Source organism: Collimonas sp. GW821-FHT02H07, assembly GCF_059421505.1.
In genome coordinates this window covers 59,017-116,687 of sequence record NZ_JBWKVC010000001.1, presented here as the reverse complement: position 1 = coordinate 116,687, position 57,671 = coordinate 59,017, and the positions used below count along the sequence as shown (strand labels likewise).

Annotated in this window: 47 protein-coding genes (2 of these 47 only partly in view); 23 read left to right on the top strand and 24 right to left on the bottom strand. The window is 61.6% G+C overall.

What is annotated here, in order from left to right:
• The 5 genes from AC07V8_RS00520 to AC07V8_RS00500 form a co-directional block, all read right to left on the bottom strand.
• Positions 1-1,102 carry the 5' portion of an efflux RND transporter periplasmic adaptor subunit gene (locus AC07V8_RS00520; RefSeq protein WP_494677136.1) on the bottom strand. 170 nt of this gene lie to the left of the window's left edge, so only the first 1,102 of its 1,272 coding nucleotides appear in the window; it begins with the start codon at positions 1,100-1,102; its stop codon lies beyond the left edge, outside the window.
• Positions 1,103-1,159: 57 nt separating this feature from the next.
• Positions 1,160-3,043: an ABC transporter ATP-binding protein gene (locus AC07V8_RS00515; RefSeq protein WP_494677137.1), complete on the bottom strand. Its 1,884-nt coding sequence runs from the start codon at positions 3,041-3,043 to the stop codon at positions 1,160-1,162.
• 343 nt (positions 3,044-3,386) lie between these two features.
• Positions 3,387-4,982: an OpgD/OpgG family glucan biosynthesis protein gene (locus tag AC07V8_RS00510; RefSeq protein WP_494677138.1), complete on the bottom strand. Its 1,596-nt coding sequence runs from the start codon at positions 4,980-4,982 to the stop codon at positions 3,387-3,389.
• 76 nt (positions 4,983-5,058) lie between these two features.
• Positions 5,059-7,593, bottom strand: a complete 2,535-nt coding sequence (gene mdoH, locus AC07V8_RS00505; protein WP_494677139.1) for a glucans biosynthesis glucosyltransferase MdoH — start codon at positions 7,591-7,593, stop codon at positions 5,059-5,061.
• Between the two features lie 53 nt (positions 7,594-7,646).
• Positions 7,647-9,212: a glucan biosynthesis protein G gene (locus AC07V8_RS00500; RefSeq protein ID WP_494677140.1), complete on the bottom strand. Its 1,566-nt coding sequence runs from the start codon at positions 9,210-9,212 to the stop codon at positions 7,647-7,649.
• 361 nt (positions 9,213-9,573) lie between these two features.
• On the opposite strand from AC07V8_RS00500, the gene AC07V8_RS00495 reads away from it, so the two are divergent.
• A complete protein-coding gene (locus AC07V8_RS00495) occupies positions 9,574-10,086 on the top strand; it encodes a dihydrofolate reductase (protein WP_494677141.1) in 513 nt (170 codons plus the stop codon).
• A 307-nt stretch (positions 10,087-10,393) separates the two neighbouring features.
• On the top strand, positions 10,394-12,658 hold the full coding sequence (locus AC07V8_RS00490; RefSeq protein ID WP_325663005.1) for an arginine/lysine/ornithine decarboxylase: 2,265 nt from the start codon (positions 10,394-10,396) through the stop codon (positions 12,656-12,658).
• An 89-nt stretch (positions 12,659-12,747) separates the two neighbouring features.
• Here AC07V8_RS00490 and AC07V8_RS00485 read toward each other — a convergent pair whose 3' ends face one another.
• The 4 genes from AC07V8_RS00485 to hrpA form a co-directional block, all read right to left on the bottom strand.
• On the bottom strand, positions 12,748-12,960 hold the full coding sequence (locus AC07V8_RS00485; RefSeq protein WP_061539533.1) for a DUF1653 domain-containing protein: 213 nt from the start codon (positions 12,958-12,960) through the stop codon (positions 12,748-12,750).
• Positions 12,961-12,977: 17 nt separating this feature from the next.
• On the bottom strand, positions 12,978-14,198 hold the full coding sequence (locus AC07V8_RS00480) for a DUF2863 family protein (protein WP_494677142.1): 1,221 nt from the start codon (positions 14,196-14,198) through the stop codon (positions 12,978-12,980).
• 1 nt (position 14,199) lies between these two features.
• Positions 14,200-14,766 carry a dCTP deaminase gene (gene dcd, locus AC07V8_RS00475; RefSeq protein ID WP_494677143.1) on the bottom strand — a complete coding sequence of 189 codons (567 nt, stop codon included), beginning with the start codon at positions 14,764-14,766 and terminating at the stop codon, positions 14,200-14,202.
• A gap of 110 nt (positions 14,767-14,876) precedes the next feature.
• Entirely contained in the window at positions 14,877-18,833 is a 3,957-nt protein-coding gene (gene hrpA / locus AC07V8_RS00470) for an ATP-dependent RNA helicase HrpA (protein WP_494677144.1), read from the bottom strand.
• A 235-nt stretch (positions 18,834-19,068) separates the two neighbouring features.
• On the opposite strand from hrpA, the gene AC07V8_RS00465 reads away from it, so the two are divergent.
• Positions 19,069-19,299: a hypothetical protein gene (locus tag AC07V8_RS00465; RefSeq protein ID WP_494677145.1), complete on the top strand. Its 231-nt coding sequence runs from the start codon at positions 19,069-19,071 to the stop codon at positions 19,297-19,299.
• Between the two features lie 10 nt (positions 19,300-19,309).
• Here AC07V8_RS00465 and AC07V8_RS00460 read toward each other — a convergent pair whose 3' ends face one another.
• Positions 19,310-20,731, bottom strand: coding sequence for an alkaline phosphatase family protein (locus AC07V8_RS00460; RefSeq protein WP_494677146.1), 1,422 nt, complete (start codon positions 20,729-20,731; stop codon positions 19,310-19,312).
• Between the two features lie 328 nt (positions 20,732-21,059).
• Between AC07V8_RS00460 and AC07V8_RS00455 the strand changes: the two genes are divergently transcribed.
• Complete coding sequence (locus AC07V8_RS00455; protein WP_494677147.1) at positions 21,060-22,748, top strand: peptide chain release factor 3; 1,689 nt, start codon at positions 21,060-21,062, stop codon at positions 22,746-22,748.
• Positions 22,749-22,855: 107 nt separating this feature from the next.
• Here the strand turns inward: AC07V8_RS00455 and AC07V8_RS00450 are convergent, their stop codons facing one another.
• Positions 22,856-24,184, bottom strand: coding sequence for a dicarboxylate/amino acid:cation symporter (locus tag AC07V8_RS00450; RefSeq protein WP_494677148.1), 1,329 nt, complete (start codon positions 24,182-24,184; stop codon positions 22,856-22,858).
• 559 nt (positions 24,185-24,743) lie between these two features.
• On the opposite strand from AC07V8_RS00450, the gene AC07V8_RS00445 reads away from it, so the two are divergent.
• The 3 genes from AC07V8_RS00445 (at position 24,744) to AC07V8_RS00435 (ending at position 27,356) form a co-directional block, all read left to right on the top strand.
• Entirely contained in the window at positions 24,744-25,484 is a 741-nt protein-coding gene (locus tag AC07V8_RS00445; RefSeq protein WP_211443748.1) for an acetoacetate decarboxylase, read from the top strand.
• 21 nt (positions 25,485-25,505) lie between these two features.
• On the top strand, positions 25,506-26,288 hold the full coding sequence (locus AC07V8_RS00440; RefSeq protein WP_098493166.1) for a 3-hydroxybutyrate dehydrogenase: 783 nt from the start codon (positions 25,506-25,508) through the stop codon (positions 26,286-26,288).
• A 105-nt stretch (positions 26,289-26,393) separates the two neighbouring features.
• Positions 26,394-27,356 (top strand): hypothetical protein, encoded by a 963-nt coding sequence (locus AC07V8_RS00435; RefSeq protein WP_494677149.1) that lies wholly within the window; start codon positions 26,394-26,396, stop codon positions 27,354-27,356.
• 36 nt (positions 27,357-27,392) lie between these two features.
• On the opposite strand, the gene AC07V8_RS00430 is transcribed toward AC07V8_RS00435, so the two are convergent.
• The 5 genes from AC07V8_RS00430 to hemC form a co-directional block, all read right to left on the bottom strand.
• Complete coding sequence (locus AC07V8_RS00430; RefSeq protein ID WP_494677150.1) at positions 27,393-28,715, bottom strand: hemolysin family protein; 1,323 nt, start codon at positions 28,713-28,715, stop codon at positions 27,393-27,395.
• Between the two features lie 222 nt (positions 28,716-28,937).
• Entirely contained in the window at positions 28,938-30,134 is a 1,197-nt protein-coding gene (locus AC07V8_RS00425) for a heme biosynthesis protein HemY (protein WP_494677151.1), read from the bottom strand.
• A 4-nt stretch (positions 30,135-30,138) separates the two neighbouring features.
• Positions 30,139-31,338, bottom strand: coding sequence for a uroporphyrinogen-III C-methyltransferase (locus AC07V8_RS00420; RefSeq protein ID WP_494677152.1), 1,200 nt, complete (start codon positions 31,336-31,338; stop codon positions 30,139-30,141).
• Positions 31,335-32,114: a uroporphyrinogen-III synthase gene (locus AC07V8_RS00415; protein WP_494677153.1), complete on the bottom strand. Its 780-nt coding sequence runs from the start codon at positions 32,112-32,114 to the stop codon at positions 31,335-31,337. The genes AC07V8_RS00420 and AC07V8_RS00415 overlap by 4 nt, the downstream gene beginning before the upstream one ends.
• A gap of 49 nt (positions 32,115-32,163) precedes the next feature.
• Entirely contained in the window at positions 32,164-33,105 is a 942-nt protein-coding gene (gene hemC, locus AC07V8_RS00410; protein ID WP_494677154.1) for a hydroxymethylbilane synthase, read from the bottom strand.
• A 257-nt stretch (positions 33,106-33,362) separates the two neighbouring features.
• Between hemC and ppc the strand changes: the two genes are divergently transcribed.
• Positions 33,363-36,230, top strand: coding sequence for a phosphoenolpyruvate carboxylase (ppc, locus tag AC07V8_RS00405; protein ID WP_494677155.1), 2,868 nt, complete (start codon positions 33,363-33,365; stop codon positions 36,228-36,230).
• 92 nt (positions 36,231-36,322) lie between these two features.
• Here the strand turns inward: ppc and AC07V8_RS00400 are convergent, their stop codons facing one another.
• Positions 36,323-36,802, bottom strand: coding sequence for a GNAT family N-acetyltransferase (locus tag AC07V8_RS00400; protein WP_494677156.1), 480 nt, complete (start codon positions 36,800-36,802; stop codon positions 36,323-36,325).
• A 268-nt stretch (positions 36,803-37,070) separates the two neighbouring features.
• Between AC07V8_RS00400 and AC07V8_RS00395 the strand changes: the two genes are divergently transcribed.
• From AC07V8_RS00395 to AC07V8_RS00365, 7 genes are all read left to right on the top strand, one after another.
• Positions 37,071-37,808, top strand: coding sequence for a GntR family transcriptional regulator (locus AC07V8_RS00395; protein ID WP_494677157.1), 738 nt, complete (start codon positions 37,071-37,073; stop codon positions 37,806-37,808).
• 28 nt (positions 37,809-37,836) lie between these two features.
• On the top strand, positions 37,837-38,589 hold the full coding sequence (locus AC07V8_RS00390; protein ID WP_407928099.1) for a transporter substrate-binding domain-containing protein: 753 nt from the start codon (positions 37,837-37,839) through the stop codon (positions 38,587-38,589).
• Between the two features lie 27 nt (positions 38,590-38,616).
• The gene (locus AC07V8_RS00385) at positions 38,617-39,297 is read left to right on the top strand and encodes an amino acid ABC transporter permease (protein ID WP_494677158.1); all 681 of its coding nucleotides are present in this window, start codon (positions 38,617-38,619) and stop codon (positions 39,295-39,297) included.
• Entirely contained in the window at positions 39,294-39,950 is a 657-nt protein-coding gene (locus AC07V8_RS00380) for an amino acid ABC transporter permease (protein WP_494677159.1), read from the top strand. The genes AC07V8_RS00385 and AC07V8_RS00380 overlap by 4 nt, the downstream gene beginning before the upstream one ends.
• A complete protein-coding gene (locus tag AC07V8_RS00375) occupies positions 39,931-40,659 on the top strand; it encodes an amino acid ABC transporter ATP-binding protein (RefSeq protein ID WP_494677160.1) in 729 nt (242 codons plus the stop codon). Before AC07V8_RS00380 ends, AC07V8_RS00375 begins: the two co-directional genes overlap by 20 nt.
• A 102-nt stretch (positions 40,660-40,761) precedes the next feature.
• A complete protein-coding gene (locus AC07V8_RS00370; RefSeq protein WP_494677161.1) occupies positions 40,762-41,817 on the top strand; it encodes an adenosine deaminase in 1,056 nt (351 codons plus the stop codon).
• 370 nt (positions 41,818-42,187) lie between these two features.
• Positions 42,188-42,445, top strand: a complete 258-nt coding sequence (locus tag AC07V8_RS00365) for a DUF1488 family protein (protein ID WP_325667770.1) — start codon at positions 42,188-42,190, stop codon at positions 42,443-42,445.
• Positions 42,446-42,517: 72 nt separating this feature from the next.
• Here the strand turns inward: AC07V8_RS00365 and AC07V8_RS00360 are convergent, their stop codons facing one another.
• Positions 42,518-42,958: a multidrug/biocide efflux PACE transporter gene (locus AC07V8_RS00360; protein WP_494677162.1), complete on the bottom strand. Its 441-nt coding sequence runs from the start codon at positions 42,956-42,958 to the stop codon at positions 42,518-42,520.
• Between the two features lie 109 nt (positions 42,959-43,067).
• On the opposite strand from AC07V8_RS00360, the gene AC07V8_RS00355 reads away from it, so the two are divergent.
• Entirely contained in the window at positions 43,068-43,937 is an 870-nt protein-coding gene (locus AC07V8_RS00355) for a LysR family transcriptional regulator (RefSeq protein WP_494677163.1), read from the top strand.
• Positions 43,938-44,031: 94 nt separating this feature from the next.
• Here AC07V8_RS00355 and AC07V8_RS00350 read toward each other — a convergent pair whose 3' ends face one another.
• The 3 genes from AC07V8_RS00350 to AC07V8_RS00340 all read right to left on the bottom strand — a co-directional run bounded on the left by AC07V8_RS00350 (position 44,032) and on the right by AC07V8_RS00340 (position 46,368).
• Positions 44,032-44,376 carry a hypothetical protein gene (locus AC07V8_RS00350; RefSeq protein ID WP_494721439.1) on the bottom strand — a complete coding sequence of 115 codons (345 nt, stop codon included), beginning with the start codon at positions 44,374-44,376 and terminating at the stop codon, positions 44,032-44,034.
• A 353-nt stretch (positions 44,377-44,729) separates the two neighbouring features.
• A complete protein-coding gene (locus AC07V8_RS00345) occupies positions 44,730-45,791 on the bottom strand; it encodes an oxidoreductase (protein WP_494677165.1) in 1,062 nt (353 codons plus the stop codon).
• Between the two features lie 214 nt (positions 45,792-46,005).
• The gene (locus AC07V8_RS00340; RefSeq protein ID WP_098493185.1) at positions 46,006-46,368 is read right to left on the bottom strand and encodes a hypothetical protein; all 363 of its coding nucleotides are present in this window, start codon (positions 46,366-46,368) and stop codon (positions 46,006-46,008) included.
• A 186-nt stretch (positions 46,369-46,554) separates the two neighbouring features.
• Between AC07V8_RS00340 and AC07V8_RS00335 the strand changes: the two genes are divergently transcribed.
• On the top strand, positions 46,555-46,776 hold the full coding sequence (locus AC07V8_RS00335) for a hypothetical protein (protein WP_211443727.1): 222 nt from the start codon (positions 46,555-46,557) through the stop codon (positions 46,774-46,776).
• 99 nt (positions 46,777-46,875) lie between these two features.
• On the opposite strand, the gene AC07V8_RS00330 is transcribed toward AC07V8_RS00335, so the two are convergent.
• Together AC07V8_RS00330 and AC07V8_RS00325 are read right to left on the bottom strand one after the other, a co-directional pair.
• Positions 46,876-47,124: a hypothetical protein gene (locus AC07V8_RS00330; RefSeq protein WP_494677166.1), complete on the bottom strand. Its 249-nt coding sequence runs from the start codon at positions 47,122-47,124 to the stop codon at positions 46,876-46,878.
• A 75-nt stretch (positions 47,125-47,199) separates the two neighbouring features.
• Complete coding sequence (locus AC07V8_RS00325) at positions 47,200-47,901, bottom strand: 4'-phosphopantetheinyl transferase family protein (protein ID WP_494677167.1); 702 nt, start codon at positions 47,899-47,901, stop codon at positions 47,200-47,202.
• A 590-nt stretch (positions 47,902-48,491) separates the two neighbouring features.
• On the opposite strand from AC07V8_RS00325, the gene AC07V8_RS00320 reads away from it, so the two are divergent.
• From AC07V8_RS00320 to AC07V8_RS00295, 6 genes are all read left to right on the top strand, one after another.
• Positions 48,492-50,177 (top strand): MFS transporter, encoded by a 1,686-nt coding sequence (locus tag AC07V8_RS00320; RefSeq protein ID WP_494677168.1) that lies wholly within the window; start codon positions 48,492-48,494, stop codon positions 50,175-50,177.
• Between the two features lie 263 nt (positions 50,178-50,440).
• Positions 50,441-51,652 carry a formate-dependent phosphoribosylglycinamide formyltransferase gene (purT, locus tag AC07V8_RS00315; RefSeq protein ID WP_494677169.1) on the top strand — a complete coding sequence of 404 codons (1,212 nt, stop codon included), beginning with the start codon at positions 50,441-50,443 and terminating at the stop codon, positions 51,650-51,652.
• A 107-nt stretch (positions 51,653-51,759) separates the two neighbouring features.
• A complete protein-coding gene (gene nadB, locus AC07V8_RS00310) occupies positions 51,760-53,370 on the top strand; it encodes an L-aspartate oxidase (protein WP_494677170.1) in 1,611 nt (536 codons plus the stop codon).
• Between the two features lie 106 nt (positions 53,371-53,476).
• Positions 53,477-54,697 (top strand): MFS transporter, encoded by a 1,221-nt coding sequence (locus tag AC07V8_RS00305; RefSeq protein WP_494677171.1) that lies wholly within the window; start codon positions 53,477-53,479, stop codon positions 54,695-54,697.
• 82 nt (positions 54,698-54,779) lie between these two features.
• On the top strand, positions 54,780-56,084 hold the full coding sequence (locus tag AC07V8_RS00300; RefSeq protein ID WP_494677172.1) for an MFS transporter: 1,305 nt from the start codon (positions 54,780-54,782) through the stop codon (positions 56,082-56,084).
• A gap of 57 nt (positions 56,085-56,141) precedes the next feature.
• Entirely contained in the window at positions 56,142-57,434 is a 1,293-nt protein-coding gene (locus AC07V8_RS00295) for a M20/M25/M40 family metallo-hydrolase (protein ID WP_494677173.1), read from the top strand.
• Positions 57,435-57,521: 87 nt separating this feature from the next.
• On the opposite strand, the gene nadC is transcribed toward AC07V8_RS00295, so the two are convergent.
• Positions 57,522-57,671 carry the 3' end of a carboxylating nicotinate-nucleotide diphosphorylase gene (gene nadC / locus AC07V8_RS00290; protein ID WP_494677174.1) on the bottom strand. Its footprint extends 741 nt past the window's final position, so only the last 150 of its 891 coding nucleotides appear in the window; the start codon falls outside the window, past its right edge; it ends in the stop codon at positions 57,522-57,524.

Sequence of the window (57,671 nt, the reverse complement as noted above, 5' to 3'; positions counted from 1 at the left end):
TCGCGCGCGAGCTGACTTGCTGAACTTGCTGATTAGGGCCGGCTACCTTCACCCGATAGCTGCCGTCGGCTTCCGGCTTGCCCAGCAGCGCCACCGGCAGCAGCACGGCATCGTGCGCCTGCGCCAGCACAAAGCGCACTTGCGTGCTCATGCCGCTCATCAGTTCTTCTTGCGGATTATCGACTTCGAACAAGACGTTATAGAAAGTCTGCTTGCCCTGCTCGCCCGAACCGTCGGCCGGCACCGGAACCACTTGCCGCAGCTTGCCGCTCCAGCGCTTGCCGGGATAACCGGGCGTGGTGAAATAGGCGGTCATGCCTTTGCGCAGTAGCGGCACATCGATTTCCGCCACCCGCGCCTGCACCGTCAGGCGGCTGAGGTCGGCGATCCGCACCAGCGGCGCAGCCGGCTGGCCGGCGCTGACCATCTGCCCGGTACGCGCCCCCACCGACACCACCGTGCCGCTGATCGGCGCCAGCACCTGGGTATGGCTGCGCGTGACATCATCGTCCTTGACGGTCGCCTCGATCTGGCGGATCTGGGCATTGATGGCCTCGACCTTGGCGGCGGCGGAATACATGGTCATGCGGCTCGATTCATAGGATTCCTCGCGCGTCGCGTTTTCCGCTTTCAGCTGCGTCTGCCGCTTGTATTGCAATTCGGCGAAGTCCTGCTGCGCGCGCTGGTCCGCCAGCTCCGCCTGCAGCCTTGCCAGCTGGGCGCGATTGCTTTCGACCCGCGCCGACGGCAAGGTCGGCGTGATTTCGACCACCATCTTGCCCGCCTTGACGTCATCGCCCACCATCACCAGCACATCCTTGATCTGGCCCGATACCTGCGCCATCACATCGCTATATTTATGCAACTGCAGCTTGCCGTTGGCAAACACCGCCTGCTCGATATCGCCGCGCCGCACCGCTTCCGTCTGCAGGCGCACCGGCGCCGGCTTGGGCGGCGGAGGCGGCCGCTGCAAAAGTCCTTTCCACAACAGGAAACCGGCGCCGATGGCAATCAGCGCGGCCAGGATAGCGATCAGCCAGCGGCGACTGGAATGGCCGAAAGAATTTAGCGCAGCGGACTTGTCGGTCGGTTCAGCAGTCATTGATGCAAACTCAGGGTTAATCAGTTTCAGTCCAGAGGAAATACAGACAGCAGCGGCTTAAGCCGGTTCTGTCTGCGCTCCGCCCACGATTGCAGCCGGCGCGCTTTCTTCATCCACTTCCTCGCCCAGGAAACCGCCGCTCTGGTGCGCCCACAGGCGCGCATACAAGCCGCCCTGTTCCAGCAGGCTGCGGTGATCGCCCTGCTCGACGATGCGGCCCTTGTCGAGCACGATCAAACGGTCCATCGCGGCAATGGTTGACAGACGATGGGCGATCGCCACCACGGTCTTGCCTTCCATCAGGCGATACAGGCTGGCCTGGATTGCCGCCTCAACTTCCGAATCGAGCGCGCTGGTGGCTTCGTCCAGCAGCAGGATAGGCGCATCTTTCAGCATCACGCGGGCGATCGCGATGCGCTGGCGCTGGCCGCCGGAAAGCTTGACGCCGCGTTCGCCGACGTGGGCGTCGTAGCCGGTGCGGCCCTTGGGATCGGTCAGGGTCAGAATGAACTCGTGCGCCTCGGCCCGCTTCGCCGCCGCCAGCATGTCGGCATCGGTGGCGTCCGGACGGCCGTACAGCAGATTGTCGCGTACCGAACGGTGCAGCAAGGAAGTATCCTGCGTCACCATGCCGACCTGCGCGCGCAGGCTGTCCTGGGTCACATGCGAAATGTCCTGGCCGTCGATCAGGATGCGGCCCTGCTCGACATCGTAGAAACGCAGCAGCAGGTTGACGATGGTCGATTTGCCGGCGCCGGAACGGCCCACCAGGCCGATCTTTTCACCGGGACGGATGTGCAGCGACAACTGGTCGATCACCGGCCGCTGGCCGCCGTAGGCAAAGCCGACCTGCTCGAAATCGAGCTTGCCCAGGCTGACCTGCAACGGTTTGGCGCCGGCCTGGTCCAGCACGGCGTGCGGCCGCGACAAGGTATTGATGCCGTCCTGCACCGTGCCGACCTGCTCGAACAAGGAAGCGAATTCCCACATCACCCAATGCGAGATGCCGTTCAGGCGCAAGGCCATCGCCGTCGCCGCGGCAACCGCGCCGATGCCGACCTGGCCCTGGGTCCACAGCCACAGCGCGGCGCCGGCCGTGCTCAGGATCAGCAGCATGCTCAGGGTGTGGTTGACGATTTCAAAACTGGTCACCAGGCGCATCTGGCCGTGCACGGTCTGCAGGAATTCCTGCATCGCCGAGCGCGCATAGCCGGCTTCGCGGCCAGCGTGCGAGAACAGCTTGACCGTCGCGATATTGGTGTAGGCATCGGTGATGCGGCCGGTCATCAGCGAGCGTGCATCGGCCTGGGTCTTGGCGACCTTGCTCAGGCGCGGCACGAAATAGCGCAGCGCCAGCGTATACAAGGCGAGCCAGCTCAGGAACGGCACCAGCATCCAGCCGCTGAAGCTGCCCACCACCGCCACCATGGTGAAGAAGTAGATCACCACGAACACCAGGATGTCGCACAGGATCATGCAGACGTCGCGCACCGCCAGCGAAGTCTGCATCACCTTGGTGGCGACCCGGCCAGCGAATTCATCTTGATAAAAATGCATGCTTTGATTCAGCATCAGGCGATGGAATTTCCAGCGCAGCAGCATCGGGAAATTGCCTGCCAGCGCCTGCTGCTTGAACATGCTTTGCAAGGCGACCACGATGGGACTGGCCAGCAAGATAGCCGCCAGCAACAGCAGGTTGCTGCTTTCGTGGGTCCACAGGGTGGACGGTTCGGCGTGGCCGAGCCAGTCGACGATACGCCCCATCATGGCAAACAGTAAAGCCTCGAAAGCGCCGGTGACGGCGGTCAGCAAGGTCATGGCGATGATGTATGGACGCAAGCCCTTGGTGCAGGCCCAGACAAACGCAAAAAATCCGCGCGGCGGCGGCGTCATGACCGTATCCGGATAAGGATGCAACAGTCTTTCAAACCAACCAAACATGGAACGCTCCAAAAAAATGGGCAAAGCAAAAATGGCCCAAGCCAGACAGTATATTGTAAATTTTGCAGGCGCTTCTGCCTGGCAACGGAAGAAACAACACGGGCCGGATCGGGCTAGTGTAAACCGACGATGCCGGCCAGGAATGACCGGCAATTGCGCTGCCGTGGGATGCAAGGTGACGGGCCGGGAACTCCTCTTCAGGGAGGCGGATCCACCTGCCGCGAACACGCGGGGCTAGTGTCGTGTCCTGGGCTAATCCAAGCTATCGTTTTTTCGCCAAATTGGCCGCGTCAAGAAGCAGGATGGTTTTTCAAACCTGCTGCTTGATTTCTGCTTCTTGATTTCAAAAATGGCGTTTTTCCGGCGCCGGCGGAGTCCATTGGTATAACCAGGTCTCGCTTAAAGGCTGGCCATCGGCTGCCAGATATACCCGCACGTCAATCGGCTCGACGCTGTCGTCGGTCGGCTTCAGGTCGAACATTGCGCGGTAACCGTGAATTGCATCCAGCGGACGCGCTGAACTGATCTCTATTTTACCACGGGAGGCGCTGATCATCGGCTGCACCTTGGCGTCCTTGCCCAGCAGAGCCAGGTCGCCGCCGGCGAAATCGATGGCGAAACGGCGCGAGTAATAAGCGCGCTTCTGGCCGATCACGCCGCCCATGCCGGTACGGGTTGCGACCACTTGCGCCAGCGGCGATGCGAACGGCATCCTGGCGCCCCAGTGCAGGCGATAGGCGAACAGACGCTCCTGCCCCGCCTGCGGCTTGTCGGCAGGATTCCAGAACGCCACGATGTTGTCGAAGGTCTCGTCGACGGTGGGGATTTCCACCAGCTGTACCTCGCCCTTGCCCCAGCCGGCCTTCGGCTCCACCCACAAGCTCGGGCGGCGGTCGTAGAACACGCCGTCGTCCTGGTAGTGATCGAAATTACGGTCGCGCTGCAGCAGACCGAAGCCGCGCGGATTCTCATCCTGGTAGGCATTGAAACGCAGATGCTCGGGATTGACCAGCGGCCGCCAGACCCACTCGCCATTGCCGCGCTGCATGGACAAGCCGTCGGAGTCGTGGATTTCAGGACGCCAGTCGTCGCTGGCGCCGGCGCGGCGGTCATTCTCGCCGTACTGGAACATGCTGGTCAGCGGCGCAATCCCCATCCGCTCTATCGTCTTGCGCGGATACAGGGCGACGTCGACATCCATCACCATGGTCGCCGACGGCTGGATCTCGAAGCGGTAGGCGCCGGAAACGCTGGGCGAATCAAGCAAGGCGTACACCACCAGCTTGCCCGAATCCTTGGCCGGACGCTCCAGCCAGAAGTGGGTGAACACGGGAAATTCTTCCGGCCGGTCCATGCCGCAATCGATCGCCAGGCCTCGCGCCGACAAACCGTATTGCCACTCGGCGCCGACGGCGCGGAAATAGCTGGCGCCCAGGAAAGCTGTGATGTCGCGCTGCAGGTCAGTGTGAAAATTCACGCGGAAGCCAGCAAAGCCGAGGTCTTTCGGCATATGTTCCGCCTTGAGGCCGCTCTTGCCGTAATTGAACATGGCTGGATCGTAGGCCAGCTCTTGCGCCTGGCCATTCTTCAGCTCATAAATCTGTACCGGGCTCTTGAAAAACAGGCCGAGATGAAAGAACTTGACCTGGAAACGCAACTGATCCTTGCTCCACAAGGCATGATCGTCGCGATAGCCGATGGCCTGGTATTTATCCCAGTCGAGCGCCTTGACCTCGTCCGGAATATGATTCTCCGGCAACTTGTATGGCTGGGCGGCGAGCTGCCGGGCCTGGCCTTTCAGCCAGGCATAATCGAAAGCCTGCGGCGCGCCCAGGAATTTCAGCTGCCCTGGCGCATTCGCCGCGGCCAGCAGCGGACTTGCAGGGAAACCGGCAGCGGCAAGTGCTGCCGACGCTTTCAGAAAATCACGTCGTAACATGGTGCTCCTTGTTTGATGATGTCGATGGCTGCGGTATGGCGCTGGCGCTGCATCAAGCTTTGGTTCAAGCCTTGGTTCAGGCTTTGAGCAAAGCCTGCCAGCGCCGGTTGGCCGCAGCCGAATTCCAGATCTCGAAATGCAGGCGGGACAGCGTCAGGGGGTCGTCCAGCAGCGCATTTTTCTGACGCGGCGTCAGGCTGTCGGGGCCGCCTTTCAGGGCGTTGTCGAGCAACGCAGCACGCGCCTCCTGGGTCGCCGCCGGCACCGCTGGACGCGCCGTCACCGCCGCGCACAGCAAGGCGTTGATTACCGGATCGACTACCGCATCGTTGAAACCCGCCAGCGTCTTGCCGTTGTCGTTATAGGCCGTGGTTGCCGCCAGTTCCGGCGGCAGATCGACTTCCTCCGGGATCACGAACAGACGTGCGTGGCGGAAGCTGCGGCCGAGCGTGACCCGGCTGGAAAAGACCGACAAGGGGATCGACAGCATCAGCGAACCGACAATAGGCAGCAGCCACCACAGGAAGCCCGGCTCCAGCCAGTACACGGCGCCGCCCCACAGCAAACCCAGCAAGGTATGGCCACCGTGCCGGCGGCAAGCTTCGCCCCAGCTGGTTTCCGCATCTTCGCGCGGCGGCGATTTCCAGCTGATGGTCCAGCCGAGGAAGGCGCCGACCACGAAGCGCGTGTGGAACAGCATGCGCACCGGCGCCAGCAGCATCGAAAACAGCAGCTCCATGATCATGCTCAAGGTCAGCCGTACGGCGCCGCCGAACTCGCGCGCGCCCTTGGCCCAGATCAGCACCACGCTCAGCACTTTCGGCAGGAACAGCAAGGTCGCCGTCGCGGTGAACAAAGCCAGCGCCCGCTCCGGATGCCATTCCGGCCACACCGGGAACAACTGTCCCGGCGTCACGAAGTATTCCGGCGCCACCAGCGTATGCACCGCCAGCAATACCGTCGACAACAGCAGCGACAGGAACCACAGCGGCGCCGACAGATAAGCCATGACGCCAGTGACGAACACCGCGCGGTGCACGGCATGCATGCCGCGCGCCAGGAACAGGCGGAAGTTCATCAGGTTGCCCTGGCACCAGCGGCGGTCGCGCTTGAGTTCGTCCAGCAGGTTGGGCGGCATTTCCTCGTAGCTGCCGGCCAGGTCGTAGGCAATCCAGACGCCCCAGCCGGCGCGCCGCATCAGCGCCGCTTCGACAAAGTCGTGGGAAAGAATCTCGCCGGCCAGCGCGCCCTCGCCCGGCAGCGGCGCCAGCGCGCAATGCTCCATGAAGGGCTGCAGGCGGATGATGGCGTTATGTCCCCAGTAATGCGACTCGCCCAGCTGCCAGTAATGCAGGCCGGCGGTAAACAAGGGGCCATACACGCGGGTCGAGAACTGCTGGATGCGGGCGTACAAGGTGTCGCGGCCGGCGGCGCGCGGCGCGGTCTGCACGATGCCGGCGGTGGGATTGGCTTCCATCAGGCGCACCAGCGTGGTCAGGCAGGCACCGCTCATGACGCTGTCGGCATCGAGCACGATCATGTAGCTGTAGTTGGCGCCCCAGCGCCGGCAGAAATCGTCGATATTGCCGCTCTTGCGCTTGACCCGGCGGCGCCGGTGGCGGTAGAAGATGCGGCCGAAGCCGCCCACCGTCCGGCACAGGCTGGCCCAGGCGTCCAGCTCGGCGCTGCAGATGTCGCTGTCGCCGCTGTCGCTCAGCACGAAAAAATCGAAACGGTCCAGCTCGCCGCTGGCCGCCACCGATTCATAAGTAGCGCGCAGCCCGGCAAAGACCCGGGTCACGTCCTCATTACAGATCGGCATCACGATGGCGGTCCTGGCGCTGGCCGGGATCGGTCCTGGCGCTGCCTCTTCGCGTGAAATCACATAGCGGTCGCTGCCCCGCATCAGCACCAGGAAGCCGGCCATGGCGGTCCAGAAACCGGCCGAGACCCAGCAAAACAGCAAGGCGAACAAGCCCAGCGTCACCAGCTCCAGCGGCTTGTCGCCATGGTAGGGCAGCACGGCGCTCATGAAATAGGTCGCCATCGCGGTCTGCGCCAGCATCAGCATCAGCAGTACGATGCGGCGCAGATTGCCGCGCGACTTGCTCTCGTGCTGATCCTGGCTGTCTGCTGCGGCGACCGGCATTGGTTCCGGCTGCGGCAGCGCGGTTGAACGCGCGGCCTTTTTGTAGCGGCGCTGCTTGGCTCGCGGACGCAGGTCGAACTCGCGATTGGCGCCTTCGACCCAGCGCACCAGCGGATTCAGGGTGCCCCAGGGATGCGCGACAATCGGCGTACGCTGCAGCGGCGGTGCAATCGCGATGCGCGAGCGGCCGCCGGCATCGATGCTGATCTGCGCAGCCGGCTGCGCCGACGGCGGTTCGGCAAAGGCCAGTTGCAAGCGCGCCGCGACCGAACCATAGGCCGGGTTGGCATGGGCCAGCGTCGACAGCTCGCCGGAGGCGGCAGCGCTGCCAGCCGCCAAGGCCTGGTGCACCGCCGCCAGCGAACTGTCGCCGGCGGCGTCCAGTTGCGCGGACAACGCTGCGCGCCGCGCTGCCGAAAGCGGCAGGCGATCGAGATAACGCTCACTGATTCCACGCGTCATATCAGGCGAATCCTGCAGTTCGGCTGCACTCGGCGGCGACATCGGTTTGCGGTCTAGTTGGGCGGTAATATGTAGCTCCAGGTCTCAGATAAGGTAGTGCTGCCGCCGCGCAGGAAGCCGCGCAGCTCGACAGGCTTGTTGTCTTCGTTGCGGCGTACCCGCACCGTCATGCGCCAGCCGCCGGTGGCGTCATTGCGCTCCACCTTGGTCTCCAGCACCTTGCCGTTGTCGTCAGAGCTGACCACGCCTTCCGGCTGCACCTTGTCCGACAGCTTCTTGAATACCGGACCATCAAAATCGACCACCAGGCCGATGCTGTTGTCATCGCTTTTCTTCAGCACGCCGAGGCCGCGCCGGGTCTGCGTCACCCACGACAAAGGCGGCCGCTTTTCCGCATCCTTCTGCCATGACAAAGTGTATTCCAGATTGAATGGCTGGCCTACCTTGGGCGCCGTTTCCGGCACCCAGAAGGCGACGATATTGTCATTGGTTTCGTCCGGGGTCGGGATCTGCACCAGCTCTACCCTGCCGTTGCCCCAGTTGCCCTTGGGCTGGACCCAGGCGCTGGGCCGCTTCTCATAGTGGGCGTCCAGGTCTTGATAATCGGCAAAATTGCGGTCGCGCTGCATCAGGCCGAAGCCGGCTGGATTGCTCAGCGAGTAGGAAGTCACCAGCAAGCGCTTGGGATTGACCAGCGGCCGCCAGATCCACTCGCCGGTGCCGGAGGCCACCGACAAGCCGTCCGAATCGTGCACCTCAGGCCGGTAGTCCTCTACCTGCGAGCGCTGGTTATCGCCGTGCAAGAACATGCTGGTGAGCGGCGCCAGCCCCAGCTTGCTGACATTTTCACGCAGGTACAGCTGGGCCTTGACGTCGACCGTGGTGTCCACGCCCGGCTTCAGCACGAAGCGATAGGCGCCGGTCACGCGGCGCGAATTGAGCAGCGCGTAAATGGTCAGCTCCTTGTCGCTGGCCTTGGGCCGCTCGATCCAGAATTCCGTGAAACGCGGAAACTCTTCGCCGGAACTGAGCCCGGTATCAATCGCCAGCCCCCGGGCCGAAAGGCCATAGGTCTGGTCCTTGCCCAGCGCGCGGAAATAGCTGGCGCCGAGAAAGGACAGCACTTCGTCCTTGTATTTATTCGTATTCAGGGGAAAGTGCACGCGGAAGCCGGCAAAGCCTAGCGCGCGCATCTTGCGCGGATCAACCTTGTTGGCGCCGAAATCGAAATCGCTGGGATCGAAACGGATTTCACGCACGCTCTGGCCATTGATCTCGCTGATCTTTACCGGCTGGTCGAAGGAGTAGCCCTCATGGAAAAACGCCAGCTCGAACGGCAGTTTCTGGCTGCGCCAGGCGGATTTTTCCGGGCGGAAGCGGATGTCCTTGTACTGCTCGAAATCGAGATTGCTGATTTCCTTGGGCAGATTGCTCTCAGGCTTGCTATAGGAACTGGCGGCCAGATCCTTTGCTTGCTTGGCAACGTTATTGAAATCGAAGGCAAATGCGCCGCCTGGGCTTGCCAGCAGCAGCAGCACGGTAAATGGCAGGACCGCGATGCGCGCCCGGGCTAGAGCGGAAATACGCGTTTGCGTCCGCTGAGACAAATTCAAATACATTGGATTCCCATCTGACACTGCTTTGATTGACCTGCCCGACCAAGCCCTGCAGGCTTCATCGAGAGTAGGCGGTAGTCTATCAGTGTTCTATAATTTTTTATATCCATCAGGCAATGAGTGAGTTGTGGCGCTTTACTGCCTGCGCCAGCAACGACCAAGACTTGCAGCATTGATTGGCATAACTTGCCAAATTGGCAGCGAAATGGCCTTGTCACGCGCCATTTCAGCAAAAACCCCCAGCCTGGGTTAACAGGCCCCGACTTTTAAGAGCAAGCATCGGCGACAAAGTTCCATCCGAAACTTATAGTAAGATCACGCTTTTAATACAAATCCGCCTCAAGCGGGCTCATGCAACGCGCCCATGACTTCACGCCTCACGATTATCGTCGCCACCGACGCCAACAATGGCATCGGCATCCGCAACACCTTGCCCTGGCGCCTGCCGGAGGATCTGGCGCACTTTAAACGCACCACCTCGGGCCACGCCATCATCATGGGCCGCAAGACCTTTGAATCGATAGGCCGGCCGCTGCCGCAGAGACGCAACATCGTCATCACCCGCAATGCCGATTGGCGTCACGACGGCGTCGAAAGCGCGCCCTCGCTGGCTGCCGCGGCGGCGCTGGTCGGCGACGCCGAGGCCTTCATCATCGGCGGCGCAGAGATTTACGCCGCGGCGCAAGACCTGGTGCAGCGCCTGATCGTCACCGAGATCCGCCACAGCTTCGACTGCGACGCCTTCTACCCTGCCCGCGATCCGCTGCAATGGCAGGAAATCTCGCGCGAAAACCACCATTCCGAGGCCAACGGTTTCGACTACGCTTTCGTGGTCTACCAGCGCCGGCCCGCCAGCGTCAGCGAGGCCAGCAGCTGACCCGGCCTGATGATGGAATGACATCTGTTGTTTTATGCAGGATTTCCATCATCTTTATCCCCAATTTCGTGCATATCTGCGAAAATTCGACTTTCTTTTTCAGCGCGGCCGCGAATAGCGGCTGCGCTAAAATTCGCAACAATTTAGCGTGGCATTTATCCATGCCGCAGCTGGAAACGATAGGCTGCATTGCCCCATCTAGGCAACCCCCGTGACCGCCCCTGGCGCACCGGGACAATATTTTTTATAGCCGTTGCACGGCCCTGTCCGCAGCCTTGTTATCAACCACCGTCTCCTGGAGACCTCGATGAAATTCCGCTTCCCCATCGTCATCATTGACGAAGACTTCCGCTCTGAAAACACTTCCGGCCTTGGCATCCGCGCGCTCGCCGACGCCATGGAGGCCGAGGGCATGGAGGTATTGGGCGTGACCAGTTACGGCGACCTGTCGCAGTTCGCCCAGCAGCAATCGCGGGCCTCCGCCTTTATCCTGTCGATCGACGACGAGGAATTCGGCGCCGGTTCGTTTGAAGAAACCGACCACGCGCTGAAATCGCTGCGCGCCTTCGTCGAAGAAATCCGCCACAAGAACGCCGACATCCCGATCTACCTGTACGGCGAAACCCGCACCTCGCGCCATATCCCCAACGATATCCTGCGCGAACTGCACGGCTTCATCCACATGTTCGAAGACACGCCGGAGTTTGTTGCGCGCCACATCATCCGCGAAGCCAAATCCTACCTGGACGGCCTGTCGCCGCCCTTCTTCCGCGCGCTGGTGCACTACGCCCAGGACGGCTCCTACTCGTGGCATTGCCCGGGACACTCAGGCGGCGTCGCCTTCCTGAAGTCGCCTATCGGCCAGATGTTCCATCAATTCTTCGGCGAAAACATGCTGCGCGCCGACGTCTGCAACGCCGTCGAAGAACTCGGCCAGCTGCTCGACCATACTGGCCCGGTCGCCGATTCCGAGCGCAACGCCGCGCGCATCTTCAACGCCGACCACTGCTACTTCGTCACCAACGGCACCAGCACCAGCAACAAGATGGTGTGGCATTCGACCGTGGCGCCGGGCGACATCGTGGTGGTCGACCGCAACTGCCACAAATCTATCCTGCACTCGATCATCATGACCGGCGCGATCCCGGTGTTCCTGATGCCGACCCGCAACCACCTCGGCATCATCGGCCCGATCCCGCTGGAAGAATTCACGCTGGAAAGCATCCGCAAAAAGATCGAAGCCAATCCGTTTGCGCGCGAAGCCGTCAACAAGAAGCCGCGCATCCTGACCATCACGCAGTCGACCTACGACGGCGTGATCTATAACGTCGAAACGCTGAAGAACATGCTGGACGGCGAGATCGACACCCTGCACTTCGATGAAGCCTGGCTGCCGCACGCGACTTTCCACGACTTCTACAAAGACATGCACGCGATCGGCAAGGACCGCCCGCGCGCCAAGAAATCGATGATCTTCTCGACCCAGTCGACCCACAAGCTGCTGGCCGGCCTGTCGCAGGCTTCCCAGATCCTGGTGCGCGAATCGGAAAGCGTGCAGCTGGACCAGGACGCCTTCAACGAAGCCTACCTGATGCACACGTCGACTTCGCCGCAGTATTCGATCATCGCTTCCTGCGACGTCGCCGCGGCCATGATGGAAGCGCCGGGCGGCACCGCCCTGGTCGAGGAAAGCATCCTGGAAGCGCTGGATTTCCGCCGCGCCATGAAGAAGATCGACGAGGAATGGGGCAAGGACTGGTGGTTCCAGGTGTGGGGACCGAACAGCTTCTCGGAGGACGGCATCGGCAGCCGCGAAGACTGGGTCATCCGCGCCGAGGACGACTGGCACGGCTTCGGCAACCTGGCGCCGAACTTCAACATGCTCGATCCGATCAAGGCCACCATCGTCACCCCCGGCCTGTCGCTGGAAGGCAAATTCGGCGAGAGCGGCATCCCGGCTTCGATCGTCACCAAGTACCTGGCCGAACACGGCGTTATCGTCGAGAAGTGCGGCCTGTACTCGTTCTTCATCATGTTCACCATCGGCATCACCAAGGGCCGCTGGAACACGCTGCTGACCGCCTTGCAGCAGTTCAAGGACGACTACGACAAGAACCAGCCGATCTGGCGCATCCTGCCCGAGTTCGCCGCCGCCAACCACGGCAAGAACGCACGCTACGAGCGGCTCGGCCTGCGCGACCTGTGCCAGCAGATCCACGAGACCTACAAGTCATACGACGTGGCGCGCCTGACAACGGAAATGTATTTGTCCGACATGCAGCCGGCGATGAAGCCGTCCGATGCGTTTGCCAAGATGGCGCACCGCGAAATCGACCGCGTCCCTATCGACCAGCTCGAAGGCCGCGTCACCTCGATCCTGCTGACGCCTTACCCGCCGGGCATTCCATTGCTGATTCCGGGCGAGCGCTTCAACAAGACCATCGTCGACTATCTCAAGTTCGCGCGCGATTTCAACGAGAAATTCCCGGGCTTTGAAACCGACGTGCATGGCCTGGTGAAACGGGAAGTGAACGGCAAGCGCGATTACTTCGTGGATTGCGTGCGGCAGTAAGCCCGCGGCAGGCATGGCCGATAAAAAACCGGGAGGCTCGATCGAGCGTCCCGGTTTTTTTATGCCTCTGATTTTGGCTTTGGCTTTATTTACAGTGGCGCGAAACGCCGCGCGCCATTCTCAAGCAAGCCGTTGAACAGCTCCGCCGGCCTTACCCACAAGCCCGGCGCATGCGGCCACAGGTGTTCGTAGACCACCATGGCTTCTTCGGTTTCCGAATGCCTTGCCAGGCCGATATAGCGGTACAAGCCACCTTTGTAATGCCGATGGGTGGCAATTTTCTGTGCATCTTCTTCAGTCACTCGATTCTCCAAAATAATCAGGGCGCCGCGTAAGGCTGCACTTCGGACGGCTGACCGTCCGCTTCAAATCTCACCGCCACCGCCAGCGACGTGACGCCGATAGTGCGCAGCGCATCGTAGGTATCGTCAACTTCCACCTGGAGGTCGGCGCCGGCAGCCAGCGGCTTTTCCGAGGAGGCCAGCAAGGCGCCGTCCTTGCCGTACAAATTCACCCGCAACACGATGTCGCCGCGCACGTCGGCCGGACCGACCACGGCATTGGCGTCGAAAGACGCAACGCCATGCTGGTCGAGGCCGTGGTTGAGCTCGGACATCATCTGCAGCGTGAAGTATTCGGCGATGCCGCGCTCCTTGCCGCCGTGGAACAGGTCCTGGTAGAGGAAGTGCAGGTCGATCGCACTGCCATCGGTAACCAGGCAGCGCTTGAGCAAGGGTGCGACCTGTTCGGTCCAGCTGTGGAAGCGCTCTTCCCGCGCACCGAAATAAGCGTCGGCGCCGGCTTCATCGTCCGGCACTTGATAGAACGCGTCGTCGGTGGCCTTGAGCGAAAAGCCCAGCAGGAAACGCAGCTCGACCGCATCGTCGTCCGCTCCGAACTGGCTCTCCGGCCAGCCGTTGATGCTGCGTTCGATAGCTGTCGTTGCAGCCAGCTTCTTGTCGGCCATGGCGCCGAAAGCGTCGCGGTTCATTTCAAACAGATGGCTGTAGCGGATGCTGTCGATTTCATCGAGATGGTAGGCGTGGCTGACCAGCACCACGGTGGCGTCGGGCCCTTCCAGCTGCGCCTGCTTGAAGCTGGCGGACAGCGCATCGAAGGCTTCCTGGTCCTGGAAGCACTGCTCACGCTTGAGGCCGCCGCGGGAGTGCGCGAAGAAGGGCACTACGAAGGCATTCAGCTCCAGCACCTTGCCTTCATCGCGGCGCACCAGCAAGATCTCCGACGCTTCTTCAACCTGCTCTTTCAGGAAGCGCCAGGCGTCGAGATCGGCGTACTTGGTGCGCTCGATCGCGTCGTACAGGATGTCGTCCTTCTTCTGCTGCAGGCTCTTCTTGATGATCTTGTGGAAATCGATGCCGGCCTGCTGCAAGGTGGCGCCGGCGGCGACGCCTTCGGCCTCGTCGCCATCCTGCTCAGCCAGGTCGATCGCCAGGTCGCACAGCTGCTGGGTGACGGCTTCGTCTTTATCTTCGGGGGAAAGGCTGGATTTCCGCGGCACGGGGCGCTTGTTCTTCGGCATCTCAGGCCTTCGGCAAGGTTACGCCGTGCTGGCCCTGGTACTTGCCGCCGCGGTCCTTGTAGGAAGTCTCGCAGATTTCATCGCTTTCAAAGAACAGCACCTGGGCGCAGCCCTCACCGGCGTAAATCTTGGCCGGCAGCGGCGTGGTGTTGGAAAACTCCAGCGTCACGTACCCTTCCCATTCAGGTTCGAACGGGGTGACGTTGACGATGATGCCGCAGCGCGCATAGGTCGACTTGCCGAGGCAGATCGTCAGTACGCTGCGCGGGATGCGAAAGTATTCCATGGTGCGCGCCAGCGCGAAGGAATTCGGCGGGATGATGCAGACGTCGCCGCTGAAATCGACAAACGATTTCTCGTCGAAGTTCTTGGGATCGACGATGGTCGAGTTGATGTTCGTGAAAATCTTGAATTCGTTGGCGCAGCGGATATCGTAGCCGTAAGACGAGGTGCCGTAAGACACGATCTTCTGGCCGTTGGCCTCGCGCACCTGGCCGGGCTCGAAAGGCTCGATCATGCCGGTTTGCTCTGCCATGCGGCGTATCCATTTGTCGGATTTAATCGTCATTGTTTTCTATCTATCTTTGGGTTAGGTATATATTTTGCGCAATTTTACGCCAAATAGCCTTTAAAACGGCTATCTCACCGGCCTCGCTTCAGTCCGTGCAGTTTTCCCGCCTAGCGTTGCATGGTTTCCCACACCTTTTGCAAACGCTTGGCCGATACCGGCATCGGCGTCTTCAGCTCCTGCGCGAACAGCGAGACCCGCAATTCCTCCAGCAGCCAGCGGAATTCGTTCATCTTCGGATCGGAATTCTTGCTGCCGCGGTCTTTTTGCGCCCGTTGCCAAGGCGTGGCGACTTGTAGCCATTCCGTCAACAAGCGGCCGTCGCGGGTCGGGTCAGCGCGCAGCTTCTCCAGCCTGACGTTGACCGCCTTCAGGTAGCGCGGGAAATGCGTCAGGTTGGCGTAGTCGTTGTCGGCGATAAAACGCTTGCCGACCAGCGCCTGCAATTGCGACTGGATGTCGGCCACCGCCTGCGCGTGGCCCTTGGCGCCCTGCAGTCTCTTTGGCAAGCCGTGGTATTCCGCCAGGATCAGGCCGGCCAGACGGGCGATTTCATTGCACAGCAAACCCAGGCGCGACTTGCCTTCGTCCTTGCGCTGCGCGAACTGCTCTGCATTCCGGGGCAACGGCGCTTGCAGGCAGGCGCGTTCCAGTCCGGCGGAAATGATCTGGTCGCGCAATTCTTCCTGCGACCCCAGGGCCATGAACTGCATGCCCATCTGCTGCAAGCCAGGGATATTCTTTTCCAGGAATTTCAACTGCTCTTTCAGCTGCAAGGCAAACAGGCGGCGCAAGCCGAGGCGGTGGATGCGCGCCGCTTCGTTAGGATCGTCGAATACTTCGAGATCGCAATGGCTCGCCTTGTCCACCAGCGCCGGAAAGCCGATCAAGGTCTGCTTGCCCTGCTGGATTTCCAGCAGCTCCGGCAGTTCGCCGAAAGTCCAGCTGGTCAGCATGCTGTACTGGCCGGCCGGCTTGGCCGCCGTGGCGTCCGCCGCCTTGGCTGCGGGCTTGGCGGCAGCGCCCTTCTGTCCCGCTTGCGGCGCCGACACCTGCAGCGCCTGCGGCACATCGCTGGTCACCACCGTGTTTTCCGCCAGCTTCTGGAAGCTCTCGCGCGCCTGGCCGCCGAATTCATCCTGCAAGGCCGACAGATTACGTCCCATATCCAGCTGGCGGCCATGCTCGTCGACGATCTTGAAGTTCATCGAATGATGGGCCGGCAAGGTTTCCAGCTTGAAATCCGTACTGCGGGCAATCACCGTGGTTTCGGTGCGGATATCGGCCATCAGCGCATCCAGCAGATTGCCGTGGCCAAACACGTGGCGAGCCTGGATGCGTTCGCAGAAGCCGGCCGCATAGTCAGGCAAAGGCACGCAATTGCGGCGGATTTTCTGTGGCAGCGATTTCAGCAGCAGATGGACTTTCTCCTTCAGCATGCCTGCCACCAGCCAGTCGCAGCGGTCGGCATAGACCTGGTTGAGCGCATACAGCGGCACCGTCAGGGTAACGCCGTCGCGCGGCGTGCCCGGCTCGAAATGATACGACAATGCCATCTCGATGCCGGCTACCCGCATCACCTTCGGGAACAGTTCGGTGGTAATCCCCGCAGCTTCATGCCGCATCAGGTCGTCGCGGTTGAGGAACAGCAGCTTGGGCGTCTGCACGCTGACATCCTTGTGCCATTTTTCAAAGCTGATGCCGTTGCAGATATCGGCAGGAATCAGCTTGTCGTAAAACGCCGCGATCAGTTCATCGTCGACCAGCACGTCTAGACGGCGCGACTTGTGCTCCAGGTTTTCGATCTCGCGGATCAGCTTCTGGTTATGAGCAAAGAACGGCGCGCGGGTATCGAACTCGCCGCCGACCAGCGCGTCGCGGATGAAGATTTCGCGCGCTTCGGTTGCATTGATCAAGCCGAAATTGATGCGTCGCTGGCTGTAGACCACCAGGCCATACAGAGTGGCGCGCTCGGACGCCGAGACTTGCGCCGTGCGCTTTTCCCAGCGCGGCTCGCCATACGATTTCTTCAGCAGATGGGCGCCGACCTTTTCCAGCCACTCCGGCTGGATCTGGGCGATGCAGCGCGCGTACAGGCGGCTGGTGTCGACCAGCTCGGCCGCCATTACCCACTTGCCCGCCTTCTTCGACAAATGCGAACCGGGCCACAGATGGAACTTGATGCCGCGCGCGCCGAGATAATGCGGATCGTCATCGGCCTTGAAACCGACGTTGCCCAGCAGCCCGGTGAGCAAGGCGCAATGCAGCTGCTCATAGGTGGCCGGCGCTTCGTTGAGGCGCCAGCCCTGTTCGCGCACGATCGTCAGCAGCTGCGAATGGACGTCGCGCCATTCCCGCAGCCGCAGCTGCGAGAGGAAATTGGCGCGGCAGTTATCCATCAGCTGGCGATTGGTCTTCTTGTGTTCGATGGCATCCTCAAACCATTTCCAGATCTTCAGGTAGCTCAGGAATTCGGATTTTTCATCGGCGAATTTCTTGTGCGCCAGGTCGGCCGCGCCCTGCGCCTCCATCGGACGATCGCGCGGATCCTGCACCGACAGCGCCGCCGCGATGATCAGCATTTCGCTCAGGCAGACATTGTCCAGCGCCGCCAGGATCATGCGGCCGACGCGCGGATCCAGCGGCAGCTTGGCCAGCTGGCGTCCGGTCTTGGTCAGCAGGTTGTTGTCGTCCACCGCGCCCAGCTCTTGCAGCAGCTGGTAGCCATCGGCAATGGCGCGGCCCGGCGGCGGTTCGATGAATGGGAAGGTTTCGACATCGGTCAGGTGCAGCGATTTCATGCGCAGGATGACCGCGGCCAGCGACGAGCGCAGGATTTCCGGCTCGGTGAATTTCGGCCGCTGCAGGTAGTCCTGTTCTTCATACAGGCGGATGCAGACGCCCGCCGCCACCCGGCCGCAACGGCCGGCGCGCTGGTTGGCTGCCGACTGCGCAATCGGCTCGATCTGCAGCTGCTCGACCTTGTTGCGGTAACTGTAGCGCTTTACCCGCGCCAGGCCGGCATCGACCACATAGCGGATGCCCGGCACAGTCAGCGAGGTCTCGGCGACGTTGGTTGCCAGCACGATGCGGCGCGCATTGGAGGCCTTGAACACCCGCTCCTGCTCCTGCGCAGACAGGCGCGCAAACAAAGGCAGGATTTCAACATGGGCCGGGTGATGCTTGCGCAACGCTTCGGCGGCGTCGCGGATTTCGCGCTCGCCCGGCAGGAACACCAGCACGTCGCCGGAACCGATGCGCGCCAGCTCATCGACAGCGTCGACCACGGCGTCCATCAGATCGCGCTGTTCGCGGTCGCGCTGGGCCGCGCTTTGCGGCGCATTCGGCTTGGCCGCGGCGGCGGCATTGACCGCAGCGGTACCGCTGCGGTCGGCATTGTCGACCGGCCGGTAGCGCACCTCGACTTCATACAGGCGGCCGGAGACCTCGATCACCGGCGCCGGCTTGTCGGCGCTGCCGAAATGGCGCGCAAAGCGGTCGGCATCGATGGTGGCCGAGGTAATGATGACTTTCAGGTCGGGCCGCTTGGGCAGCAGCTGCTTCAGGTAACCCAGCAGGAAATCGATGTTCAGGCTGCGTTCATGCGCTTCATCGATGATGATGGTGTCGTACTGGCGCAGCAATGGATCGGTCTGGGTCTCGGCCAGCAGGATGCCGTCGGTCATCAGCTTGATCCAGGCGCCCTTGGTCAAGGTGTCGTTGAAACGCACCTTGTAGCCGACGTGCTCGCCCAGCGGCGAATTGAGTTCCTGCGCGATGCGCTTGGCCGTCGAAGACGCGGCGATCCGGCGCGGCTGGGTATGGCCGATCATGCCGTGCAGGCCGCGGCCCAGCTCCAGGCAGATCTTCGGCAGCTGCGTGGTCTTGCCGGAGCCGGTCTCGCCGCAGACGATGATGACCTGGTTGGCGCTCAGGGCGGCAGAGATTTCCGCGCGCTTGCCTGAAACCGGCAGTTCCTCGGGGAAGACGATGGGCGGCAAGGCATTGCGTTGCGGTGGCGTTATCTCGCGCGAGCGCGGTGATTTGATGGATTCTGGTGTTGACATGAGGATGGGATTATACAGAGCGTCATCCACGGATGAGCATCTTATAGAGGCGCCGGCGGCTGATGCATCCGCGCCTGTCGGTTCAGGCATTGCGCCAGGTAAATTCTTGCTGGCAAAACAACAGCAATATGCTAACCTAAATTTCTCGGGAGTAACAGCAATTATCCCGACATCAATGCGTTCGCACGACCTGGATTCTGTTTTCCAACCACTTTTACCGTGACGGAATGACGACATGAAGACTATCCTGATGCTCGCCTTTGCCCTGCCTCTCTTGTCCGCCTGCGCCAGCAGCCCTAGCGATGCCGACGAAGCGGCCAATGCCGAGCCCAAGCAATACCTCACCGGCTCGATCATTCCCACGCATGCCAGGAAGGCAAGCAGCGACCAGGACAGCCAGCCACTACTGCCCGCCAGCTACGGGAGCAATATGACACCTTTCCCTGCCGGCGGAAAAACGCGCTGAACGGCGCCGTTCAAGAATTGACCCTGGTCGGCCGGCGCTTGAAAAAATCCACCGCATGCTGGCGCGTCTGGATCTTGTCCAGCGTGGCGGCGGGGTCAAGGCCGAAACGTCGCGCCGAGCCGCTCACCAGGCTTTTCTGCAGATCGTTGAGCGGCGTTGATGCCGGCGGCGGCAGCCAGTTTGCAGCCGGAGCGGCAATTTGCGGCAGATCGGCGCGCGGCGCAGCCAGCGTCAAGACCTGCTCCAGCGTCGGTGCGGCGGCAATGCGCCTGCTCGGCAACATGTCTGCCGACGCTATGCCGAGCCAGTCGCGCAAGGTCGCCAGTATCGAGGTGTGATCGTAAGGAACGCCGGTGGCGGAGCGGAACACCGTGCCTGCCGCAATATAGGGCGAGACCAGCACCGCCGGCACGCGCACGCCGAAACGGTCGAAGCCGAAACCGCCGTCGCCGGGCGCGCTGGCGGCATCCGGCGCCAGCGCGCCGGCCGGCGGCAGCACATGATCGTAGCAGCCGCCATGCTCGTCATAGGTAATGATCAGCAAGGTCCGGTTCCAGCCCGGCGATGTGCTGACGGCCGTCCAGATGTCGTGCAAAAACGCCTCGCCTGCCTGGATATCGTGCGGCGGGTGCTGGTCGTTCGGTTCCAGCAGGAAGCAAGGCTCGATGAAACTGTAGGCCGGCAGCGTATCGCTGGCGCAGGCGTCGACAAATTCTGTAAACCGGCTGAAATGCGTGTTCAGCAGCGGGTCCCACAGCTTGGGAAACATGGTGCGCGTCAGCGACGGCGTCAACAGCGTATTGCTGTATACCGACCAGCTGCTGCCTATCGCCTGCAGCACGTTGTAGATGGTCGGCACATCCCATTGAAACGGATCCGGCGGGCTGCCGTTGTTGATGCGGCCGTTGGAAGTGCCGGCGTGCGCGAAGGCGCGGTTCGGCCAGGTCTGGCTGGGCACCGATGCGAACCAGGCGTCGGATACCGCGTATTGCCGCGCCAGCGCCGCCAGCACCGGTATCTGGGCGCAATCGTGGCATTGCATGATCTGGGTCGCGTCGTCGGTTGCGGTGCTTGCATAGTTGACGACGAAGCCTTGCATGGGCCAGGACGGCGCGGCGACTGCACCCTGTGGGCCGTACAGCTGATAAGTCACGTTATCGAAGGTTTCCTCAGGATCGGGATCGGGTATGGTGCCGCTGCTCGAGCCGCGCCCGACCAGCGCCTTTTGCGGCGGATCGCCGCCAAAATAGCCCGAATTCACCGGATTCCACATATCCGCATGCAGGCCGTCGAACTGTTTGGCGCTTGCGTTCGGCAAAACCGTTGCCGGCGAACTGCCATTCGCATACAACCAGCCCAGCATATTGTCGAGAGAGCGGTTTTCGAGCATGACCACGACGATGTGCTCGACCTGCGGCAAAATCTTTCCCATGAGCATCCCCTTTGGGAAAAGTGTAGTACGGCTCGGGCGAAGATCAAGCAAACAGCGCCCCCAGCGCTGCAGCACCTGACATAAACAACAGTCGTCCTGGTGTGATTTCGACATCAAATGCGGGCGTGGCTGGCGCCGCATGGCGTAAATCAGCCATGACACCGCCCGCAACGCGGGCGCCGGAAGCGTCAGCCGCGCCGTTACATACGTTATAATCGCGGGTTATTGGAAGCAAATGCTGCCCGCACAGCGGCAGCAGCCACGCTTGCCGTTTTCCCGTATCTCTATTTATCAAGGCAGGCGGCCGAGATCGCCTGAACCACGCATCATGCAAGAACCCGTTTCCGAGCAGCCGGACCTGGCCGGCGCTGACGCTGGCGCGGCCGATAGCGCCGACCTCGTCGCCCACAATGTCTCCGTCGAACAGATCGCCAGCGAAGTGGCGCGCCGCCGTACCTTCGGCATCATTTCCCACCCGGACGCCGGCAAAACCACGCTGACAGAAAAGCTGCTGCTGTTTTCCGGCGCGATCCAGCTGGCCGGCACCGTCAAGGGCCGCAAAAGCGGCCGCCATGCGACTTCGGACTGGATGGACATCGAAAAGCAGCGCGGCATTTCGGTCGCCAGCTCGGTCATGCAGTTCGAGTACCGCGACCACGTGGTCAACCTGCTCGACACCCCGGGCCACCAGGACTTCTCGGAAGATACCTACCGCGTGCTGACCGCGGTCGACTCGGCGCTGATGGTGATCGATGCCGCCAAGGGTGTGGAAACGCAGACCATCAAGCTGCTCAACGTCTGCCGCATGCGCAACACGCCGATCATCACCCTGATGAACAAGATGGACCGCGAAACCCGCGATCCGCTGGAATTGCTGGACGAGCTGGAATCGGTGCTAAAGATCCAGTGCGCGCCGGTGACCTGGCCGATCGGCATGGGCAAGACTTTCCGCGGCGTGTATCACCTGCTGCGCGATGAAATCCTGCTGTTCGCGGCCGGCAGCGACAAGGCTGACCAGACGTTTGAAGTCATCAAGGGCATAGACAATCCGCGCCTGGATGAAATGTTCCCGCGCGAAATCGAACAGCTGCGCATGGAAGTCGAACTGGTGCACGGCGCCTCCCATCCTTTCGACCAGGAGGCCTTCCTGGCCGGCGTGCAGACCCCGGTTTTCTTCGGCTCCGCCATCAACAACTTCGGCATCCGCGAAATCCTCAACGCCCTGATCGACTGGGCGCAGCCGCCCGGCTCGCGCGACGCCACCGTGCGCACGGTGGAGCCGAAGGAAGCCAATTTTTCCGGTTTCGTCTTCAAGATCCAGGCCAATATGGACCCGGCTCACCGCGACCGCATCGCTTTCCTGCGCGTCTGCTCCGGCCACTTCCAGCGCGGCATGAAGATCAAGCACCTGCGCCTGAACCGCGAAATCAAGGTCTCCAGCGTGGTGACTTTCATGGCGTCCAGCCGAGAGCAGGTGGAAGAAGCCTACGCCGGCGACATCATCGGCTTGCCGAACCATGGCAACATGCAGATCGGCGACAGCTTCTCCGAAGGCGAGCTGCTGCAGTTCACCGGCATCCCCTACTTCGCGCCGGACTTTTTCCGCTCGGTGCGGATCCGCAATCCGCTCAAGATCAAGCAGCTGCACAAAGGCTTGCAGCAGCTCGGCGAAGAAGGCGCGATCCAGGTATTCAAGCCGGTCACCAGCAGCGACCTGGTGCTGGGCGGGGTCGGCGTGCTGCAGTTTGAAGTGGTCGCCAGCCGCCTGCTCAACGAGTACGGCGTCGACGCCGTGTTCGAAGGCACCAGCATCAGCAGCGCACGCTGGATCACCTGCGACGACAAGAAGATCCTGGCCGATTTCGAAAAATCCACGGCCGGCAACAATCTCGCTTACGATGCTGCCGGCAACCTGGCTTACCTGGCCACCTCCGGCGTCAACCTGCGCCTGACGCAAGAACGCTGGCCGCTGGTGGTGTTCCATGAAACGCGGGAGCACGCGGTCAAGCTGGGCTAAGCCGGCAAGCTGCGGATGTAAAAAAAGGAGATGCGATTGCATCTCCTTTTTTACTTCAAAAATCCGGCGTTAGCGTCGCGCTAGCATCAATGCCCGCGCTGCCTGGTTTACGAATGCCCGCGCGGGTCAGCCTGCGCCACTGCCGCATCATGCTCAGCCAGTTCCTGCTCGGCATCGACGCCCTTGTTATCCAGCTGACGGTGCAACTGCTGCTCATCCAGCTCGCCAGTCCATTTCGCTACGACCAGCGTCGCCACGCCATTGCCGATGGTGTTGGTCAAGGCGCGCGCTTCCGACATGAAACGGTCGATGCCGAGGATCAGCGCCAGGCCCGCGACCGGCACATGGCCCACCGCGGACAGGGTGGCGGCCAGCACGATGAAGCCGCTGCCGGTGACGCCTGCAGCGCCCTTGGAAGTGAGCAGCAAGACCGCCAGCAGGGTCAGCTGCTGCATCAGCGACATCGGCGTATCGGTCGCCTGGGCAATGAATATCGCGGCCATGGTCAGATAGATCGAGGTGCCGTCGAGGTTGAAGGAATAGCCGGTAGGGATCACCAGGCCGACCACCGACTTCTTGGCGCCGAGGTTTTCCAGCTTGCCCATCAGGCGCGGCAGCACCGATTCCGAGGACGAGGTGCCGAGCACGATCAGCAGTTCTTCCTTGATGTACTTGACGAACTTCCAGACGCTGAAGCCGTGCACCCTGGCGACCACGCCCAGAACGCCGAAGATGAACAGCAGGCAGGTCAGATAGAACGCGCCCATCAGCTGGCCCAGCGACAGCAGCGAACCGACGCCGTATTTGCCAATGGTGAAAGCCATCGCGCCAAAGGCGCCGATCGGTGCGACCTTCATGATCAGGCCGACCATGCCGAACAGCACGTGCGAGAATTTTTCGATGAAATCGAACACCAGCGTGCCGCGGCCGCCGAATTTATGCAGGGAGAAGCCAAACAGTATCGCAATCAGCAGCACTTGCAGGATCTCGTTCTTGGCAAACGCGTCGACAAAACTGCCTGGAATGATGTGGAAGAAGAAATCGACCGTCGATTCCATCTTGCCGGGACCGGTATAGGCAGCGATGCTCTTGGTGTCCAGCGTAGTGAGATCGATGTGCATGCCGGTGCCCGGATGCCAGACGTTAACCACGATCATGCCCAGGATCAGCGCTACCGTGCTCATGATTTCAAAGTACAACAGCGCCAGGCCGCCGGTCTTGCCGACCTTCTTCATGTCTTCCATGCCGGCGATGCCGATCACCACGGTACAGAAAATCACTGGTGCGATGATCATCTTGATCAGCTTGATGAAGCCGTCGCCGAGCGGTTTCATTGCCGCCCCGGTTTCCGGATAGAGATGCCCCAGCACGACGCCGATCACGATGGCGGTCAATACCTGTACATAGAGTGATTTGTAGAGCGCTGGTTTTGCCATTTGTCCTCTCCGATTAGATTACGTTCTTTTTAGAATATCGCCGCTGCCCAGATGACGGCATCGACGTTGATCTTACTGCCTTGCTGCTTATCTTGTTGCGTGCACTGCTGTATTTTTTAGCCATCGATCCGCCAGCGCATCCTCCCCGATACCTGAAACCGAAAGATGGAAAAAAGAGCGCAACTTTATCTGATAACGCTACCACCGCTCAAGTTATTTAAATGCGCCGGCATGAAATTGCATTTTGTGCAATCATCTTGCACTGCACCACTTGAAACGGCGACAGTGAATATAATTGCATTCTGTGCTGTATTGCTCTTCAAGTAAATTCCCGCATGAGATATTTGCCAAACGGGACTTGAGATAGTCTTGTCACAATGTGCGTGTATCTTGGGCCGTGGAGGCGCATAGGTTCAATTTCAATTTGCGCAAGCTGCAATCTTGCGGCGCAACCGTAAACCGGCGCGCCGCGGGAGATGGAAAGTAATGGCAACCTTTCGCTTGTTCAAGCTGTCTCAGACAAGCCGTACAGCAGGTCTTTTCATAACGAGGAAGATATATGACTGAAAACGATGTCCGCAAAAATGCCTTTGCGATGCCGATCCACAACCCGGCCTTTCCACCCGGTCCTTACCGCTTCGTCGATCGCGAATTCCTGATCATCACCTATCGCACCGATCCGGAAGCGCTCAAGAAAATCATCCCGGCGCCGCTGCAGTTTGTCGAGCCCATCGTCAAGTTCGAATTCATCAGGATGCCCGACTCCACCGGCTTCGGCCACTACTGCGAATCGGGGCAAGTCATCCCGGTAACATTGGACGGCGTCGCCGGCGGCTACGTGCACAGCATGTACCTGAACGATCACCCGCCGATCGCCGGCGGCCGTGAACTGTGGGGCTTTCCCAAAAAGCTCGGTAATCCGGAACTGAAGGTCCATACCGACACCCTGATGGGCACGCTGGACTACAGCGATTTCCGGGTCGCCACCGGCACCATGGGTTACAAGCACAAGACGCTCGACAACGACGCCGTCAAGAAGTCGCTGGAAACGCCTGCCTTCCTGCTGAAGATCATTCCGCATGTCGACGGCACCCCGCGCATCTGCGAACTGGTACAGTACAGCCTGACCGACATCACCATCAAAGGCGCCTGGAGCGGCCCCGGGGCGCTGGACCTGCATGCGCATGCACTGGCGCCTATCGCCGACCTGCCGGTGCTGGAAGTCATCTCCGCGGTGCACATTCTGTCCGACCTGACGCTGCCGCTGGGCACCGTCGCTTATGATTATCTCGCCAAGTAACCACATCAATAGAGGAATACCATGTCACTCAAAGATAAAGTCGCACTGATCACCGGTTCCGCCAGCGGCATCGGCAAGGAAATCGCCATCGAATACGCACGCGCCGGCGCCAAGGTCGTGATCGCCGACCTGGCGCTCGATGCCGCCACCGCAACCGCCAATGAAATCACGCAGTCGGGCGGCATCGCCATGGCGGTGGCCATGAACGTCACCGACGAAGCGCAGGTCGACAAAGGCATCGCCGACACCGTCGCCGCCTACGGCAGCATCGACGTCCTGATCAGCAATGCCGGGATCCAGATCATCGCCCCTATCGTCGACTCGACCCTGGACAACTGGAAAAAAATGCTGGCGATCCATCTGGACGGCGCCTACCTGACGACCCGCGCAGCGATGCGCGAGATGATCAAGAAGGGCAACGGCGGTTCGATCATTTACATGGGCTCGGTCCACTCGCACGAAGCTTCGCCGCTGAAAGCGCCGTACGTCACCGCCAAGCACGGCCTGATCGGCCTGGCCAAGGTAGTCGCCAAGGAAGGCGCCAAGAACCAGATCCGCGCCAACGTGATCTGCCCAGGCTTCGTCCGCACGCCGCTGGTGGAAAAGCAGATTCCGGAACAAGCCAAGGAACTCGGCATCACCGAAGACCAGGTGGTCAAGACTGTCATGCTGAAAGACACCGTCGACGGTGAATTCACCACCACCCACGACGTCGCCCAAACTGCGATTTTCCTCGGCGGTTTCGAATCGAATGCGCTGACCGGCCAGTCGATCGTGGTCAGCCACGGCTGGTTCATGCAGTAATCATGACTACCTTGCAGTCATTGGCGTAAACAAAAAGGCAAGAAGCAGTTCTTGCCTTTTTTTATCGATGCGCAATGCTGCAAAACACTGATCCTGGAATTCATTTTGAGCGCATCTGATTATTTGTCCCGCACTGCCCGCCGCTTGCGGCTTACCTGCTGCCTGTTGCTGCTGGCCGGCAGCCCGGTCCTGCCGGCAAAAAACCTCCCGGCGAAAGCGCCCGCTTCTGCGTCCGCTTCTGTGTCCGTTCCTGCGCCGGCATTCGCCAGCAGGCAGGCAGCGCTTGCCGCATTGCCGCCGCTGATGCTGTGGGTCTGGGAACGGCCCGACGACACCCGCTCCTGGCTTGCCAACAGCGCCAGGTCCTCAAAATCCTCCGAAGCAGGCGACGCCGCCAGCGCCGACCTGCAAGCGCAACGCATAGGCGTCGCCGTGCTGGACACCACCGTGCTGCTGCGCGACGGCAGCGCCACCGTGCGGCGCCGCCAGCAGCCCTTGCGCCTGCCGCCGGACTGGTATGCCGCCGGCAGCTTGCAGCCGAAAGCGCCGGTAGTCACCATCGTCCACATCGACATGGCGCGCGCCCCCCACAAGCCTGCTCTCAACGAGCGGCAAAAACAGACCATCGTCAGGGCCATTGCAGCCGCCGCAAAGCGCAGCCCGAGCCAGGTGGTGCAGCTGGATTTTGACGTCGCACATAGCCAGAAACCGTTCCTGGCCGATGTTATCCAGCGCAGCCGGATTGCGCTGCCGGACAATGTCGCGCTGTCGATCACTGCCCAGGCGTCCTGGTGCGTCGGCGACGCCTGGCTGGCCGACCTGCCGGTCGACGAGGTCGTGCCGATGGCCTTCCGCATGGGCGGAGAGGCCAAACGCACGCAAGAAATATTGATCAATGAAGGACGCTTCCCGCGCCCCGAATGCCAGCCTAGCCTGGGGCTCTCGCTGGATGAACAGCCATGGCCTGACAAGCTGCGCAGCCAGCGCCTCTACCTGTTCAACCGCGCCGCCTGGTCGGCCACGCCGATGGCAAGCTGGTCGGTGCGGCTGGGGGCGTTTCTGCCGTAATCGATCAATAGCGCGGCTATGGCGCCTATCTGAACATTATCCGAGGTCGAGCGCACGCGGCGCCGGATACACCTTCACCAGCACGATGCGCGGACCGTTCATTTTCTTGACCACGATGTCGAAGCCATCGAACCCGATCTTCTGCCCTTCATGCGGCAGATCGCCCAGCTTGGCCATGATCAGGCCGCCGACCGAGTCGACGTCTTCATCGCCGTCGATGACGACGTCGATGCCGAGGATGCGCTCGAGGCTGAAGATCGGCAGGCTGCCCTTGCCCAGCAAGGTGCCGTCGTCGAGGCGGCTCCACTCATTGTCGTTGCGGCGGAATTCGTCGCGGATCTCGCCCACCATCGCGCCCAGTATGTTGTCGAGCGTGATGAAACCTTCCGGCTTGCTGCCTTTTTTGCCGATGATGGCGAAATGCGGCGCGCCGGTACGGAAACGGCGGAACAGTTCGAGCGCCGGCATGCGCGGCGAGACGTACTCCACCGGCCGCAGGAAAGCGTTCAGGCCGTCGATCGGCTTGCCTTCCTGCTGCGCGATGAACAAGTCCTTGAGATGGATCACGCCCAGCACGTTGACGCCGTCCTGGCCGAAGAACGGGTAGCGGCTGAAGCGGTGGCGATAAATGGTCTGCAGGTTTTCCTGCAAGCTGGCGGCCTGGTGCAGCGCCGTGATCTCATTGATCGGGCGCATCAGGTCGGACACTTCCAGCTCGCTGAAATCGAGCGACTGCGCCAGTACGTTCCATTCGTCGCGGTTGAATTTTTCGCCGGTGTGGCTGCCGCGCAGGATCAGCTTCAGTTCATCGGCCGAATACTGTGCATCGTGGCCATGGGCGGCGGCCAGGCCGGCCAGGCGCAGAATCCAGTTGGCGCTGGCGTTGAGCGCCCAGATGGCGGGATACATGGCCCAGTAAAAACCGTACAGCGGCAAGGCGCACCACAGGCCGATGACTTCCGGGTTGCGGATGGCGACGGTCTTCGGCGCCAGTTCGCCGATCACGATGTGGAGAAAGGAAATCAGGAAGAAGGCAAAGAAAAACGAAACGCCGTGTATCAGCTCCGGCGAACTGACGCCGAGCAGGCCGAACAGCGGCTGCAGCAGGCTGGCGAAGGCCGGCTCGCCGATCCAGCCGAGGCCGAGCGAAGCAAGGGTAATACCGAGTTGGCAGGCGGACAGGTAAGCGTCCAGCTGGCGGTGCACGATGGCCAGGATGCGGCCGCGCAAGCCTTGGGTCTTGGCGATGGCGCGGATGCGCGTCTGGCGTAATTTGACTAAACCGAATTCGGCAGCAACGAAAAAACCGTTGAGGGCGACCAAAAATAATGCTGCGATAACCAGTAGCAGGTTGTTCAATGAATCTCTTTCACAGGTAACGACGGAGCATTAGTATAGGCGACCATGGCCATTTCGACAAAATCGGTGTTGTTGGCGCTTAGGGAGCCGGTTTGACAACAGAACAAAGCCCGTCAATAAAAATGGGGCAGAGTCATTTACGCGACGTAGGGTGGGCACGCAGTGCCCACCTAGTGCTTAAATTTTGAGATCACACGTGGGCACTGCGTGCCCACCCTACAGCTACAGCGCTGTCGCCAGCGCACACTGCCGGTAGTGCTCGGCCGCCAGTGCCGGCTGATCGATCGCTTCGTGCAACTGTCCCAGCCGCAGATGCGCCTCACGCACCGTGGCCGGCGCTACCGCATCCGACAAAGCCTGTTCCAGGTGACGCTGGGCCTTGCCCCACAATTTCTGCTTGAAACAGAAGCTGCCCAGGGTCAGCGCCAGCTCGGCGTCGTTCGGCGCCTTGGCGGCCCAGCGTTCGCAATGCTCGATCTGCGCTAGCAATTCCGGCGTACCTTCGGCCGCGACGGCGTCGCGGTAGGTCGCCAGCAGGCGCTGGTCCCATTCCGTCGCCATGGATTTTTCGACGATGGCGCGCGCCTCGGCGTGCAGGCCGCACTTGTTGAAGGCGCCGGCGCCGCGCATGGCGATGAACGGTTTGCTGCGGTCTTCGTTGGGCACGGTGGCCCACAGGCGCGTGATCGATTCGGCATCGTGCACATCGTCCGACAGCAAACCGTCATAAGCCAGTTCGCGCAGGCGCGTCGACAAGGCCGGATGCAAGGCATCGTGCTTGTTCAGCGTACGCACCAGGCGCAGCACTTCCGGCCAGTTCTTGGCCTGCTGGTTAGCCTTCAGCGCCAGCCGCAAAGCGTGGATATGGCGCGTGCCGCGTGCGTTCAGCTCGCTCACGGCTTGCAGCGCCGCCTGCGACTTGTGTTCGTCCACCAGCAGATCCAGGGTGGTGATCAGGCGCGCGGTTTTCAGCGGCTCGTCGTCCTCGATGCTGGCCAGCCAGATATCGCGCCGCTCGGGTTGCCCCATGCGATGCGCGGCGCGAGCGCCGATCAGCGCCGCCACGCCCAGGTTGTCCTGCAGTTCGGCAGCACGCGTAGCGGCCTTTTCAGCCTGGCCGAAGCGGCCCTCAAACAGAGATTTGAGAGAATCGCGCAAGGCGTTGTTGGCCGTGGTCTCGCGCTTGTGGCGGCGATAGCCGATCACGCGCGCAGGCAGCTTCTGGGTCACGCGGATCGTGCGGATCACCACATACAGGAGGATGAACAGGAGCAGCAGCAGGACGACGAAGAAATTCAATGACAGGTCGATCCGGTAAGGTGGGAAAAACAGCACCACGTTGCCGGGGTTGTAACGCGCCAACACAGCCAGGCCGATGGCGACCGCAAACAGAGCTACAAGCCGGAGAAAGAATCGCATATGACTATGGCTTGCCTTTGTAAGTACGGATCGCCGTGGGGCTGTCCAGCGCCGGCATGGTGATCGAAAGATTGCTGTTCTGGACCTGCTTCAGCATGGTCTGCACGGTCTGCGTCTGCTTGGCGCGGGTGTCGAAATACTTGGTGATGGTTTCCTGCGCCGCAATCAGGTCGCTGCGGAAGGCCGATTCATTGCGCGACAACAGACCCAGGCGCGCATTCAGCAAGCGCAGCTTCAGGTTCTCGCGGGCGTAGTAGGCCTGGGTCGGCGACAGCAGCAAGGCATCCGGCGTCGCCACCGTGCGCACCCTTATCAACTGGCTGATTTCGGTCCACATTTCAGAGCTCCAGCTTTGCCACAGGTCGTGCACGCGGTTTTTCCAGTCGGTCACGGCAGCGTCGGTGGCGGCCTGCGACTTGGCGATATTGGGGTTGGCGGCAGCCTTGGCTGGCTTGGCCTTGCTGCTGAGCGGCGCCTGGTTGCTCGGCTGGCTGATGCCGGACACCGGCTTTTCATCCGACAGCAGCGGCATGCTGTCGATCTGGCCGATGACGCTGTCCAGGCGCACGGCGATGCCGGTCACGTCCAGCGTCGGCAGAGCCTTGAGCTTTTCGATATCGCTGGCGATGGCGCGCCGCACGATGATGAATTGCGGCTTGTCGGAGCGCGACAGGTTCTTGTCGGCGTTCTGCAAGGCGATCAGGGCGCCCTGGACATTGCCGGCCAGTTGCAGCTGCTGGCTGGCGGTCGACAGCACTTCTTCGACTTCCGACAAGGCTTGCTCGTCGCCATTCTTCGACAGATCCTTGTACAGCTGCTCCAGCGCCAGTTGCTGGCTTTGCGACTCCAGCTGCTTGCTTTCCAGGACGCTGACCTTGCCTTGCAACTCCTTGGCGCCGTCCTGCACCGACTTCACCAGCACCTTGGTTTCGGTATTGGTGCTGTCGCCGGCTTGCAGGCGGCGCGCGATTTCCTGGCGCAGCTTGTTGTTTTCACTATGCATCACCCACCACTGGCCGGCCAGCAGCACGGCCAGCAGCAGCAAAGCCAGGTACACCAGGCCCAGCGGCCTGCCGCCGCCTTTGCCGTTGTTGACCGGATAAGGCTGCAGCACCGGCTGCGCTCCCGAGGACGGCGATGTCGCCGCGCTGGCGGCGGGACCAGCGGACTGGTTCAATTCTGGAGTGGGTATCGATTCGTTCATAGCGGGAATTGTAACGCGGCTAGCAGCCGTTCGTCGCCTGAGCCGGTGAGAGTAACGTCGCTAAATCCAAGCGCATGTGCAGTTTCGGCAATACGGGCATGTGGGACAAGGAGATGCTGCTGTTGGATTTTTGCAACACCGCTGCCGCGGTCGACCTGCCGCGCCAGCTCCAGCAGATGCCGCAGCGCCTCCGAACTGGTGATTATCCAGTCATTCCGGCTGTCCAGCAATTGCTGCAGCCGGGATGCGAGCTCCTGGTCCAGCCGCGGCGCCTGGCGTCGATAGGCGGCAATCGCCTGCACCTGGATGCCGGCCGCCAGCAAGGCTTCGGCAAAAAATTCGCGGCCGCTTTCGCCGCGCACCAGCAGCACTTTGGCGCCGCGCAAGGCGTCCAGGTCGAGCGCCTGCAACAAGCCTTCCGAGTCGGTGCGGGCCGGATCGGGCGGACTGAAGATGGTGGCGTTTTGCGCAGTCAGGCCGTACTGCGCCAGCGCTGCCCGGCTGCCCTCGCCGACAATGCCGATCGCTACCTGCCGCGGCCAGCTGGACACATGGCGCATGGCGGCGTCGATCGCGTTCGGACTGACGAACACCGCCAGGGCGTAGTCGTCGAGCCGCGCCAGCACCGCCTGCAAAGGCGCGCTGTCGCGCAAAGGCAGGATTTCCAGCAAGGGGAAGACAACAGGCTGGCGCCCGCGCGCCGCAATCTGCTGCGCCAGCGCCGCGGCTTGCGCCGCCGGCCTGGTGATGATGATGGGAGATGAGCTAGGCGACATAGACACTAGATGGCTGGCCGCGCTGCTGGCGGAAATGGCACGCGGCGCACTAGGCCTCCCGGCAAAGCGCAAGAATTGCCGCCGCCCCCTGCGCCGCCAGCTCCTCGGCAATTTTTCCGCCCAGCGCCTGCGGCGCATCGGCCGCGCCGCAGGCGTCGGCGGTCACCACCTGTTTGCCGTCCGGGGTGCCGATCATGGCGCGCAAGCGCATCTGGCCGCCGGCTATGGTAGCGAAGGCCGCCAGCGGAATCTGGCAGCTGCCGCCGAAAGCGCGCGACAAGGTACGCTCCGCTGTCACCGCCTGCGCGGTCGGCAAATGATTCAAGGGCGCCAGGATGTGCTGCAGATCGGCGCGGTCTTCGCAAATTTCAATCGCCATCGCGCCCTGCCCCGGCGCCGGCAAGCTCTGTTCCGGCTCGATCAGCGCCTTGATCCGGTCCGCCAGGCCTAGCCGTTTCAGACCCGCGGCGGCCAGGATGACGGCGGCGTATTCGCCGCGGTCGAGCTTGGCCAGCCGGGTGTCGAGGTTGCCGCGCAAGGGCTTGATCAGCAGATGCGGGAAGCGCGCCGCGATCAGCGCCTGGCGGCGCAGGCTGCTGGTGCCGACCACGGCGCCGGCCGGCAACTGCTCCAGTCCGGCGTAGTCATTGGAAACGAAAGCATCGCGCGGATCTTCCCGCTCCAGCACCGCCGCCAGCGCAAAACCGGACGGCAGATCCATCGGCATGTCTTTCAGCGAATGCACCGCCAGGTCGGCGCGGCCTTCCGCCATCGCCACTTCCAGCTCCTTCACGAACAGGCCCTTGCCGCCCACCTTGGACAAGGTGCGGTCAAGAATTTGATCGCCGCGAGTGGTCATGCCGAGGATTTCTATATTACAGTCTGGATATAATGCAGATAAGCGCGCACGCACGTGTTCCGCTTGCCACATGGCGAGCCGGCTTTCACGCGATGCAATGATCAACTTGGAGGGGGAGGATATTTTCGACACAGGTTCTTTCAGATGTTAGCTATACCGCCTTGATGCAGCAGATGCCGCCGGACCGAGTTATCCGAACGCCAACAAGCCAGATCAAAACCGCGCAACGAAATGCATGATTTTCATCGCGGATTTTAACATGCGCTCCCTGCAGCCTCAGTTGTACATCCTATATCGGAATAGCTATATCGCAAGCGTTCGCCCCTTGGTTAGTATCTGTTACACGCCCTTCGTCCCTCACCCCAGAAAAGCTGATTGCACTCGTTATTATGGCAAAACAATTGAATTCTGCTGTCCAGGTAAAAAAATCCCCCCCCAACAAAGATGCGCCGCTCAAGGAAGATATCCGTCTGCTGGGCCGCTTGCTGGGCGACGTGCTGCGCGAACAAGAGGGCGACGCGGTATTTGAAGTGGTGGAAACCATCCGCCAGACAGCGGTGCGCTTCCGCCGCGAGTCGGACCCGCAAGCCGGCGCCGATCTCGACAAGCTGCTGAAAAAACTCACCCGCGACCAGACCAATTCGGTGGTGCGGGCGTTTTCCTATTTTTCGCACCTGGCCAATATCGCCGAAGACCAGCACCACAACCGCCGCCGCCGCGCCCACCTGCTGGCCGGCTCGGCCGCGCAAGCCGGCAGCGTCGCCCATGCCTTGAGCAAGCTGGACGATGCCGGCGTGTCCGGCGCCACCGTGCGCAACTTCCTCAAGGATGCCTTGATTTCACCGGTGCTGACCGCCCATCCGACCGAAGTGCAGCGCAAGAGCATCCTCGACGCCGAGCGCGATATCGCCCGCCTGCTGGCCGAGCGCGACCGTCCGCTGACCGCCAAGGAACTGCGCGACAACACTGAACTGCTGCGCGGCCGCATCGCCACCCTGTGGCAGACCCGCATGCTGCGCTACACCAAGCTGACCGTGGCCGATGAAATCGAAAACGCCCTGTCCTACTACCGCATCACCTTCCTGCGCGAACTGCCGGCGCTGTACGACGACATCGAAGGCGAGATCGCCACCCAGTTCCCGACCCGCGGCCGCCAGGGCGGCACCGAACTGGCGCCGTTCGTGCAGATGGGCAGCTGGATCGGCGGCGACCGCGACGGCAACCCGAACGTCAACGCCGGCACCATGCAGCGCGCGCTGACGCGGCAATCGACCACCATTTTCGATTTCTACCTGGAAGAGGTGCACGCCCTCGGCGCCGAACTGTCGGTCTCGACCCTGATGGTCAGCGTCAACCAGGAATTGCTGGCGCTGGCGGAAAATTCGCCGGACACCTCGGACCATCGTGCCGACGAACCCTACCGCCGCGCCCTGATCGGGATTTACGCGCGGCTGGCCTCGACCGCGCGCGAACTGGGCGCCACCAACATCCTGCGCCAGGAAGTCGGCGCCGCGGCCCACTATACGGCGCCGCAGGAATTCACCCGCGAATTGCAGATCGTCGAAGACTCGCTGCGCGCGCACCATGGCAGCGCCCTGGTCAAGCCGCGGCTGGCGACGCTCAAGCGCGCCTCCGAGATTTTCGGCTTCCACCTGGCCTCGCTCGACATGCGCCAGAGTTCGGACGTGCATGAACGGGTGCTGACAGAACTGTTCGCGCAGGCGCAGGTGGAAGGCGCCTACGACAAGCTGAGCGAGGAACAGAAGATCGACCTGCTGCTGGCCGAACTGGCCAAGCCGCGCCTGCTGTACTCGCCGTATATCGATTACTCCGACGAGACCGTTTCGGAGCTGTCGATCCTGCGCGCGGCCGGCGAGATGCGCAAGCGCTACGGCGCGCGCTCGATCCGCAACTACATCATCTCGCACACCGAGACCGTGTCGGACCTGCTGGAAGTGTTGCTGCTGCAGCAGGAAACCGGCTTGCTGCGTCCCGACAACAAGGACAAGGCCGCCAAGGATGGCAAGGATGGCGGCGTGCTGGAAGTGATGGTGATCCCGCTGTTCGAAACCATTCCCGACCTGCGCCGCGCGGCTGCGATCATGGAACAGTTCATGGCGCTGCCGCCGGTGGCGCGCCTGATCGCCAGGCAAGGCAAGCTGCAGGAAGTGATGCTGGGCTATTCCGACTCCAACAAGGACGGCGGCTTCCTCACCTCCAACTGGGAACTGTACAAGGCTGAGATCCAGCTGGTGCGCGTGTTCGACCAGGCCGGCGTCAAGCTGCGCCTGTTCCACGGCCGCGGCGGCACCGTCGGCCGCGGCGGCGGTCCAAGCTACCAGGCGATCCTGGCGCAACCGCCAGGCACCGTCAACGGCCAGATCCGCCTGACCGAACAAGGCGAAATCATCGCTTCCAAGTTCTCCAATCCGGAAATCGGCCGCCGCAACCTGGAGCTGCTGGTGGCGGCGACGCTGGAAGCGAGCCTGATGCCGAACACCGCCGACGGCAAGCAGATGAAAAAGCTGGGCGAGTTCGAAGAGCTGATGGATGGCTTGTCGGAACGCGCTTACCAGTCGTACCGTAACCTGGTGTATGAAACCCCAGGCTTCACCGACTACTTCTTCGCCGCCACGCCGATCGCCGAAATCGCCGAACTGAACATCGGTTCGCGCCCAGCCTCGCGCAAATCGACGCGCCGCATCGAAGACTTGCGGGCGATTCCATGGGGCTTTTCCTGGGGCCAGTGCCGCTTGCTGCTGCCGGGCTGGTACGGCTTCGGCAGTGCCATCGAGAGCTGGCTGGAGGAAGGAAAAGACGCCAAGCTGAAGAGCCAGAAGCTGGCGACCCTGCGCGCCATGTACAAGGAATGGCCGTTCTTCGCCACCCTGCTGTCGAACATGGACATGGTGCTATCGAAAACCGACCTGGCGGTGGCCTCGCGCTACGCCGGGCTGGTCACCGACCGCAAGCTGCGCAACAGCATCTTCAAGCGCATCGTCGACGAGCATGAGCGCACCAGCAGCATCCTGTCCGCCATCACCGGCGCCAAGGACCGCCTGTCCGGCAATCCGCTGCTGGCCCGTTCGATCAAGAACCGCTTCGCCTACCTCGATCCGCTGAATCACTTGCAGGTCGAGCTGATCAAGCGCCACCGCAGCGTGACCGCGGCCGGCCGCACGACAGAAGAACGCGTGAAGCGCGGCATCCATCTGAGCATCAACGGGATTGCTGCGGGCTTGCGCAATACCGGCTAAGCGTCCGCAAACAAGGGGAACCAGCCGAAGCCGGCTCCCCTTTCAGTTCATAACATTGTTTATCGACCGCTGTTCACGCATATTCACGCCATTCATAGCTTCTTCTGCAACAGCATGGCCTTGCCCATGGCCGGATTCAATTCATAGCCGGCAAAGCCGCTCGCCTTGTACAGGGCCTGCGCCGGCAGATTGCGCTCCAACACCTCCAGCGTGATCTTGCAGCAGCCGAGGCCGATGGCGACCTGTTCGACCTGTTGCATCAGCAATCTGGAAATCCCCCGGCCGCGGAATGCCTCGGCCACCGCCAGGTCATGGATGTTCAGCAGCGGCTGGCAGGCGAAAGTGGAAAATCCCTCTATGCAGATGGCCAGGCCGGCGGGCAGGTCATCGACAAACGCCAGCACCACGTGCACATCGCTCCGTTTGCTGAGCGCGGCGATCAGGTTGGCTTTGGCGAAGTCGGTCAATTGCTGGCCGCCGCCCATGGCATCCATGGCGTAGCCATTCAACAGTTCGACAATGGCGTCGGCGTGGCGGGGATTGGATAAATCAGCGTTGACTATCTGGGTCATTTCTCGATCCTGGTGAGTGCTTCAAAATACGTCAAAAACAGCTTCGCAGATGTCCGTCATTTTGCCATGCGCGAGACAGGCACATCGTGCCTTCTTGATATCCGGACGTGTCCGGCACACATGCCAAAAAAGCGCAGCCACGCCCCTTTTTAGTGACAATTCTCGGCACCAAATACCAATTTGGTGAACTGATACATCAATCTTGTATATCAGTTTGGTGCACCAGCTAGGGTTGGCAGCCTGGCACACGAATTGCTGTGCCATCAAGATGACCGCCGCCCCAAAATCCTCCACCCAGATCGCCGAACGGATCACCGAAGCGATGCTGGCGCGCAAACTTGCGCCCGGCACCCGTCTGGGCGAGCAGCAGCTGGCGGAATTGTTTGGCGTCAGCCGCACCCAGATCCGCGAAGCCCTGACACGGCTGGTGACGCGCGGGATCGTCACGGTCAGCGCGCGCCGCGGCTGGTACGTGATCGAACCAACCCCGGAAGATGCACGCGCAGCCTTTGAAGCACGGCGGGTGCTGGAGCTGGGCCTGCTGCGCCATGCGCGGCCGATCAGCCCGGAAGCGATCCGCGCCCTGCGCCTGCACGTCGAGCGTGAACAGGCGGCGCTGGAAGGCGACGACGTCGCCAGCCGCAGCTTCCTGCTGGGCGACTTCCACGTCTGCCTGTGCGAATCGTTCGGCAATCCCTTGCTGGCCGACACGCTGCGCGACCTGACCACGCGCACCACGCTGACCGCCATGCAATACCAGTCCTCGCATCACGCCAGGCAATCCTGCGCTGAACACGTCGGCATCGTTGCGGCGCTGGAAAACGGCGACCTGGAGCAGGCCGAACAACTGATGCACAGCCACCTGTGCAATGTAGAAGCGGGCCTGGAAGAGTCGCTGCACAGTGGCCGTGGCCCGCTGTCGCCGCTGCAGCAGGCGCTGGCGCCGCTCAATGAAAATTTCGACAAGCAGTCATTCGCAATACCACCCCAGCTGAAGGAGTTTTAACATGAAATTTCCCAAGATTCTGTTTGCCATGGTCGCCGTTACCGCCCTGTTCAGCACCACCGCCCGCGCCGATGCGCTTGACCAGATCGTCAAGAGCGGCGTGCTGAAGGTCGCGGTGCCGCAGGACTTCCCGCCGTTCGGCTCGGTCACCAGCGATCTCAAGCCGCAGGGCCTGGACATCGATGTCGCCACCCTGATCGCGAAGAAACTGGGCGTCAAGGTCGAACTGGTGCCGGTCACCAGCGCCAACCGCGTGCCTTACCTGCAGACCAAGAAAGTCGACCTGATCATTTCCAGCCTGGGCAAGAACCCGGAGCGCGAAAAGGTCATCGATTTCAGCGAAGCCTATGCGCCTTTCTATAACGGCGTATTCGGCGGCGCCGACCAGAAAGTCGGCAGCGCGGCCGACCTGGCCGGCAAGACCGTGGGCGTGACCCGCGGCGCGGTGGAAGACCTGGAGCTGAGCAAGATTGCGCCGGCCAGCGCCACCATCAAGCGTTATGAAGACAATAACGGCACCATCAGCGCCTTCCTCTCGGGCCAGGTGCAGCTGGTGGCAACCGGCAACGTGGTGGCGGCGGCGATCATCGCCAAGAATCCGCCGAAGAAGCCTGAAACAAAATTCCTGATCAAGAATTCGCCCTGCTCGATCGGCCTCAACAAGGATGAGAAGAAGCTGCTCGACAAGGTCAACGCCATCCTGGCGGCGACCAAGAAGGACGGCGAACTGAACGCGATCAGCGTCAAGTGGCTGGGACTGCCGCTGCCGGCCAACCTGTAATCGCCATCCAGCCTCGGACTCAGTCTCATGAGCTATCATTTTGATTTCCTGGCCGCGTTCGACTATCCCGCCGTGCTCATCAAGGGCGTGCTGGTCACGATCGAGCTGATCGCCATCGGCGGCGTGCTCGGCATCGCGGTCGGCATCTGCGCGGCCTGGGCCAAGACCCAGGGACCGCGCTGGCTGCGGCCGCTGGTCAGCGCCTATGTCGAGCTGATCCGCAACACGCCGTTCCTGATCCAGCTGTTTTTCATCTTTTTCGGGCTGCCCGGAGCCGGCTTGCAAATCACCGAGATGGAAGCGGCCTTGCTGGCCATGGTGATCAACCTGGGCGCCTACAGCTGCGAAATCATCCGCGCCGGCATCGCCGCCGTGGCGCGCGGCCAGATCGAAGCCGGCCTCAGCCTGGCGATGACCCGGATGCAGATCTTCCGCCACGTGATCCTGCCGCCGGCCCTGCAAAAGATCTGGCCGGCCCTGTCCAGCCAGGTGGTGATCGTGATGCTGGGTTCGGCGGTCTGTTCGCAGATCGCGGTGGAAGAACTCGCTTACGCGGCCAACTTCATCCAGGGCCGCAATTTCCGTTCGTTTGAATCCTATCTGCTGTCCACCGCCATCTACCTGCTGCTGGCCATCGGCCTGCGCCAGTTGTTGCGCCTGCTCGGCAACCTGTTGTTCGGACGGCGGACGCCAAAGGGGGCTGCATGATTTCGTTCTCGCTGTGGGATATCGTGCGCAACCTGCTGCTGGCCTTGCGCTGGACCGTGCTGCTGTCGCTGGCCTCGTTTGCCCTCGGCGGACTGCTCGGCCTGATCGTGCTGTTCCTGCGCACCTCCAGGCAGACCTGGCTGCGGCGCGCCACCAAAATGTATATCGAGCTGTTCCAGGGCACGCCGCTGCTGATGCAACTGTTCCTGGCCTTTTTCGGCCTGGCGCTGTTCGGCCTCGACGTTCCGGCCTGGCTGGCTGCCGGCCTGGCGCTGACCTGCTGGAGCAGCGCCTACCTGGCGGAAATCTGGCGCGGCTGCGTGGAAGCGATTCCGCGCGGCCAGTGGGAAGCATCGTCGTCGCTGGCGATGACCTATCTGCAGCAGATGCGCCATGTGATCCTGCCGCAAGCCTTGCGCATCGCGATTCCGCCTACCGTCGGCTTCAGCGTGCAAATCGTCAAGGGCACCGCGGTCACCTCGATCATCGGCTTCGTCGAACTGTCGAAAGCCGGCACCATGATCACCAACGCCACCTTCCAGCCGTTCACGGTGTATGCCGTGGTCGCGCTGATGTATTTCGCGTTGTGCTGGCCGCTGTCCAAATACAGTCAGTCTCTGGAAAGGAAATTCAATGGCACTCATCGCGATTGACAACGTAAAGAAGAGCTTCGGCGACAACCAGGTGCTGAAGGGCATCCGGCTCGACGTCGAAGCCGGCGAAGTGATCGCCATCATCGGCAAGAGCGGCTCCGGCAAGAGCACCCTGCTGCGCTGTATCAACGGCCTGGAAAGCATCGACGAGGGCAATATCAGCGTCGGCGGCGCCCACCTCGGCAAGAGCGAACTGGAACTGCGCGCGCTGCGCCTCAAGGTCGGCATGATCTTCCAGCAGTTCAACCTGTTTCCGCACCTGACGGTCGGCCGCAACGTGATGCTGTCGCCGATGATCGTCAAAGGCGCCAGCGAAGCGGCGGCGCGCAAGTCGGCGCAGGACAACCTGGCGCGGGTCGGCCTGGCGGAAAAATTCGACGCCTACCCGGACCAGCTGTCCGGCGGCCAGCAGCAACGGGTGGCGATTGCGCGCGCGCTGACGATGCAGCCGCAGGCGCTGCTGTGCGACGAGATCACCTCGGCGCTCGATCCGGAACTGGTGAACGAAGTACTGGCCGTGGTGCGCAGCCTGGCGGAAGAAGGCATGACCTTGCTGATGGTGACCCATGAAATGCGCTTCGCCCGAGAAGTCTGCGACCGCGTGGTGTTCATGCACCAGGGCAAAGTGCATGAAATCGGGCCACCGGAAGAGATTTTTGCGCATCCGAAAACGGCCGAGCTGCAGCAGTTTCTGGGAGCGGCCAACTGACAGCCGGCTGCCCGAAAATGGCAGCTTGCCGGCAAAAACGGGGGGAGGCTTGCGCAATTCTGTAAAATTGCGGATTAGGCACCGTTAATAATGGAAGCACACATGAATTCAATAAGCACCACCCCGCCGCTTGCAGCAGACCTTGTTTCCTTCATCGAAGGCTTGCCGAAAGCGGAATTGCATCTGCATATCGAAGGCACGCTGGAACCAGAATTACTGTTTGCACTGGCACAACGCAACAACGTCACCCTACCCTACGCCTCGGTCGAGGAACTGCGCGCGGCCTACGCTTTCACCGACCTGCAATCCTTCCTCGACCTCTACTACGCCGGCGCCGCCGTGCTGCAGACCGAGCAGGATTTTTATGACATGACCATGGCCTACATCGTCCGCTCGCGCGCCGACAACGTCCGCCATGCTGAAATTTTCTTCGACCCGCAAACCCATACCGAACGCGGCATCGCCATCGAGGTGGTGTTCGCCGGCATCGCCCGCGCCTTGCGCGAAGCGCGCGACCGGCATGGCTTCAGCAGCGCCATCATCATGTCCTTCCTGCGCCACCTGTCGGAAGAAGACGCCTTCGCCACGCTGGAAGCGGCGCTGCCGCTGCGCGCCGAGTATCGCGACCTGTGGATAGGCATCGGCCTGGATTCGGCCGAGCGCGGCAATCCGCCGGAAAAATTTGCACGCGTGTTCGCGCGCTGCCGCGAACTCGGCTTCCACCTGGTCGCCCATGCCGGCGAAGAAGGTCCGCCGCAATACGTCACGGATGCGCTGGATGTGCTGCATGTCGAGCGCATCGATCACGGCGTCCGCAGCGAAGAAGATCCGGCGCTGATGAAACGGCTGGCGGAACAGCGCATTCCGCTGACGGTATGCCCGCTCTCCAACCTCAAGCTGTGCGTGGTCGACGACATGCGCAAGCACAATCTGGCGCGCCTGCTGCACGCCGGCCTGGCGGTCACCGTCAACTCTGACGATCCGGCCTATTTCGGCGGCTACATGAATGCCAATTTCCTGGCGGTGGCGGCGTCGCTGCGCCTGAGCCGCACCGAGCTGGTGATGCTGGCGCGGAATGCCTTTGAAGCGACTTTCCTGCCGGCGGCGGCCAAACAGCAGCTGCTGCTGGAGCTGGATGGCTATTGCATGGCGCATTGATTCCGCCGGTTTAGCCAGCGCCGCTCGAAACGCCGGCGGACTTGCCGCAACCCGCCCCGCCAATCTGGCGCGGCGGGTTTTTCACATGCGCGCCGAGGACAAAAAAAAGCCCGCAGCGCTGAGGCTTGCGGGCTGAATCCAAACCTAGGAGGTGTTGGAGGAGACAGGTGCGACTATAGCAATACGCCCCCTTGTTTGTATGCTTTATAGTTCGCATACCTGATATTCGGGGAGTGCATAACAAAACTCAAAAGCAGCGCTTGCATAGTCCTTGCCACCGGGACAGTTTGCGTACATCATTGGGGAGCAGCCAGATAGCCTGCCCTATCGATCCCGTCTGACTCTGCGCAACCGTATTATCGTGGAGACCATGATGGACAACGTACTTGCTGCACCTCTTCTCACTAAAGCCGGAATCCTGTTTTCGGTAACAGTCGAGTTCAAACAATATCAGTGCCTGGTGCCGGCAACCACCCTTTCCGACCTGTCGCATTCGAAAGATCCCAAGCTCGATCTGCTCGATACCTACCGGGCTTTCCAGAGCAAGATCGAAGGCGTCGCCCGCCGCCTGATCAGCGCCGGCCTGGAAGGAAAGCCGCTGGTAGTCGGCAGCGGCTATTTTCAATAATCCGGACCTTGGCCTGGCATTATCAAACCGTCGCAGGCAGGCGCTGCCTGCGAGGTCTGTGCACATCCCAGATCAATTGTTAAGCAAGGCGCGCCGCTTCAACATCGCTTCGCGCAGCTTGTCGTAGCCCAGGTTGAACAGGAAGGTGTAAGGCAGGAAGAAGAGCAGCAAGCCGATGTCGAGAATCAGCGCATCAAGCAGGCTCATGTCCAGCCACCACGCCACCAGCGGCACCACGATCGCCACCAGGCCGGCTTCGAATGCGATCGCATGCACCGCCCGGACCGCCATGGTGCGGACGATGCGCCAGTGCCGTTCAACGCGGTCGAACAGGGCGTTGAAAATCATGTTCCAGCTCATCGCCACCAGCGAGATCATCAGGGTCAGCGCGCCCGCATGCGCCATCGGCATTTTCATTACCCACGACAAGACCGGCGCGGTCAGGCCGACTGCCAGCGCTTCGAAAATCAGCGCGTGAGTAATGCGCTCACCCCAGGTTTTATTGGTATTCATATTGCCTCCGTTGCTTCAGAAATGTCTGATGCAAGGATTTTCTTCGATTAAGCTGATACTATCAAACTAATAACCATCGGATAAACCGATACATCGGAGCCATTACGCCATGCGCCATTCGCTGGAAACCCTGTTCATGTTTGTCGAAGCGGCGACGCTGGGTTCGTTTTCCGCGGCGGCGCGCAAATTGGGCAAGCAGCAATCCACCGTCAGCGAAGCTATCGCCAACCTGGAAATCGACCTCGGCCTGACCCTGTTCGACCGCACCACCCGCCGTCCCAGCCTGACGCCCCATGGCCAGGCGATGCTGGTGCACGCGCAGCAGGTGATCGAAGCCAGCGACCGCCTGGAACGCTCTGCCCACCGGCTGGCCGATGGCCTCGAACCGCAGCTGACGCTGGTGCTGTCGGATACTTACCAATCGGACCGCTTTGAAGAAATCCTCACCAGTTTTGAACAGCGCTATCCCGAACTGGAGCTGGAATGCCTGATTGCGGAGCGCAACGACGTGGTAGCGCTGGTGCAAGAGGGGCGCGCCCATCTCGGGCTGGTGGCGGCGCAGGCGGATTACCCGCCCGACATCGGCTTCGAATCGGTGCCCGACCGCTCGGCCATCGGTCTGTATGTCGGCAAGCAGCACCCGCTCGCCAAGGCGCGCCACATTACTACCGAAATGCTGCACAACGCGCGCGAACTGCGGCTCAGCACCTATGGCGAAGACAGCGCCGAGGCGATGCAGCGCCGCCGAGGCCGCTCCTGGACTGCCTCCAGCTATCTGCTGCTGCTGGAAATGACAGAACTGGGCTTTGGCTGGGCCGAACTGCCGTACTGGCTGGCCAAGCGCTTTGCCGCCAACAGCCTGCTGGAACTGCAGGTGCGCGGCTGGCCGAAAAGCATACAGGTGGATGCGGTCTGGTCGCGCCGCCGCGGATTGGGGCCGGCCGGCAGCTGGCTGCTGGATACGCTGATGGCGCGATAAACGGCCGGGGTGAAGGATAAGCCCATCTGGCGCGAATTTTGCTCATCTCCAGCATCACTCAGAAAGCCGACAAAAAATGTTAATCATCCTTGCCTCAGCCAGTTTCGCCGCCCTGCTCGCCATTTTCCTGCTGCACAAAGAGCTCAAGACGCGCGGCTTCCTCTCCAGCTATAACCGCAACGCCCGCTCCAATGCCCGCCTGCAGCGAGGCCGGACCGTCAAACCCCATCAGTAAGCGGCGGCTGCCACTCCTCCTTTTGCAGCAGGCAAAAAAAAGCCCGCTGTACCTTGCGGCGCGGGCTGAATCCAATCCATAGGGGGAGTTGGAGGAGACGAAACCACTATAGGGCGAAATATTGCGCACTGCAATATAGTAAAAATACGGTATCAGACGTAAAAAAACCTGCGGCCGCGAGGCAAGCAGGTTTTTTGCATTCATCAATACAGGAGAAGATTCCCGAAACCCAGACCTATCTGGAAAGTGGCTCCGACGTGTAACGAATCTACTCTTGTATTGGCCCGAATTGCATTTATCTGTATTTTTTGCAGCTGAATGCGACAGGCGATTGGTGGACAATACACAGTCTTTGCCAAGAGGGCAAGGAAAATTTGCCGAATACTGCAAATCCGCCGCAAACTCCCCCCAGACAAAAAAAAGCCCGCGGACCTTGCGGTGCGGGCTTGAATCCAAACCTTAGGAGGTGTTGGAGGAGACAGGTGCAACTATATAGAGCCGACCTGCCAGCCGCCAATTTATTTAACGCATAACAGTTATTCACATGGATGATAGCGTTACCATTGCTTTGCAGCATAAGGCAGCCGGCGCCCTTCTTGAGCGCTCTGGCGCGCCAGCTCAAGGATTTCGGCAACGCTGACGGCAGCATCCGGCGCCACTGGAAACGGCGCGCCATCCTGGATCGATGCCGCCACTGCGCGGTAAAACTCGACGTAAGCCCCATCCAGGGTGGCCAGTTCGCCGCGCAAGTCGAGCGCACCGTCCACTTCCCGGATCTGGCCTGGCGGATTGCTGGCCCATCCCGGCTGGCCCGGCCTCAGGCCCGCCTTGAGCTGGTCTTCCTGGCTGTCCAGGCCGCTTTTCAGATAACTGCCGCGGCGGCCGTGCAGCACGAAGCGCGGCGCTTCCAGGGCGCTCAAGGCGCTCGCATGCAACACCACCTGCTTGTCGGCGTAGCCTAGCTGCAGGTGGACATAATCGTCCGCCTCCGCATGGTCGCGATAGGCAGCCACCGTGGCATTCACGGTTTGCGGCGCGCCGAACAACAGCAACGCCTGGTCGATCAGGTGCGGGCCGAGGTCGTACAGCAAGCCGCCGCCGCTGAGCGCATTCTCGCGCCAGCGCTGCCGCACGGCAGGCCGGAAGCGATCGAAATGCGACTCAAAATGGGTGATGTGACCGAGCCGGCCGCTGGCCAGCAGCGCCTGCACCGTGCGGAAATCGCCATCCCAGCGACGATTGTGGAACGGCGCCAGCAGCAGTTTGCTGTCGCGCGCGGTGCGCGCCAGGATGCGCGCCTCCTCGGCCGTCAGGGTGACCGGCTTGTCGACCACCACATGCTTGCCGGCTGCCAGCGTGCGGCGGGCGAAATCGAAATGGGTGTCGTTGGGCGTCGCAATGACGATGCAATCGATGGCAGGATCCGCCAGCAAGGCGTCCAGATCGGCAACGATGCGCGCTTGCGGCCAGGCTTGCCTGGCGACCTCCGTCTGGCTGCTGGCGATGGCGCTGACCTCGGTACGGCCGGAATGACCGATCAGCGGCGCATGGAAGGTGGCGCCGGCGAAGCCGTAGCCTAGCAGGCCGATTTTCAGCAGGGGCTTGGTATTGGTATGCAAAGTCAGACTCCGAACAGAATTGCGGAAACATTATCCACAGTAAAAGTTACCCACAGAAATTGTGGACAGTCCTGTGGATAACCATCAATGATTTCAATCAAGTCTTTGATTCATATAGATTTTTACCGAACGCACAAGCTTGATACTCCGGGCATAACCTGCCGAGCTTGTTTTTTACGGAAAACAAGCCGGCCTTGCGCCTCGCGAACGGCGCCTAGCTGGCTGCAGAGTCAATATCCGCCAGCGATTCGCGCCCTTTATCGGTGATGTCGAAACCGTCGCCGGCCGGCCTGGCGCTGATGTGGCCCTTTTTGCCGAGGAACATGGCGACGTCGGCCGCCAGCTTGGCGCCGGGATCGTTCGCTACGGCGCGCAGGCCGTCTATGCAATTCCTGATGAACAGGGTCTGCTGCCCTTTCTCGGTCAATGACAGGCCGCCGTTTTTTTCATAGGCGATGTATTTCAATCCAGCCAGGCGTTTGGTGTTCCTTGCCACGCAAGCGCTCACCCTGCCGTGCGCTCCCTTGCCTATCTGTCCCAGGGCGTCGTATTCATCTCTTGTCAAACCGTCGTTCATTACTGCTTCCTTGTAGAATTTGCCATGCTGCGACCCTCATGGTACGCGCCGCAACGACTAGCGGCAATGGATAGCAGCAAAGCGGGGAGGCGCGAGGCCGGATGAACGCATTGATTACTACAACCGTGAAATAAAATCTGGTATCGTTACCGCAGGTATTCCAACCTCGCGCACAAGGAGACATTTATGGATTTAACAGAAAAATTCGACGCCAAAGGCAAAGAAACAGGGAACGCCTATCATGTCGAGTGCTATAAAGACTCGATTGAAAGAGCGACTGCAAACGGCACCGTCGCTTCCCTGCCGGGACGTGAAATCTACAAGCTGCATGACGGACGGGCGCTGACTCCGTATGCGGAAGGAAAATTCGTGATTGATCAGACCGGTGAAAAAATCGTACGGGTCTAGGCAGCTTTAGACACCCGCTTTGGCCAGCATCATGACAGCCTGCGAACCGTGAGGACGCAGGCTTTTTCATTGGACCAGCAAGACTGGATTGGAACCGCTCTACGCTCGTCCGCCCTCGCGCAGGGTCTTGATCAACAGATCCGCCATGACATTGCCGTCAAACTCGCGGAATCCCCGCTGGTAGACCAGCGCGCCGACCGCGATCAGCCGGTACAGCTCTTCCTCTGTCAGCTTATAGGACAATTTGGCGATTTCATTGGCGAACATCTGTACGATGTCGTCGTCGCTGGTCAACGGCACCTGGCAACTCGCCCTACCCCACATTTCGATGATCTTGGCTGCCTTCATAAAACCCTCCAGAAGATTTCCAGTATAGATGCCGCACCGCAAATATCCAGTCGCTCGCAGCTATCGATCGGGCTGTCAGAATAGGCAAAGGGTGGCGACGTTGTCGCCTGAATAACGATAGCGGATGCAGTACTGGCTGCCTTTGACGCACTGCGGCGACAAGCTGCTCAGCAGTCTCAGCATGAGGCTGCCTTGCGCCTCATCCAGCTCGCACACCTCGACGTCGAGGAAATCGAAGTAGCGGCCGACAAACGGATACAGCGCCTTGAACAGGCTTTCCTTGGCCGAGAACACCAGGCTCAGCCAGCGCTCCAGCGCCAGGCCGGCGCTGCTGCCGATGGCCACTTCAGCTGCTGTCATCAGGTGCTCAACCAGCGGTTGCGCCGCCTCGCGGCTGAGCATGGTTTCGATATCGATGCCCAGGGCGTGCCATTCCTCGCTCGTGGCCGCCACCGCCACGGCCAAGCCGTCGCCATGGCTGATCGAACCGATATAGCCCGGCGGCCAAAGCGGCGCCCGATGCTCGCCGATTGCCAGCGTCTCGGCTCCGGCATAACCTTGTTTTTGCAAGGCCCGCAGGGCGCACAAGCGGCCGGTGGCAAACTCGACCTGGCGCTTCAGCACGGCATTGGCCAGCGAAGCCGGCAGCACGATGCCGGCAGCTTTCAGGGCGGCCAGCTGGCCGCCATCGACGGCATAGCGCAGTCCGGCCTGACTGACTGAGTCTGGCAGTAGCGGCAAGCCGGCGTCGGTCACGAGGTCTGCGGGAAATGGCATGGTTTTTCGATCAAGGTCTGGGGTTGCATCGCCGTCGCACGGACGGTCAGACATTATAGCGCCAGGGTGAATTCGCCTCCGGACACAGCCGCGATCATGCAAAAACCCGCACACCTTGCGGCAGCGGGTTCATTTGGCAACGGCATATCTGGTGCCGGTGATCGAGGCTACCGGCTAACCTGCTGATGGCAAGACACCCTTCGAAAAACACGCATCCGGCTGAGTTCAGCTGAATTCGGCTTTATGAGTGAGCACTAAGTCAACACCTCGCATTTTACGCAGCCAAGATGACAGCGGTATGACGGCGGCATGATCACTATCGCTCCCGGCCCCTGAAACAGGGACAAAAAAAGGCCCGTGATACCTTGCGGTCACGGGCCGAATCCAAACTCGGGGAGAGTGTAGAAGACGGAGTTATTGTAACTTCGCCGGAAAATCGGCACAGCTGTCAAAGTTGACAGGATGCAACAAATAACCTTTCGACATTTCCCCGGTGTAAGTTTCTGTAAGTTTCAAGCAAGTCCCGCGTAAGGTTCGGGCCGCACACTCCGGATTAGCTGTACCAAATATAAATATTCTAGGAGACCAGCATGGCTACACTACAACCTACCGCAGGCGGGGTTAAACCCGCCAACCGCGGCCTGACCTCGGAGGAGCGCAAGGTTATTTTTGCGTCGTCCCTGGGCACCGTGTTCGAATGGTACGATTTCTACCTGTACGGCTCGCTGGCGGCAATTATCGCCAAACAATTCTTTTCCGGCACCGATCCTAATACCGGCTTCATTTTTGCCCTGCTGGCCTTTGCCGCAGGCTTCATCGTGCGGCCGTTCGGCGCGCTGGTGTTCGGCCGCCTGGGCGACATGATCGGCCGCAAGTTCACCTTCCTGGTGACGATCCTGATCATGGGCGCCTCGACGTTCATCGTCGGTCTCCTGCCTAATTACGCCTCGATCGGCATCGCCGCGCCTATCATCCTGATCACCCTGCGGATTTTGCAGGGCCTGGCGCTGGGCGGCGAATACGGTGGCGCCGCCACCTATGTCGCCGAGCATGCGCCGAACGACAAGCGCGGCGCGTTCACCTCCTGGATTCAAACCACTGCGACCTTGGGCCTGTTCCTGTCGCTGCTGGTGATCCTGGGCGTACGCAGCGCGGTTGGCGAAGAAGCGTTTTCAGCCTGGGGCTGGCGCATTCCCTTCCTGGTTTCCGTCGTCCTGCTGGCGGTTTCGGTCTGGATCCGCCTGTCGATGAATGAATCGCCCGCGTTTGCCCGCATGAAAGCGGAAGGCAAGACTTCCAAGGCGCCGCTGACAGAAGCCTTCGGCCAATGGAAAAACCTGAAGCTGGTGATCCTGGCGCTGATCGGCCTGACCGCCGGCCAGGCTGTGGTCTGGTACACGGGCCAGTTCTACGCCCTGTTCTTCCTGACCCAGTCGCTCAAGGTCGACATGTCGACCGCGAACATCCTGATCGCACTGGCGCTGTTGCTGGGTACGCCGTTCTTCGTGATCTTCGGTACGCTGTCCGACAAGATCGGCCGCAAGCCCATCATCATGGCGGGCTGCCTGATTGCGGCGCTGACCTATTTCCCGATCTTCTCCGGCCTGACCCACTATGCGAATCCTGCGCTGGAAGCAGCGTTGAAAAGCGCGCCGGTGATTGTCACCGCCGATCCGGCCGCCTGCCAGTTCCAGTTCAACCCGACCGGCACCAAGAAATTCACATCGTCCTGCGACATCGCCAAAGCCAAGCTGTCAGCGGCTTCGGTCAACTATGAAAACGTCGTCGGCGAAGCAGGTTCGGTAGCGACCATCAAGATCGGCGACAAGATCCTGACTTCGTACGATGCCAAGGGCCTGTCGAAAGAAGATGCTGCCGCCAAGGACAAGGCTTTCTCGGCCGAGCTGTCGGGCGACATCAAGGCAGCCGGCTATCCGACCAAGGCCGATCCGGAACAGATGAACAAGCCGATGGTGCTGTTGCTGCTGTTCATCCTGGTGATCTACGTCACCATGGTGTATGGCCCGATCGCCGCGATGCTGGTTGAAATGTTCCCTACCCGCATCCGCTACACATCGATGTCCATGCCTTACCACATCGGCAACGGCTGGTTCGGCGGCTTGCTGCCAACCACGGCGTTTGCGCTGGTGGCCTTCAAGGGCGATATCTACTACGGCCTGTGGTATCCGATCGTGATTGCAGCCGTCACCTTCGTCATCGGCATGCTGTTTATCAAGGAAACCAAGGACTACGATATTTACCAAGCCGAGCGCTAATGAAAGATATGGCATATCCTTACGGTTATGCCTGAGCAGCGCAAATGAAGCCGCCGGATGATTCTGGCGGCTTTTTTCATTTTGCCAACTGTCCATGCGCCTCAATATTTGGTATTGTCAGGCGTTGGCAGCCGATAACCTTGAACCGAACCTGTAGCCAGCCGCTTTTAGATTAGAAACCTCCCTCATACGCCTCATCGCTGCCACCACTCACCTTATCCATGACTATCGCGCTGCTTAACGCTGCGCTCCTCTTTTCCAATATGAAGACACCAACCAGAATCGGCACCCCGCTTTCCCCTTCCGCCACCAAAGTCATGCTGCTGGGCTCCGGCGAACTCGGCAAGGAAGTCATCATCTCGCTGCAGCGCCTGGGCGTTGAAGTGATTGCCGTCGACCGTTACCCGAATGCGCCAGGCCACCAGGTCGCGCATCGCTCGCACGTCATCAACATGGCCGACGGCGCCGCGCTGGAAGCGCTGATCGCGCAGGAACAGCCGGACCTCGTGGTGCCGGAAATCGAAGCCATCGCCACCGAAACCCTGGTCGCCCTGGAAGCGGCCGGCAAGGTCACAGTGATTCCGACCGCCCGCGCCGCCTGGCTGACCATGAACCGCGAAGGCATCCGCCGCCTGGCCGGCGAGACGCTGGCGCTGGCGACTTCGCCCTACCGCTTCGCCAACAACCTGGATGAACTGAAGGCCGCCTGCTCGGCCATCGGCTTTCCATGCGTGATCAAGCCGGTGATGTCGTCTTCCGGCAAAGGCCAGTCGAAGATCGACAGCGCCGACGAAGTGGAAGCCGCCTGGGCCTATGCCGCCGCCGGCGGCCGGGTCGATGCCGGCCGCGTGATCGTCGAAGGATTCATCGATTTCGATTATGAAATCACCTTGCTGACGGTCCGCGCATTGCAGCAGGACGGCAGCGTCGCCACCCATTTCTGCGAGCCGATCGGCCACATCCAGGTGCAGGGCGACTATGTCGAATCCTGGCAGCCGCACCCGATGCATCCGGAGGCGCTGCTCAAGGCGCGCGATATCGCCCGGAAGGTCACCGACAACCTGGGCGGCCTCGGCCTGTTCGGCGTCGAACTGTTCGTCAAGAACGACATGGTCTGGTTCTCCGAAGTGAGCCCGCGTCCGCACGACACCGGCATGGTCACCATGGCCAGCCAGCAGCAAAGCGAGTTCGAACTGCATGCCAAGGCCATCCTCGGCCTGCCGGTCAATGTCGCCTTGCGTACGCCGGCGGCATCGGCAGTCATTTACGGCCAGCACGACGCCAAGGGCATTGCCTTCGAAGGCGTGGCCGATGCGCTGCGCGTGCCGGGCGTGGATATCCGCCTGTTCGGCAAGCCGGAATCGTTCGCACGGCGCCGCATGGGCGTCGCCCTCGCTTGCGCGGACGACGTCGAGACCGCGCGCATCCGCGCCAAGCAGGCGGCGGCCAAGGTCAAGCCGGTGATCGCCGGATAAAACCGCAGCAGGCAGCACCGCAGTAAAGGATAGGCAACAGATAGAGACATCGCCCCGAGCATCGGCAAGGGGCGATACCCGATGAAAACAATAACCAACAATTCGCCATGAAATTCGATGTCGCCATTATCGGCAGCGGCCTAGCCGGCCTGTCAGTCGCCCTGCACCTCGCCGAGACCAACAAGGTCGCGGTCATTTCCAAACGCGCCCTGCTGGACGGCGCCAGCAACTGGGCCCAGGGCGGCATCGCCGCCGTGCTCGATTCGGGCGACAGCCACGAGGAACACATCAACGACACGCTGGTGGCCGGCGCCGGTCTGTGCGACGAAAGCGCGACCCGCTTCATCGTCGAAAACGGCAAGGCCGCGATCGAATGGCTGATCGAACAAGGGGTGCCGTTCACGCCCGACGCCAGCGCCGAAATGGGCTTCCACCTGACGCGCGAAGGCGGCCACAGCCAGCGCCGCATCATCCACGCCGCCGACGCCACCGGCCATGCGGTGCAGGTGACGCTGGAACAGAAAGTACGCGCGCATCCCAACATCACGCTGCTGGAAGATCATTACGCGATCGACCTGATCACTTCCAAGAAAGTGGCCACCGGCGCAGACGGCAAGAATGCGCCGCGCTGCCTCGGCCTGTACGCCAAGAATGTCAAGACCGGCAAGGTGCTGACCCTGGCCGCCAGCCATACGGTGCTGGCCACCGGCGGCGCCGGCAAGGTCTACCTGTACACCACCAATCCCGACAGCGCCACCGGCGACGGCATCGCCATGGCCTGGCGCGCCGGTTGCCGGGTCGCCAACATGGAATTCATCCAGTTCCATCCGACCTGCCTGTACCATCCTTACGCCAAGTCCTTCCTGATCACGGAAGCGATACGCGGCGAAGGCGGCGTGCTGAAACTGCCGGATACCGAAGGCGACGATGCCGGCCTGCGTTTCATGCCGGCGCACGACGCACGGGCCGAACTGGCGCCGCGCGACGTGGTGGCGCGGGCGATCGACTTCGAAATGAAAAAGCGCGGCCTCGACCATGTCGACCTCGACATCACCCACAAGTCGCCGGAATTCCTGAAAGAACATTTCCCCACCATCTATGCGCGCTGCCTGGAGCTGGGCATCGACATCACCAAACAGGCGATCCCGGTGGTGCCCGCGGTGCACTTCACCTGCGGCGGCATCGTCACCGACCTCAGCGGCCGCGCCGACCTGCCCGGCTTGTATGCGGTCGGCGAGACCGCCTATACCGGCCTGCACGGCGCCAACCGCCTGGCCAGCAATTCGCTGCTGGAATGCGTGGTGATCGGCCGCGCCACCGCCAAGTTCATCGAGCAGCAGGAGAAGCCGGCAGCCGTGCCGCTGCCGGCCTGGGATGAAAGCCGCGTCACCGACGCCGACGAGGAGGTCGTGATCTCCCACAACTGGGACGAGCTGCGCCGCTTCATGTGGAATTACGTCGGCATCGTGCGCACCAACAAGCGCCTGGAGCGGGCCCAGCACCGCATCCGCCTGCTCAAGGAAGAGATCGATGAGTACTACGCCCACTTCCGCATCAGCCGCGATTTGCTGGAGCTGCGCAACCTGGTGCAGGTGGCCTCGCTGATCGTCGAAAGCGCTTTGTCGCGCCATGAAAGCCGCGGCCTGCACTACAGCCAGGACTATCCGGAAACGCTGGCCAAGGCCTTGCCCACCGTGCTGACGCCACAACGCCGCTAGATCAGGCATCAACCGGCGCGCATGCGAATTGCGCGCCAGGAAACGGGGTGTCGGCTGCCGGCATCGGCACTACACTTCCGTTACCTCAGAAAACCGTAAGAAATTCATGACTTCAAAACTTCCACGCTCCCTGGTCGCCCTTACCTGGTCCAACCTGGCGGCGCAATCGGCCGAGCAGCTGAGCCTGGCGGCCACGCCCATCATGGCGGTGCTGCTGCTGGGCGCCGGTCCGGGCGAGATCGGCACCCTGGCCGCCGTGCAATCCTTGCCTTTCCTGCTGCTGTCGATACCGTTCGGCCTGCTGGCCGACCGCACCTCGCGCAAGCGCCTGATGGTGATCGCCGAGGCGCTGCGCATGCTGGCCTTGCTGGGCGTGCTGGCGGCGCTGCTGTTCAACCATCTGTCGATACCGTTGCTGGCGGTGCTCGGCTTCATCGGCGCGGTCGGCACCGTCGGTTTCAGCGTCGCTGCCCCGGCCATCGTGCCGGCGCTGGTGGAGCGCGAGCATTTGGCGAAAGCCAACGGCCGCCTGGAGCTGGCCCGCAGCGCCGCCTTTGCCGCCGGCCCCGCCCTGGGCGGCGCGCTGACCTCATGGGCCGGCGCCTCGACCGCGTTCGTGCTGGCGGCCATGCTGTCCGGCTCTGCCGTGGCGCTGTTGCTGCAGCTGCGCGAACCGCAGCGCGCAGCTGCGGCGCCGCGTCATCCATTGCTCGAACTGCGCGACGGCGCGCACATGGTCTGGCGCGACAATCTGCTGCGGCCGATCCTGCTGACTGCCGTGGCCTGGAACATTTCCTGGTTCGTGCTGCAGGCCGCTTATGTACCCTACGCGGTGCGCAAGCTCGGCCTCAGCGCCGGCGAAGTGGGCTTGACGCTAGGCGCCTACGGCGTCGGCATGATGCTGGGCGCCCTGCTGACGCAGCGGATCGTAGCAAGGCTGCCGTTCGGCCGTGCGATCCAGCTCGGCCCGGCTGTCTCGGTGCTGGCGGCGCTCACCATGGTGGCGACGCTGGCCGTGCCCAGCGGCGTGCTGGCAGCCCTGTCTTTCTTCCTGTTCGGCGTCGGTCCGATCATCTGGGTGATCACCTCGACCACGCTGCGCCAGACTGTCACGCCCGGCGCCATGCTGGGCCGGGTGTCGGCGATTTTCCTGACCGTCAATACCGGCGCGCGGCCGATCGGCGCCGCGCTCGGCGGCCTGGTCGGCGCCCGCTGGGGCGAAGCAGCCTGCCTGGTGCTGGCGCTGGCCGGGTTCATGGTGCAGGCCTGGATCATCTACGCTTCCGAAGTGCGGGTGTTGCAAAGGCTGCCGGCGCCGGCGGGATGAATCAGACAGGCGGCGGCCGCGGCTGTGTCGTTTTCCGCTCATCTCAGCTATGCTTAGGGCGAGGCCATCATAAGGAAAAACGATGAATACTGTGTCGCAGCAAATCGCATCCGCCGCCCCGGCAACCAATAGCGCAAGACGCGTGATCTTTGCCAGCTTCATCGGCACCGCCATCGAATTCTACGATTTCTATGTGTATGCAACCGCCGCCGCGCTAGTCATCGGCCCGGTGTTTTTCCCGCACGACTCGCCGACGGCGCAAGCCTTGTCGGCCTTCGTCACCTTCGGCATCGCCTTCATCGCGCGCCCGGTCGGCGCCTTTTTGTTTGGCCACTTCGGCGACCGCATCGGCCGTAAATCGACGCTGGTGCTTTCGCTGCTGGCGATGGGCGTCGCCACCACGCTGATCGGCTTCCTGCCTGGCTACGCTTCGATTGGCGCGCTGGCGCCTATCCTGCTGTGCGTGTTGCGCTTTGCGCAAGGCATCGGCCTGGGCGGCGAATGGGGCGGCGCGGCGCTGCTGGCGACCGAGTATGCCCCTGCCGGCAAGCGCGGCAGGTACGGCATGTTCCCGCAGCTCGGCCCTTCGGTCGGGTTCCTGATGGCGAACGGCCTGTTCCTCGCCCTGGCCCTGAGCTTGTCGGATGAACAGTTCAAAAGCTGGGGCTGGCGCATCCCTTTTATTTTTAGCGCGGTGCTGGTCGTGCTGGGCCTGTATGTGCGGCTGAAGATCGCTGAAACGCCGGTGTTTGCCGCCGCGCTGGAGAAACGCGAGCGCGTGAAAGTGCCGGCCGTCACCCTGTTCCAGCACCACTGGCGCCCGGTGATGCTGGGCTCGGTGGCCATGATTGTCTGCTACACCTTGTTCTATATCGCGACCGTATTCTCGCTGTCCTACGGCGTCAGCACCCTGCACATCCCGCGCCAGGAATTCCTGGCGCTGCTGTGCCTGGCGGTGGTGTTCATGGCTTTGGCGACGCCTTTGTCAGCGCTGGCCAGCGACCGCTTCGGCCGGCGTCCGGTACTGATCGCCGGCACCGTCGCAGCCATCGCAGCGGGCTTTACCATGCAGCCGCTGTTCGGCAGCGGCAATACGGTAGAGATCGCGCTGTTCCTGATCATCTTCCTGTTCCTGATGGGCGTCACCTTCGCGCCCATGGGCGCCTTGCTGCCGGAACTGTTTCCCACCAGCGTGCGTTATACCGGCGCCGGCGTGTCGTATAACATCGGCGGCATCCTCGGCGCATCGGTTGCGCCCTATATCGCGCAACTGCTGGCGCAGCGCGGCGGCCTCGCCTATGTCGGCGCCTATGTGTCGCTGGCTGCGGCGCTCAGCCTGGCGGCGGTGCTGTGCATGCGCGAGACACGCCACGACAGCCTGCAATAATCCCGGGAAGACAAGTACAGAACCTCATTCAAACTAACAAACTAACGGAGACAGAAGTTGAAACAGCCATCCTTTTCCCTGAAAAAAAACCTGCTGGCCGCCTTGCTTTTGCCGGCGCTGGGATTGAGCGCCAGCCAGACGCTGGCGGCCCCGGTAGCGCTGGCATACGAGCTGGCGCAAAAAGAAAAGCCGGCGATGATGGATACCATGCGCGACCTGGTCAACATCGAATCGGGCAGCGGCGACCTCGAGGGCCTGGCCAGGATCGCCAGCCTGATCCGCGATCGCCTGACGCAGCTGGGCGGCAAGGCGGAACTGCTGGATGCCCCTGAAATCTACCGCATGGGCGATACGCCGGAAAAAATCGGACAGATCGTCCACGCCGAGTTCAAGGGCAGCGGCAAGCGCAAGATCATGCTGATCGCCCACATGGATACGGTCTACCTGCGCGGCATGCTGAAGGACCAGCAGTACCGCGTCGACGGCGACAAAGCCTACGGCCTTGGCATCGGCGACGACAAGCAAGGCGTCGCCACCATCCTGCATACCATCGCGATCCTGCAGAAAATCGGCTTCAAGGATTACGACACCCTGACGGTGCTGATCAATGGCGACGAAGAAATCAGCTCGCCCGGCGGCCGCAGCCTGCATACCAGGCTCGGCGCCGAACAGGATGCGATATTCTCCTACGAAGGCGGCGGCCCGCAAGGCCAGCTGCGGCTGTCGACCAGCGGCATCGCTGCCGCCTATCTGACGGTCGAAGGAAAATCTTCGCACGCCGGCGCCGCGCCGGAAAAAGGCATCAACGCCTTATACGAACTGTCGCACCAGCTGCTGCAGCTGCGCTCCCTGTCGCAGCCCGAGCGCGGCTTGAAACTGAACTGGACCGTGGCCCAGGCCGGCACCAACCGCAACGTGATCCCGGCCAGCGCCAGCGCACAAGCCGATGCCCGCGCCTTGAAGATGAGCGATTTCGAGCAGTTGCAGACGCAGCTGCAGGAAGGCGTCAAGAAACAGCTGATCGCGGACGCCAAGGTCCACATGAAGTTTGAAATGCGGCGGCCGCCGCTGGAAGCCAACGCCGCCTCCCGCGCCGTATCGGCCTACGGCAAGAAGATTTATCAGGAACTCGACCTGCCGATGACCATAGTGGATGTCGCCAGCGGCGGCGGCACCGATGCGGCATTCGCCGGGCTGAAATCGAAAGCCGCGGTGATCGAAGGAATGGGCTTGACGGGCTACGGCGCGCACTCGAACGACGCCGAGTATGTCGTGCTGAGCAGCATTGTTCCGCGTTTGTATTTATCGACGCGGCTGATCATGGATTTTGCGCAAGGTAAAATCCAATAAATCCGTTGGCAATTCAGCGCAGCCAAACTGATTCACTGAGGAGATTGCAAGACTGGGCCATGCGCCTGCATGGCCCCGTAATCCAGCTTATTCGATAATGCGCAGCGAATAGTCGGTCGCCCGGATATCCTTGGTCAGGCTGCCTATCGAAATCCGGTCGACGCCGGTTTCCGCAATCGCCTTCACGCTGTCCATGTTGATGCCGCCGGATGCTTCCAGCAGCGCCCTGCCGTCGGT

Excerpts from the sequence above, each read along its gene's own strand:
- AC07V8_RS00515 (WP_494677137.1), bottom strand. The coding sequence starts at position 3,043 with ATGTTTGGTTGGTTTGAAAGACTGTTGCATCCTTATCCGGATACGGTC.
- AC07V8_RS00510 (WP_494677138.1), bottom strand. The coding sequence starts at position 4,982 with ATGTTACGACGTGATTTTCTGAAAGCGTCGGCAGCACTTGCCGCTGCC.
- mdoH (WP_494677139.1), bottom strand. The coding sequence starts at position 7,593 with ATGACGCGTGGAATCAGTGAGCGTTATCTCGATCGCCTGCCGCTTTCG.
- AC07V8_RS00500 (WP_494677140.1), bottom strand. The coding sequence starts at position 9,212 with ATGTATTTGAATTTGTCTCAGCGGACGCAAACGCGTATTTCCGCTCTA.
- AC07V8_RS00495 (WP_494677141.1), top strand. The coding sequence starts at position 9,574 with ATGACTTCACGCCTCACGATTATCGTCGCCACCGACGCCAACAATGGC.
- AC07V8_RS00490 (WP_325663005.1), top strand. The coding sequence starts at position 10,394 with ATGAAATTCCGCTTCCCCATCGTCATCATTGACGAAGACTTCCGCTCT.
- AC07V8_RS00480 (WP_494677142.1), bottom strand. The coding sequence starts at position 14,198 with ATGCCGAAGAACAAGCGCCCCGTGCCGCGGAAATCCAGCCTTTCCCCC.
- dcd (WP_494677143.1), bottom strand. The coding sequence starts at position 14,766 with ATGACGATTAAATCCGACAAATGGATACGCCGCATGGCAGAGCAAACC.
- hrpA (WP_494677144.1), bottom strand. The coding sequence starts at position 18,833 with ATGTCAACACCAGAATCCATCAAATCACCGCGCTCGCGCGAGATAACG.
- AC07V8_RS00465 (WP_494677145.1), top strand. The coding sequence starts at position 19,069 with ATGAAGACTATCCTGATGCTCGCCTTTGCCCTGCCTCTCTTGTCCGCC.
- AC07V8_RS00460 (WP_494677146.1), bottom strand. The coding sequence starts at position 20,731 with ATGGGAAAGATTTTGCCGCAGGTCGAGCACATCGTCGTGGTCATGCTC.
- AC07V8_RS00455 (WP_494677147.1), top strand. The coding sequence starts at position 21,060 with ATGCAAGAACCCGTTTCCGAGCAGCCGGACCTGGCCGGCGCTGACGCT.
- AC07V8_RS00450 (WP_494677148.1), bottom strand. The coding sequence starts at position 24,184 with ATGGCAAAACCAGCGCTCTACAAATCACTCTATGTACAGGTATTGACC.
- AC07V8_RS00445 (WP_211443748.1), top strand. The coding sequence starts at position 24,744 with ATGACTGAAAACGATGTCCGCAAAAATGCCTTTGCGATGCCGATCCAC.
- AC07V8_RS00440 (WP_098493166.1), top strand. The coding sequence starts at position 25,506 with ATGTCACTCAAAGATAAAGTCGCACTGATCACCGGTTCCGCCAGCGGC.
- AC07V8_RS00425 (WP_494677151.1), bottom strand. The coding sequence starts at position 30,134 with ATGCGATTCTTTCTCCGGCTTGTAGCTCTGTTTGCGGTCGCCATCGGC.
- AC07V8_RS00420 (WP_494677152.1), bottom strand. The coding sequence starts at position 31,338 with ATGAACGAATCGATACCCACTCCAGAATTGAACCAGTCCGCTGGTCCC.
- AC07V8_RS00415 (WP_494677153.1), bottom strand. The coding sequence starts at position 32,114 with ATGTCGCCTAGCTCATCTCCCATCATCATCACCAGGCCGGCGGCGCAA.
- ppc (WP_494677155.1), top strand. The coding sequence starts at position 33,363 with ATGGCAAAACAATTGAATTCTGCTGTCCAGGTAAAAAAATCCCCCCCC.
- AC07V8_RS00400 (WP_494677156.1), bottom strand. The coding sequence starts at position 36,802 with ATGACCCAGATAGTCAACGCTGATTTATCCAATCCCCGCCACGCCGAC.
- AC07V8_RS00395 (WP_494677157.1), top strand. The coding sequence starts at position 37,071 with ATGACCGCCGCCCCAAAATCCTCCACCCAGATCGCCGAACGGATCACC.
- AC07V8_RS00390 (WP_407928099.1), top strand. The coding sequence starts at position 37,837 with ATGGTCGCCGTTACCGCCCTGTTCAGCACCACCGCCCGCGCCGATGCG.
- AC07V8_RS00385 (WP_494677158.1), top strand. The coding sequence starts at position 38,617 with ATGAGCTATCATTTTGATTTCCTGGCCGCGTTCGACTATCCCGCCGTG.
- AC07V8_RS00380 (WP_494677159.1), top strand. The coding sequence starts at position 39,294 with ATGATTTCGTTCTCGCTGTGGGATATCGTGCGCAACCTGCTGCTGGCC.
- AC07V8_RS00375 (WP_494677160.1), top strand. The coding sequence starts at position 39,931 with ATGGCACTCATCGCGATTGACAACGTAAAGAAGAGCTTCGGCGACAAC.
- AC07V8_RS00370 (WP_494677161.1), top strand. The coding sequence starts at position 40,762 with ATGAATTCAATAAGCACCACCCCGCCGCTTGCAGCAGACCTTGTTTCC.
- AC07V8_RS00365 (WP_325667770.1), top strand. The coding sequence starts at position 42,188 with ATGATGGACAACGTACTTGCTGCACCTCTTCTCACTAAAGCCGGAATC.
- AC07V8_RS00360 (WP_494677162.1), bottom strand. The coding sequence starts at position 42,958 with ATGAATACCAATAAAACCTGGGGTGAGCGCATTACTCACGCGCTGATT.
- AC07V8_RS00355 (WP_494677163.1), top strand. The coding sequence starts at position 43,068 with ATGCGCCATTCGCTGGAAACCCTGTTCATGTTTGTCGAAGCGGCGACG.
- AC07V8_RS00350 (WP_494721439.1), bottom strand. The coding sequence starts at position 44,376 with ATGAATGCAAAAAACCTGCTTGCCTCGCGGCCGCAGGTTTTTTTACGT.
- AC07V8_RS00340 (WP_098493185.1), bottom strand. The coding sequence starts at position 46,368 with ATGAACGACGGTTTGACAAGAGATGAATACGACGCCCTGGGACAGATA.
- AC07V8_RS00335 (WP_211443727.1), top strand. The coding sequence starts at position 46,555 with ATGGATTTAACAGAAAAATTCGACGCCAAAGGCAAAGAAACAGGGAAC.
- AC07V8_RS00330 (WP_494677166.1), bottom strand. The coding sequence starts at position 47,124 with ATGAAGGCAGCCAAGATCATCGAAATGTGGGGTAGGGCGAGTTGCCAG.
- AC07V8_RS00325 (WP_494677167.1), bottom strand. The coding sequence starts at position 47,901 with ATGCCATTTCCCGCAGACCTCGTGACCGACGCCGGCTTGCCGCTACTG.
- AC07V8_RS00320 (WP_494677168.1), top strand. The coding sequence starts at position 48,492 with ATGGCTACACTACAACCTACCGCAGGCGGGGTTAAACCCGCCAACCGC.
- purT (WP_494677169.1), top strand. The coding sequence starts at position 50,441 with ATGAAGACACCAACCAGAATCGGCACCCCGCTTTCCCCTTCCGCCACC.
- nadB (WP_494677170.1), top strand. The coding sequence starts at position 51,760 with ATGAAATTCGATGTCGCCATTATCGGCAGCGGCCTAGCCGGCCTGTCA.
- AC07V8_RS00305 (WP_494677171.1), top strand. The coding sequence starts at position 53,477 with ATGACTTCAAAACTTCCACGCTCCCTGGTCGCCCTTACCTGGTCCAAC.
- AC07V8_RS00300 (WP_494677172.1), top strand. The coding sequence starts at position 54,780 with ATGAATACTGTGTCGCAGCAAATCGCATCCGCCGCCCCGGCAACCAAT.